55 protein-coding genes and 1 pseudogene (2 of these 56 cut by a window edge) are annotated in these 56,427 nt (G+C 63.6%); 35 read left to right on the forward strand and 21 right to left on the reverse strand.

The features are described from left to right. The 3 genes from ACZK2R_RS18910 to ACZK2R_RS18920 all read right to left on the reverse strand — a co-directional run. Window positions 1-749: the 5' portion of a FecR family protein gene (locus ACZK2R_RS18910; protein ID WP_180838362.1), read on the reverse strand. 184 nt of this gene lie to the left of the window's left edge; 749 of the gene's 933 nt are visible here — the first part of the coding sequence; its start codon is at window positions 747-749; its stop codon lies off the left edge, out of view. Window positions 750-853: 104 nt separating this feature from the next. Beyond that, window positions 854-1,354: an RNA polymerase sigma factor gene (locus ACZK2R_RS18915; RefSeq protein ID WP_180838363.1), complete on the reverse strand. Its 501-nt coding sequence runs from the start codon at window positions 1,352-1,354 to the stop codon at window positions 854-856. A gap of 72 nt (window positions 1,355-1,426) precedes the next feature. Next, window positions 1,427-1,900, reverse strand: a complete 474-nt coding sequence (locus tag ACZK2R_RS18920; protein WP_180838364.1) for a hypothetical protein — start codon at window positions 1,898-1,900, stop codon at window positions 1,427-1,429. Between the two features lie 184 nt (window positions 1,901-2,084). On the opposite strand from ACZK2R_RS18920, the gene ppa reads away from it, so the two are divergent. The 5 genes from ppa (at window position 2,085) to radC (ending at window position 7,247) form a co-directional block, all read left to right on the forward strand. Then, window positions 2,085-2,621 carry an inorganic diphosphatase gene (gene ppa / locus ACZK2R_RS18925; protein WP_005410935.1) on the forward strand — a complete coding sequence of 179 codons (537 nt, stop codon included), beginning with the start codon at window positions 2,085-2,087 and terminating at the stop codon, window positions 2,619-2,621. Window positions 2,622-2,773: 152 nt separating this feature from the next. After that, window positions 2,774-3,895 (forward strand): HDOD domain-containing protein, encoded by a 1,122-nt coding sequence (locus ACZK2R_RS18930; protein ID WP_100446678.1) that lies wholly within the window; start codon window positions 2,774-2,776, stop codon window positions 3,893-3,895. A 230-nt stretch (window positions 3,896-4,125) separates the two neighbouring features. Then, entirely contained in the window at window positions 4,126-5,325 is a 1,200-nt protein-coding gene (locus ACZK2R_RS18935; RefSeq protein WP_001062689.1) for a tyrosine-type recombinase/integrase, read from the forward strand. Beyond that, window positions 5,322-6,386 carry a PDDEXK nuclease domain-containing protein gene (locus ACZK2R_RS18940; RefSeq protein WP_003092331.1) on the forward strand — a complete coding sequence of 355 codons (1,065 nt, stop codon included), beginning with the start codon at window positions 5,322-5,324 and terminating at the stop codon, window positions 6,384-6,386. Before ACZK2R_RS18935 ends, ACZK2R_RS18940 begins: the two co-directional genes overlap by 4 nt. 351 nt (window positions 6,387-6,737) lie before the next feature. Next, on the forward strand, window positions 6,738-7,247 hold the full coding sequence (gene radC / locus ACZK2R_RS18945) for a RadC family protein (RefSeq protein WP_003092330.1): 510 nt from the start codon (window positions 6,738-6,740) through the stop codon (window positions 7,245-7,247). A 66-nt stretch (window positions 7,248-7,313) separates the two neighbouring features. Here radC and ACZK2R_RS18950 read toward each other — a convergent pair whose 3' ends face one another. Further along, a complete protein-coding gene (locus ACZK2R_RS18950; RefSeq protein ID WP_001223964.1) occupies window positions 7,314-9,770 on the reverse strand; it encodes an ATP-binding protein in 2,457 nt (818 codons plus the stop codon). A 392-nt stretch (window positions 9,771-10,162) separates the two neighbouring features. On the opposite strand from ACZK2R_RS18950, the gene ACZK2R_RS18955 reads away from it, so the two are divergent. The 4 genes from ACZK2R_RS18955 to ACZK2R_RS18970 all read left to right on the forward strand — a co-directional run bounded on the left by ACZK2R_RS18955 (window position 10,163) and on the right by ACZK2R_RS18970 (window position 14,501). After that, entirely contained in the window at window positions 10,163-10,990 is an 828-nt protein-coding gene (locus ACZK2R_RS18955) for a DUF932 domain-containing protein (protein ID WP_003092327.1), read from the forward strand. An 80-nt stretch (window positions 10,991-11,070) separates the two neighbouring features. Continuing rightward, window positions 11,071-13,140 carry a ParB/RepB/Spo0J family partition protein gene (locus ACZK2R_RS18960; protein WP_000994919.1) on the forward strand — a complete coding sequence of 690 codons (2,070 nt, stop codon included), beginning with the start codon at window positions 11,071-11,073 and terminating at the stop codon, window positions 13,138-13,140. 61 nt (window positions 13,141-13,201) lie between these two features. After that, entirely contained in the window at window positions 13,202-13,411 is a 210-nt protein-coding gene (locus ACZK2R_RS18965) for a hypothetical protein (RefSeq protein WP_022580212.1), read from the forward strand. Window positions 13,412-14,186: 775 nt separating this feature from the next. Next, complete coding sequence (locus ACZK2R_RS18970) at window positions 14,187-14,501, forward strand: DUF736 domain-containing protein (RefSeq protein ID WP_001273857.1); 315 nt, start codon at window positions 14,187-14,189, stop codon at window positions 14,499-14,501. A gap of 312 nt (window positions 14,502-14,813) precedes the next feature. Here ACZK2R_RS18970 and ACZK2R_RS18975 read toward each other — a convergent pair whose 3' ends face one another. Further along, on the reverse strand, window positions 14,814-15,107 hold the full coding sequence (locus ACZK2R_RS18975) for a helix-turn-helix domain-containing protein (protein ID WP_006379425.1): 294 nt from the start codon (window positions 15,105-15,107) through the stop codon (window positions 14,814-14,816). Between the two features lie 287 nt (window positions 15,108-15,394). Between ACZK2R_RS18975 and ACZK2R_RS18980 the strand changes: the two genes are divergently transcribed. From ACZK2R_RS18980 to ACZK2R_RS19020, 9 genes are all read left to right on the forward strand, one after another. Beyond that, the gene (locus ACZK2R_RS18980) at window positions 15,395-15,742 is read left to right on the forward strand and encodes a DUF2958 domain-containing protein (protein WP_016487838.1); all 348 of its coding nucleotides are present in this window, start codon (window positions 15,395-15,397) and stop codon (window positions 15,740-15,742) included. Between the two features lie 342 nt (window positions 15,743-16,084). After that, on the forward strand, window positions 16,085-16,855 hold the full coding sequence (locus ACZK2R_RS18985; RefSeq protein WP_003092318.1) for a DUF2285 domain-containing protein: 771 nt from the start codon (window positions 16,085-16,087) through the stop codon (window positions 16,853-16,855). Window positions 16,856-16,966: 111 nt separating this feature from the next. Beyond that, window positions 16,967-17,251: a helix-turn-helix transcriptional regulator gene (locus ACZK2R_RS18990; RefSeq protein ID WP_001247107.1), complete on the forward strand. Its 285-nt coding sequence runs from the start codon at window positions 16,967-16,969 to the stop codon at window positions 17,249-17,251. Between the two features lie 14 nt (window positions 17,252-17,265). Further along, window positions 17,266-18,123 carry a replication initiator protein A gene (locus ACZK2R_RS18995; RefSeq protein ID WP_003092315.1) on the forward strand — a complete coding sequence of 286 codons (858 nt, stop codon included), beginning with the start codon at window positions 17,266-17,268 and terminating at the stop codon, window positions 18,121-18,123. Between the two features lie 241 nt (window positions 18,124-18,364). Next, window positions 18,365-19,003, forward strand: a complete 639-nt coding sequence (parA, locus tag ACZK2R_RS19000) for a ParA family partition ATPase (RefSeq protein WP_003092312.1) — start codon at window positions 18,365-18,367, stop codon at window positions 19,001-19,003. Further along, window positions 19,000-19,263: a hypothetical protein gene (locus tag ACZK2R_RS19005; protein WP_000147048.1), complete on the forward strand. Its 264-nt coding sequence runs from the start codon at window positions 19,000-19,002 to the stop codon at window positions 19,261-19,263. Before parA ends, ACZK2R_RS19005 begins: the two co-directional genes overlap by 4 nt. Further along, window positions 19,260-19,817 carry a DUF2840 domain-containing protein gene (locus tag ACZK2R_RS19010; protein WP_023093372.1) on the forward strand — a complete coding sequence of 186 codons (558 nt, stop codon included), beginning with the start codon at window positions 19,260-19,262 and terminating at the stop codon, window positions 19,815-19,817. The genes ACZK2R_RS19005 and ACZK2R_RS19010 overlap by 4 nt, the downstream gene beginning before the upstream one ends. Beyond that, window positions 19,814-20,401: a S26 family signal peptidase gene (locus ACZK2R_RS19015; protein ID WP_003092304.1), complete on the forward strand. Its 588-nt coding sequence runs from the start codon at window positions 19,814-19,816 to the stop codon at window positions 20,399-20,401. Before ACZK2R_RS19010 ends, ACZK2R_RS19015 begins: the two co-directional genes overlap by 4 nt. A gap of 448 nt (window positions 20,402-20,849) precedes the next feature. Next, complete coding sequence (locus tag ACZK2R_RS19020) at window positions 20,850-22,853, forward strand: relaxase/mobilization nuclease domain-containing protein (RefSeq protein ID WP_000132148.1); 2,004 nt, start codon at window positions 20,850-20,852, stop codon at window positions 22,851-22,853. Between the two features lie 66 nt (window positions 22,854-22,919). Here ACZK2R_RS19020 and ACZK2R_RS19025 read toward each other — a convergent pair whose 3' ends face one another. The 9 genes from ACZK2R_RS19025 to ACZK2R_RS19065 form a co-directional block, all read right to left on the reverse strand. Continuing rightward, window positions 22,920-23,519: an ABC-type transport auxiliary lipoprotein family protein gene (locus ACZK2R_RS19025; protein ID WP_003124411.1), complete on the reverse strand. Its 600-nt coding sequence runs from the start codon at window positions 23,517-23,519 to the stop codon at window positions 22,920-22,922. A gap of 92 nt (window positions 23,520-23,611) precedes the next feature. Further along, a complete protein-coding gene (locus tag ACZK2R_RS19030) occupies window positions 23,612-24,541 on the reverse strand; it encodes an MlaD family protein (protein ID WP_000433686.1) in 930 nt (309 codons plus the stop codon). A gap of 91 nt (window positions 24,542-24,632) precedes the next feature. After that, window positions 24,633-25,457 (reverse strand): ABC transporter ATP-binding protein, encoded by an 825-nt coding sequence (locus tag ACZK2R_RS19035; protein ID WP_155936418.1) that lies wholly within the window; start codon window positions 25,455-25,457, stop codon window positions 24,633-24,635. Further along, window positions 25,451-26,608: an MlaE family ABC transporter permease gene (locus ACZK2R_RS19040; RefSeq protein WP_000063629.1), complete on the reverse strand. Its 1,158-nt coding sequence runs from the start codon at window positions 26,606-26,608 to the stop codon at window positions 25,451-25,453. The genes ACZK2R_RS19035 and ACZK2R_RS19040 overlap by 7 nt, the downstream gene beginning before the upstream one ends. Next, on the reverse strand, window positions 26,605-27,225 hold the full coding sequence (locus ACZK2R_RS19045; RefSeq protein WP_000837791.1) for a DUF3313 family protein: 621 nt from the start codon (window positions 27,223-27,225) through the stop codon (window positions 26,605-26,607). The genes ACZK2R_RS19040 and ACZK2R_RS19045 overlap by 4 nt, the downstream gene beginning before the upstream one ends. Window positions 27,226-27,240: 15 nt before the next feature. Continuing rightward, complete coding sequence (locus ACZK2R_RS19050) at window positions 27,241-27,588, reverse strand: DMT family transporter (RefSeq protein WP_038421338.1); 348 nt, start codon at window positions 27,586-27,588, stop codon at window positions 27,241-27,243. Between the two features lie 80 nt (window positions 27,589-27,668). Then, a complete protein-coding gene (locus ACZK2R_RS19055; protein WP_003092293.1) occupies window positions 27,669-30,773 on the reverse strand; it encodes an efflux RND transporter permease subunit in 3,105 nt (1,034 codons plus the stop codon). A gap of 24 nt (window positions 30,774-30,797) precedes the next feature. After that, a complete protein-coding gene (locus ACZK2R_RS19060; protein WP_225984323.1) occupies window positions 30,798-31,829 on the reverse strand; it encodes an efflux RND transporter periplasmic adaptor subunit in 1,032 nt (343 codons plus the stop codon). Between the two features lie 131 nt (window positions 31,830-31,960). Beyond that, window positions 31,961-32,449, reverse strand: coding sequence for a TetR/AcrR family transcriptional regulator (locus ACZK2R_RS19065; protein ID WP_014603541.1), 489 nt, complete (start codon window positions 32,447-32,449; stop codon window positions 31,961-31,963). A gap of 254 nt (window positions 32,450-32,703) precedes the next feature. Between ACZK2R_RS19065 and ACZK2R_RS19070 the strand changes: the two genes are divergently transcribed. The 4 genes from ACZK2R_RS19070 (at window position 32,704) to ACZK2R_RS19085 (ending at window position 35,778) form a co-directional block, all read left to right on the forward strand. Further along, a complete protein-coding gene (locus ACZK2R_RS19070; protein ID WP_478487526.1) occupies window positions 32,704-34,107 on the forward strand; it encodes an efflux transporter outer membrane subunit in 1,404 nt (467 codons plus the stop codon). 93 nt (window positions 34,108-34,200) lie between these two features. Then, window positions 34,201-35,106 (forward strand): LysR family transcriptional regulator, encoded by a 906-nt coding sequence (locus tag ACZK2R_RS19075; RefSeq protein ID WP_000405670.1) that lies wholly within the window; start codon window positions 34,201-34,203, stop codon window positions 35,104-35,106. A gap of 32 nt (window positions 35,107-35,138) precedes the next feature. Then, window positions 35,139-35,402, forward strand: coding sequence for an EexN family lipoprotein (locus tag ACZK2R_RS19080; RefSeq protein WP_000717310.1), 264 nt, complete (start codon window positions 35,139-35,141; stop codon window positions 35,400-35,402). A 58-nt stretch (window positions 35,403-35,460) separates the two neighbouring features. Beyond that, window positions 35,461-35,778, forward strand: a complete 318-nt coding sequence (locus tag ACZK2R_RS19085) for a DMT family transporter (RefSeq protein WP_000539741.1) — start codon at window positions 35,461-35,463, stop codon at window positions 35,776-35,778. A gap of 228 nt (window positions 35,779-36,006) precedes the next feature. Here ACZK2R_RS19085 and ACZK2R_RS19090 read toward each other — a convergent pair. The 3 genes and pseudogenes from ACZK2R_RS19090 to ACZK2R_RS19100 all read right to left on the reverse strand — a co-directional run. Next, a pseudogene (locus ACZK2R_RS19090) lies at window positions 36,007-36,186 on the reverse strand (integrase core domain-containing protein); the annotation flags it as partial. 101 nt (window positions 36,187-36,287) lie between these two features. Further along, window positions 36,288-36,818: an SRPBCC family protein gene (locus ACZK2R_RS19095; RefSeq protein ID WP_000043569.1), complete on the reverse strand. Its 531-nt coding sequence runs from the start codon at window positions 36,816-36,818 to the stop codon at window positions 36,288-36,290. Window positions 36,819-37,099: 281 nt separating this feature from the next. Then, complete coding sequence (locus ACZK2R_RS19100; protein WP_023093368.1) at window positions 37,100-38,005, reverse strand: LysR family transcriptional regulator; 906 nt, start codon at window positions 38,003-38,005, stop codon at window positions 37,100-37,102. 305 nt (window positions 38,006-38,310) lie between these two features. On the opposite strand from ACZK2R_RS19100, the gene ACZK2R_RS19105 reads away from it, so the two are divergent. Genes ACZK2R_RS19105 through ACZK2R_RS19165 form a run of 13 tightly spaced genes read left to right on the forward strand, consistent with a single transcriptional unit; the run spans window position 38,311 to window position 50,640 of the window. After that, a complete protein-coding gene (locus ACZK2R_RS19105; protein WP_001163195.1) occupies window positions 38,311-40,308 on the forward strand; it encodes a conjugal transfer protein TraG in 1,998 nt (665 codons plus the stop codon). Next, window positions 40,305-40,781: a ribbon-helix-helix protein, CopG family gene (locus ACZK2R_RS19110; protein ID WP_000085131.1), complete on the forward strand. Its 477-nt coding sequence runs from the start codon at window positions 40,305-40,307 to the stop codon at window positions 40,779-40,781. The genes ACZK2R_RS19105 and ACZK2R_RS19110 overlap by 4 nt, the downstream gene beginning before the upstream one ends. Then, window positions 40,778-41,848, forward strand: a complete 1,071-nt coding sequence (trbB, locus tag ACZK2R_RS19115; protein WP_023093367.1) for a P-type conjugative transfer ATPase TrbB — start codon at window positions 40,778-40,780, stop codon at window positions 41,846-41,848. Before ACZK2R_RS19110 ends, trbB begins: the two co-directional genes overlap by 4 nt. Then, window positions 41,845-42,231 (forward strand): TrbC/VirB2 family type IV secretion system protein, encoded by a 387-nt coding sequence (locus tag ACZK2R_RS19120; protein WP_000150010.1) that lies wholly within the window; start codon window positions 41,845-41,847, stop codon window positions 42,229-42,231. Before trbB ends, ACZK2R_RS19120 begins: the two co-directional genes overlap by 4 nt. Beyond that, window positions 42,228-42,497 (forward strand): VirB3 family type IV secretion system protein, encoded by a 270-nt coding sequence (locus tag ACZK2R_RS19125; protein ID WP_003092280.1) that lies wholly within the window; start codon window positions 42,228-42,230, stop codon window positions 42,495-42,497. The genes ACZK2R_RS19120 and ACZK2R_RS19125 overlap by 4 nt, the downstream gene beginning before the upstream one ends. A gap of 12 nt (window positions 42,498-42,509) precedes the next feature. After that, window positions 42,510-44,960, forward strand: coding sequence for a conjugal transfer protein TrbE (gene trbE, locus ACZK2R_RS19130; RefSeq protein WP_000933135.1), 2,451 nt, complete (start codon window positions 42,510-42,512; stop codon window positions 44,958-44,960). After that, window positions 44,957-45,700, forward strand: coding sequence for a P-type conjugative transfer protein TrbJ (gene trbJ / locus ACZK2R_RS19135; RefSeq protein WP_003092277.1), 744 nt, complete (start codon window positions 44,957-44,959; stop codon window positions 45,698-45,700). The genes trbE and trbJ overlap by 4 nt, the downstream gene beginning before the upstream one ends. A gap of 33 nt (window positions 45,701-45,733) precedes the next feature. Further along, window positions 45,734-46,039 carry a hypothetical protein gene (locus ACZK2R_RS19140; RefSeq protein WP_425479879.1) on the forward strand — a complete coding sequence of 102 codons (306 nt, stop codon included), beginning with the start codon at window positions 45,734-45,736 and terminating at the stop codon, window positions 46,037-46,039. After that, a complete protein-coding gene (trbL, locus tag ACZK2R_RS19145; RefSeq protein ID WP_478487527.1) occupies window positions 46,036-47,403 on the forward strand; it encodes a P-type conjugative transfer protein TrbL in 1,368 nt (455 codons plus the stop codon). Before ACZK2R_RS19140 ends, trbL begins: the two co-directional genes overlap by 4 nt. Before the next feature lie 18 nt (window positions 47,404-47,421). After that, on the forward strand, window positions 47,422-48,126 hold the full coding sequence (gene trbF, locus ACZK2R_RS19150) for a conjugal transfer protein TrbF (protein WP_001211312.1): 705 nt from the start codon (window positions 47,422-47,424) through the stop codon (window positions 48,124-48,126). Next, window positions 48,123-49,115 carry a P-type conjugative transfer protein TrbG gene (gene trbG / locus ACZK2R_RS19155; RefSeq protein ID WP_000776560.1) on the forward strand — a complete coding sequence of 331 codons (993 nt, stop codon included), beginning with the start codon at window positions 48,123-48,125 and terminating at the stop codon, window positions 49,113-49,115. The genes trbF and trbG overlap by 4 nt, the downstream gene beginning before the upstream one ends. Before the next feature lie 2 nt (window positions 49,116-49,117). Beyond that, complete coding sequence (locus ACZK2R_RS19160; protein WP_003092274.1) at window positions 49,118-50,398, forward strand: TraB/TrbI/VirB10 family type IV secretion system protein; 1,281 nt, start codon at window positions 49,118-49,120, stop codon at window positions 50,396-50,398. Further along, window positions 50,395-50,640: a DUF2274 domain-containing protein gene (locus ACZK2R_RS19165; protein ID WP_000108283.1), complete on the forward strand. Its 246-nt coding sequence runs from the start codon at window positions 50,395-50,397 to the stop codon at window positions 50,638-50,640. Before ACZK2R_RS19160 ends, ACZK2R_RS19165 begins: the two co-directional genes overlap by 4 nt. 297 nt (window positions 50,641-50,937) lie before the next feature. Here the strand turns inward: ACZK2R_RS19165 and ACZK2R_RS19170 are convergent, their stop codons facing one another. The 4 genes from ACZK2R_RS19170 to ACZK2R_RS19185 all read right to left on the reverse strand — a co-directional run. Next, on the reverse strand, window positions 50,938-51,147 hold the full coding sequence (locus ACZK2R_RS19170; protein WP_032128398.1) for a hypothetical protein: 210 nt from the start codon (window positions 51,145-51,147) through the stop codon (window positions 50,938-50,940). 170 nt (window positions 51,148-51,317) lie between these two features. Beyond that, window positions 51,318-54,176, reverse strand: a complete 2,859-nt coding sequence (locus ACZK2R_RS19175) for a TonB-dependent receptor (protein ID WP_125895002.1) — start codon at window positions 54,174-54,176, stop codon at window positions 51,318-51,320. Between the two features lie 49 nt (window positions 54,177-54,225). After that, window positions 54,226-55,125, reverse strand: a complete 900-nt coding sequence (locus tag ACZK2R_RS19180) for a helix-turn-helix transcriptional regulator (protein WP_032128400.1) — start codon at window positions 55,123-55,125, stop codon at window positions 54,226-54,228. Between the two features lie 115 nt (window positions 55,126-55,240). Then, window positions 55,241-56,427, reverse strand: the 3' portion of a protein-coding gene (locus ACZK2R_RS19185) for a winged helix-turn-helix domain-containing protein (protein ID WP_180838365.1). 1,138 nt of this gene lie beyond the right edge of the window; 1,187 of the gene's 2,325 nt are visible here — the last part of the coding sequence; its start codon lies beyond the right edge, outside the window; its stop codon occupies window positions 55,241-55,243.

Below are 56,427 nucleotides of genomic sequence, written 5' to 3' on the forward strand. Positions count from 1 at the left end.
TCGGCGACGCTGGCCTGCTCCAGCAGCAGTTCACCCTGCCGCCACGCGCCGACACTGTCGGCCGCCACATCTCCCAGACGCGTCACGCCACTGCGCTCGCCATAGACCGCACGCTGTCCCACCTGCAGGTAGGTCCAGCCACCGTCGGCCGGGCTGGCCACGCGCACCCTGCCCTGTCCGACCTGGGTTTCCACCTGATCGTTGTCGCGTGCGACGGAGAACGCGGTCGAGATGTCCTCGACCACGCCATTGCCCGCGCGCACGCTGAAACGCCGCTGGGCATCCGGGCTGACCTCGAACCAGGCGCGCCCGCGCAGCAGCTCGATCCGGCGTGCATCGGCATCAAACCGCACGGCGATCGCGCTGTCCGCATCCAGCACGGCTCGACTGCCATCGGGCAGTTGCACGTTCTGCACGACATGCGTACTGCGATGGTCGGCCTGTAGCCGCAACCAGGCCTCCGGCCATGCCACCAGCATCGCCAGCGCAGCTGCAGCGGCCATTGCCCAGCGCCGCCGCCGCGGGCGCCGGCGTTCGGCGGGCCGGGCCTGCGGGCGTGGTCCGACGCTGCGCCACAGCGCGCGCTCGTGCTCGAAGGCCCGACGGTGCCCCGGCTGTGCCAGCCAGCGTTCGAACTCATGCATGCGCCCCTCGCCGATGTCACCCGAGGCCAGCCACGCGATCCAGCCCCGGGCCTGTTCGGCCAGGGCATCGTCATTGGCGGCGGGCAGCGTGTTCGGCGGGCTCATCGGCTGGCGGACAGGCGCATTCAAGCGCGGGCGGAGGAACTAGACCGCATCCACGGTCCAGTGATCAAGACGTTTCAGCGAGGGCCAGCCCCAAGCCGGGGCGATCATCGGCCGCTGCGCGCCCAGGCCAGGCGTTGCAGCGCGGTGCGCACATGGTTCTCGACGGTAGTCACCGACACACCCAGACGGCGGGCGATCTCGGCCTGGGTCAGGCCCTGCAGGCGGTTGAGCCGGAAGATGGTGCGGGTCGGCTCCGGCAGGTGTCCCGCCGCGTCGAGCACCCGCTGCAGCTCGTCCTGTGCCATCGCCTGCTCCTCAGTCGAGATCACCTCGTCCGGCCCCCAAAGGTAGTGGTCGGCCAGCAGACGGCTGCGCCGGGTCGATTCGCGGCCATGGTCGGTGGCCAGGTTGGCGGCCAGCCGGTACAGATAGGCGCGCGGGTTGTCGATGGCCTGGCTGTCATCGACGCCACGTGCCTTGAACCACACCGCCTGGATCACGTCCTCGGCGCCGTTGTCGCCCCCCAGGATGCGTTGCACCCGGCGCAGCAGCGCGGGCCGCTCGCGGATCAGCAGTTCGGTGAGGGAGGCGGCATTGGAGGACATGCGCGGAACCGGGACGACAGACGGAAGGCGCCGCGCATGCTACTCCGTTAATGAGAATCAGTCACGTTCGCATCAATGGATGCACCCGGTCAGCCCGTCATAGACGCTCTGCGAGGTCCCCGGCAGCGGGTCATGCAGTGGATTGCGCGCGGCGAGCGCGGCATGGAAGGCTTCCACCGGGGTTCCCGCCACCAGCGGCAGGCGGCACAGCCAGGTCGGTTGCCGGGCCACGATCGCGCCATCGTTGCGGGACACGTCCAGATCGCTGCCGGCGAATGCCCACAGGCATTCATGCACGGTTCCCCGCACCGCATCCACCGAACAGCGCAGGCGCAGGGCGCGGATATCGCTGTATTCGCCCTCGCAGAAGGTGTCGCCACAGATGGCATCGAAGCCATGCTGCAAACGGCCTTCCAGGGCAAAGAAGCGGTCCCAGTTGGCCTCCTGATGCGGGTAGTCGATCAGGTCGACATAAGGGGACGCCTGGGCCAAAGGCGCAACCAGCAGCATGCAGGTCAGGCCAAACGGCAGGGCAGACACGTTCATGGGCAGACTCCTTGGGAAGGTTGGTCCAGCCTGCGCTCCCATGCCGGCCGCCCCCATCAGCCAATCCCGGCCTGCCGGGTAGGCCCCCGCCCCACAGCGCCGTCGGCCCCTCCCTCTGCACAGCGCCCGGCAAAGGCATAAAATGGGGAGCTATCCGTCTATATCCCCCACCTGGAGCACGACCATGGGTCTGGAACTCGTCTCGCCCGGCAAGAACCCGCCGGAAGAAATCAACGTCATCATCGAGATCCCGAAGGACTCGGAGCCGGTGAAGTACGAAGTGGACAAGGAAACCGGCGCGATCTTCGTCGACCGTATCCTGTCCACCCCGATGCGCTACCCCTGCAACTACGGCTACGTGCCGAGCACCCTGTGCGGCGACGGCGATCCGGCCGACGTGCTGGTGGTGCTGCCGCTGCCGCTGGTGCCGGGCTCGGTCGTGCGCTGCCGTCCGGTCGGCGTGCTGAAGATGAGCGATGAGGCGGGCAGCGACGAGAAGATCCTGGCCGTGCCGGTGTCGAAGATCTTCAGTGGCTATGCCCACGTCGAAGACATCGCCCAGGTGTCCAGCCACTGGCTGGAGCGCATCGGCCACTTCTTCGAGCACTACAAGGACCTGGAGAAGGGCAAGTGGGTCAAGCTCGACGGCTGGGGCGGCGCCGCTGAGGCCAAGCAGATCCTGATCGAGGCGCACCAGCGCCATCTCGACAGCAAGGCCTGAGCCTGAACCGGATCGCTCCGGCGGCACCCCGCTGGAGCGATGCGGGTCACGTTTCATGACGACGGCACATCACACGTGCCGCCGTATTAGGTAAATTGCGTCACTTCACACGTCGTCGACATCCATCGTCGAGACAGCCAGGGGAATGTGTCGTGCGTATTCTGCTTGTTGGGGATGCAGCCAGCCTGCCGGCCGAGCTGACCGAATTCATTGCCGATCTTGGGGAAGACTGGCAGCCGCTGACCGCCACTGATGGCCAGACCGCGATGACCGCGGTGGCTACGCAGGGCGTGGATGCGGTGATCGTCTGCCCGCAGCTGCCGGACCTCAATGCCACCACGCTGCTGGGCCAGATCCGGACCTTGCGCCCGGAAACCATCCGCATTGCGCTGGTGGATGCCCAGCATGGCAACCGGCCGCCGCCGGCACGCCTGATCGGTGTCGCCCACCGTTTCCTGCCGTTGCCACTGGCACCGGAAGTGCTGCTGGAGGCACTGACCAGCCTGGAAGAGCTGCGCGAAGTGCTGGACAGCCCACGCCTGCGCGATGCCATCGGCCGTATCGAGAAACTGCCTTCGCCGCCGCACCTGTACCTGAGCCTGACCCAGGCGCTGGAGCATGACGACGACGCCGACAGCGCCGACGTGGCCAAGCTGGTGGCGGCCGACCCGGCCATTGCCGCGAAGGTGCTGCAGCTGTCGAACTCGGCGTTCTTCAGCCAGGGACGCACCATCGCTGACCTGCGCACGGCCGTGACCCGCCTGGGCCTGTCGACGCTGCGCGACCTGGTGCTGGCCAGCGAGGTGTTTTCCGCACCCACGTTGTCCACCGCCGAACGCAATTCGCTGCAGCAGCGCGCCCTGCTCGCCTCGCGCCTGGCCGCGCGCCTGCTGCCCGAATCCAGTGCCGAACTGGGCGCGACCGCCGCCCTGCTGGCCGACATCGGCCTGCTGCTGCCCGGCGTACGCAACGAGCGCAGCGAACCGTCGCTGGCCGGTGACACCCGCCCCGGCCATGCCGAGGCCGGCGCCTACCTGCTGGGCCTGTGGGGCCTGCCGATGCCGATCATCGAAGCGGTTGCCTTCCACCTGCAGCCGCAGCGCGCCAATACGCGCAGCTTCTGGGTGACCGGTGCGGTGCATGTGGCGCTGGCGCTGGTCAACGGCGATCCGGTGGATGAGGACTACCTGCAGCGCGCAGGTGTACTCAACAGGCTGCCGCAGTGGCGCGAGCATGCCAATGCGTTGATGGGACTGGTACCCAGCGAGGCCTGAGCTGTCAACGCAGGAACAACCTCGAAGGCGCGCCCAAAGGCGCGCCTTTTTTTGTTTCACGATGACTCCAGCCCGGTAGTTCGCTGGACTGCGACGTAGCCCGATACAGCAGGTTTATCAATAGCTTACGCGCTTCCATCATATGCCGGTGCTTTCTGAAACTTGACCCGGTTCTCCCTCGCGCCGCTCCTATCTGGCTCCTGGAATCCGGGTCGTTCCAAGGAGTCATCATGGCAAAGATCAAGCTCACCAAGACCGCCGTAGAGTCGGCGCAACCCCAGGCGAAGGACATCGAACTACGGGATACCGTCGTGCCCGGCTTCCTTTGCAAGATTACCTCGACGGGACGCCGGGTGTTCATGCTCCAGTACCGCACGAACTCTGGCCAGCCCCGCAAGCCCTCGCTGGGACTCTACGGGGAGCTAACCGTCGAACAGGCGCGGGTCAAAGCGCAGGACTGGCTGGCCGAGGTTCGCCGGGGTGGTGATCCCGGCGGTGCCAAGGCCGAGGCGCGCAAGGCGCCCACGATGGCCGAGTTGTGCAAAAAGTTCATGGAGGACTACTCCAAGAAGCGCAACAAGGTCAGCACGCAGGACGGCTACCAGGGCGTCATCGACCGCAACATCATCCCGCTGCTGGGCCGCAAGAAGGTGCATGACGTGAAGCGGCCCGACATTGCGGGGCTCATGGAAAAGCTGGCCTACAAGCCGACCGAGGCCAACAAGACCTTCGGCGTGCTGCGCAAGATGTTCAACTTGGCCGAAGTCTGGGGCTTCCGCCCGGACGGCACGAATCCGTGCCGCCACGTCCCGATGTACCCGCCGGGCAAGGAAACCCGGCTCATCGTGGACGAGGAAATGGTGCGGATCTTCCGCCAGTTGGAGAAACTGGAGGCGGAGGGGCTGGAGAACTACGTCATCCCGTTGGCGATCCGGCTGCAATTCGAGTTTGCGGCGCGGCGCTCCGAAATCTGCCCGCTCGAATGGAGCTGGCTGGACTTCGAGAACCGGCGCGTGGTGTGGCCCGACAGCAAGGTTGGCGGCATTTCCAAGCCCATGAGCGAGGAAGCCTATCGGCTGCTTTCGACGGCGCCGCGTCTGGAAGGCTGCCCTTACGTCCTGCCGTCGCCGAACGACCCGGCCAAGCACCTGACCTTTGGCGAGCACTATGGCGGCTGGTGCCGGACGCTCAAGGCCGCCAGCGTGCCGCACGTAGGCACGCACGGCATCCGTCATCGCTCGACCACCGACATTGCCAATTCCGGTGTGCCGACCAAAGTGGGAATGAAGCTGACGGGCCACAAGACCGTGGCGATGTTCATGCACTACGTCCACACCGAGGACAAGCCGGTGCGCGAGGCGGCCGAGCTGGTGGCCAGCCGCCGCCAAGCCATCACGGGCGCGCGGCAGCTTGCGGAGGCGGTGGCATGAACGGGCGCCGGCCATCAGCAGCATCGCTCGCAGCGCCCGCGGCGCTGCTGGGCGACATTCGGGCACTGATCGAGGCGGCGCGCTTGCGCGCCGCCTCGACGGTGAATAGCGAGCTTACGATGCTCTACTGGCGCATCGGCCAACGCATCCACACGCAGGTCTTGGACAGGCGCCGGGGCGCCTACGGCAAGGAAGTTCTGCCCACCTTGGCTGCGCAGTTGGTGGAGGAGTACGGCAGCAGCTTTGCAGAGCAGAACTTGCGCCGCATGGTGCAGTTCGCCGCCACCTTCCCCGACGAGCGAATTCTCGTATCACTGATACGAGAATTGAGCTGGACGCACTTCATCGCCCTGATGCCGCTGAAAGACCCGCTCCAGCGGGACTACTACGCACAGATGGCCAGCACCCAACGCTGGAGCGTGCGGACGCTGCGCGAGCGTATCGACTCGATGCTGTACGAGCGCACGGCGCTTTCCCAAAAGCCGGAAGAAACCATAGCGCAGGAGTTGGCGACCCTGCGCGATGCGCAGCGCATGTCGCCGGCCCTGGTCATGCGCGACCCGTACATCCTCGACTTCCTGGGCCTGCGGGACACTTGGCAGGAAGGCGACTTGGAAGCGGCGATCATCCGTGAAATGGAGTCCTTCCTGCTGGAGCTGGGCGCGGGCTTCTCATTCGTCGCCCGGCAGAAGCGCATTCCGATCGACGACGAGGATTTCCACCTTGACCTTCTGTTCTACAACCGCAAGCTGCGGCGGCTGGTTGCGGTGGAGTTGAAGGTAGGTGACTTCAAGGCGGCCTACAAAGGGCAGATGGAGCTTTACCTTCGGTGGCTAGACAAGCACGAACGGGAGCCGGAGGAAGCCTCGCCGCTCGGGATCATCCTTTGCACCGGCAAGAAGCGCGAGCAGATCGAATTGCTGGAGCTGGACAAGTCCGGCATCCACGTTGCCGAGTATCTGACCGCCTTGCCGCCGAGGGGCGTGCTGGTGGAGCGGCTGCAACAGGCAACGCAACGGGCGCAGTTGCAAATCGAGCAGCGCAAGACGGACAACGAGTAGTCCTGTCCCAAGCAGTCGGGCGTCCCGGCGTGCCGCCGTCGCGCTGTCGTGCTGCGCATCGAGCTTCGCTGCGCGAGTCTCGCCCCTGTCGGGCTTCCATCACTGACGCCTCCGTCCCGGCTCGTTGATCCGGGCCTGCGCGCTCCGCTTGCCAAAAATCGACTCTGTGCAGTGGGCGGGTGTGGGCGGTCTTGCTGTTCCCTTCACCGTATCACGGCGTTCTCGCCGTCAAGGGCGGCGCGCGCCATGCGCGCTTGCGTCCTGGCGGCCGTCTGCGACCCCTGACTGCTTGCGCTGCGCCGTGCTGCCGCCGGTTCCGGGCAATTCCGCCCGAGCAACCGGAGCACGATCATGTCGCAACTGTCCTTTCCCTCGTTCGATTCCTGTCTGCTGGTGCGCGACGCGCACGGGCGCTATCTACCGGCATCGGCCGACGACATTCTGGAAGCTGCGCGCCAGGTCATTGACCGGAAAATGCGGCGCGGAGCAGAGTTCACTTCGCCGGCGGCGGTCAAGGAATACTTGCGTACAAAGTTGGCCAGCTTCGAGCATGAGGTGTTCGTAGTGCTGTTCATGGATACGCGCCATCGTCTGATCGAATACAGGGAGATGTTCCACGGCACTATTGACGGTGCGTCGGTGTATCCGCGCGAAGTGGTCAAGGAGGCGCTGCGGCTCAATGCGGCGGCGGTCGTCGTTTCGCACAACCATCCGAGCGGAAACCCCGAGCCGAGCGCGGCTGACCGGGCGCTGACCCAGCGGCTCAAGGAAGCGTTGGGTCTGGTGGACGTGCGCGTGCTCGATCACATCATCGTTGCGGGCAACGAAACGGCATCGTTCGCCGAGCATGGGCTGATCTAGCCCAAGGGGCTTCGGCCCCTTTTTGCTGCGCCTGGTGGCATAGCTATGGCCCTCGCGGCCTGATGCTCAGGCCGTCGCAACCTGAATCATCTCGTCGTAATGTTTCTTGTCCACCTCTTCCAGCCACTGGAAGATGTTCCCGATGACGCTGTGGCTTTCGCCTGCCAAGTTTTCTGCGGATTCCTCTGTTATCTCAATAACGTCGCTATGTGAATACTTATTGATAAAGCGGTAGATTTTTTCTTTAAGCTCTGGTGTCGTGATGGTGCAATCTTTTAGGCCAGCCTCCATCAATTGACTAATGTCGCTTCGACGCCTTGGATATTTGAAGGTGAAAAACGATTCAACAAGCTTTCGGGCGAGGTTGGCGGTCAAGAACGCCTCATCTCGATTGAGTGTTGTGTGCGCCCTATATTCGTAGAGCTTCTTGAAGATATAGTGGTACTCGGAACCGTAGTTCTTGAGTGAGTCGTCGGCATCCACAAGTAGGGAGTGACGAGGGGAGCCAGGTGGCGCATCCAGGCGATAAAAGAAGCAATTCTCGGCGTTGCCTTTTTTGACTCGATTCCTATTGGTGCCAGTGAACCAGTCTCTCACTAGCTTAAAGTAAGTGAAGTTGTGAGTCAGCACAAAAAGTTGCTTGGCTTCAGTGCATTGCGTTCTCAAAAACGAGTAGGCGTGAAACAAGTGATTAGAATCAAAGCTTGAGACCGGATCGTCAACGACGACGATCGTATCCTTGATGTTATTTCCATTTTCTTTGAGCTTCGTGATGAAATAGACAAATGCAATCGCAGTTTTCTCACCTTCGCTCAAATTCCCATCGTGCTCACCAACCCCGTTTCTGATGATCTCATAGCCTTTCTTCTTCTGATTGAAGTTCAGGCAAAGCTCAGAGCGGCCAATGAAGCGATGCAGGATGTCATTGAACTCCTTTGCCCCGACCGTTTCATTCGAGAGCGCCGCTTCTATGGCTCCGACCTCTAGACTAATTTTTTCAATTTCCTTATGGTCGTTCTTTGCTTCTGACTCAAGGTCATTGCACTTCTTCTCACTTCCAGCATAGTCAAACTCTTGCACCTCAGCCGCAGCAAAGTGAAGCTCCAGTGCCACCTTGCTTTTTGAGGTCTCAGATTTGAAATTTGAAGTCTTATTGTTGTGCTTTCCAACGAGAGCAACAATCGATTTCAGGATGTCATTGAAATTGGTGACATCGTCTTCAACCACATCCGAGATCTGAATGTCTGTCTTCCCAGGGTCTGTGATCTTGGCCTTCAGGGCTTCCCGCCAGGCGTCGATTTGCTGGTCGATCTTTTCAGCAGCAGTTGCGTAGTCCTTTTGAAGCTTCTCTGCCTCGGCCGATAGTTCTTTATAAAACTCGGTCGATGCGGGAAACTGATTAGCTGGAGCGCCTTGAGATTCAATCCATGTCGCCGCGTTCTGAAGTCGGCTCTGAAACTCCGTGAACTCCTTGCTGAAGTGGGCAGCAAGCGCCTCGGCACGAAGCTGGGCGAACGGAGAGCCGCAGAACTCGCAGGATTGCGAGTCGTGGTTTTTATGGATTTCCAAGCCTGCTTGAACCCATTCGCGGATTTCCGGGTTATCGGTCAGCCGCTGGATTGCTTGATTGACCGCCGTAGTCCCAATCAAATCTCTGATGCGGCCCGCCGCTTTCTTAAAGTAGTCCGGCTCAATGGCCGTTGAGGCGAAAGCAATGCTTGGAAGCTGATCTGGCTTGGCGGCATTCGTAAGGTCGATAACCCTCTCATCTGGAAGAACCGACTCCGCCTTGATAATTGTCTCGCCGTTATTCTGTATGAAGTTGAAGAGCTTGCGGCGGTCGTAATTCAAGTAATAACTGTCGCTCGTATCAATCGCCTGAAGTCCAAGCTTCATTTTCTTGGCAGCATTGGTCAGGAACTTCTCTAATGCCTCACGCTGCTTCTTGATATCGCTTTGCTTGTCGTCGTGAGCCTTCTTTTTCGACTGAAGCTCGCTCTTCAGCTTCTCCAGCTTCTGCAAGTCATCAATCTTCTCTTTCGCAATAAGAAGGATGCTCTTTACGGATTTGTCCCAATCAATGTTCTCATGCACGAAGCGTTGATTGAAAACATGAATATTCAATTGGGATGAGTGGAGTGTGGATTCCGTGATCGTTGAGCCATCCTCCAGAACTACTGAAAATTGGCCCGTGCTGAAGCGGGGAACCATCGAGCGAAGCTCAAAGCAAGAGAATAGATTCGATAACGTTGACTTGCCTGTTCCATTCCAACCATAGACCAGGTTGTACCGGCCGAACTTTTGGATCTTCGTTCCATTGAAGTCGCTGAAGATTCCGAACTGTTTGAGGCGGTTGATGCAGACAATCATCTCTATATCTCCGTGTTCTTGCTTTCCCATCATTTGCTTGCGAAACAAATGGTAAACGAAGAGTCCTCTTGCGTCTCCGCTTCGCGGATCGCGCTGCTCCAGGTTCGCTAGTCGCTCATCCCTGGCGGGACTGGCTTCGCCAGCCTTCCGCATCGCTGACGCCTACGGCCCGGCTTCCAGCTTCGGGCCTGCGCGCTTCGCTTGCGTGCGGTCAGCACAAAGGGATGGCCGTTGCCTTGTCCAGCCGTCTCCCCTGACTTCATCACCTTACCCGCGACCGTAGCCCGCGACCGTGTGCCGTCAAGGCGCGCAGGGCCGTGTCCTCGGCTGCGCCTGCGGGCCGCACCAACCCTGCGCTTGGCTCCTTGACGGCCCCCGTCCGCGCGCTCCTTTGGGCGCGGGCGATGAACTCAGGAAAGACGGTGGCAACAGGGCCAACCGGGTTCCTCGTGCCGACCGCACCAAACAGCCGAAAGGCTGGGCTCCGAATCTAGAAATCCGGTGTGCGGTGTGAACAGCAAACCTCTTTTGTCAGGAGAAAGACCATGCAACTCGCATCCCGTTTCGCTTTCCGCTCCCCCTCGCTGCGCAGCGATTACCCGCTGTCCGACGACCAGATTCACCGCGTGGCCCCGTCCATCTTCGCGGATGCCCCGCACGAGAGCCGTTCGCAGCGGTACGCCTATATCCCCACCGCCGCCGTGCTGACCGAGCTTCGCAAAGAAGGCTTCCAGCCTTTCATGGTGACGCAAACCCGCGTGCGCGACGAAGGCAAGCGCGAGCACACCAAACACATGATTCGCTTGCGCCATGCCAGCCAGATCAACGGCGCGGAGGCCAACGAAATCGTGCTGCTGAACTCGCACGACGGCACCAGCAGCTATCAGATGCTGGCCGGAATGTTCCGGTTCGTGTGCAGCAATGGCCTTGTCTGCGGCAACACCGTGGCCGATGTGCGAGTGCCCCATAAAGGCGACGTGGCCGGTCTGGTCATTGAGGGGGCTTACGAAGTCTTGAGCGGTTTCGATCGGGTGAAGGAATCGCGCGATGCCATGCGCGGCATCACCTTGGACGATGGCGAATCCGAAGTGTTCGCCCGCGCCGCGCTCGCCCTCAAGTACGACGACCCCGACAAGCCCGCGCCCATCACGGAATCGCAAATCCTGATGCCGCGCCGCTTCGACGACCGCCGCCCCGACCTGTGGAGCGTGTTCAACCGCACCCAAGAAAACCTGACCCAAGGCGGGCTGCGTGGCCGCAGCGCCAACGGGCGCCGACAGCAAACCCGCCCGGTGCAGGGCATCGACCAAAACATCCGACTAAATCGCGCCCTCTGGCTGCTGGCCGATGGCATGCGCCAGTTGAAAGCCTGAATCCCCACGCGGCAGGGGCAGGCAGCAGCCCTTGTCGCTTTCTTCGCTGCTGCATCCCTGAACCGATAGGAGTTATCACCATGAACGCCGTTACCCAAACCGAAGCCCGCGCCATCAACACCGCCGCCGCTATCCCGCTGGAAGCCGCTGATCCGACCAAGAACCTGATTCTGGTTCCGCTGTCGCGGCTGGTGTCGCGTCCCACTGGCCGCAACGTGCGCAAGACCCCGCGCATGTCCATTCCCGAACTCGCCGCCAGCATCCAGCGTGTCGGCCTGCTGCAAAACCTCATCGTGATTGCCGCCGCCGATGGCGAGCATTACGAGGTCGTGGCCGGTGACCGTCGCCTCGCAGCGTTGAAGCTGCTGGCGAAAAAGCACCGCATTAGCAAGGAATGGGAGGTGCCTTGCCTGCTGGTGGCCGATGGCACCGCCCGCACGGCCAGCCTCACCGAGAACGTGCAGCGCGAAGCCATGCACCCCGCCGACCAGTTCGAGGCGTTCGCCGCGCTCGTGGCCGAAGGCCGCAGCATCGAGGACATTGCAGCGGATTTCAGCGTCACGCCGCTGGTGGTGCAGCGCCGTCTGAAACTCGCCAACGTGTCGCCGCGCCTGCTGGCCGACTACCGGGCCGAGGCCGTGAGCCTTGACCAGTTGATGGCCCTCGCCATCACCGACGACCATGCTGCGCAGGAAGCCGCGTTCTACGATGCGCCCACATGGCAGCGCGGCCCGCACAACCTGCGCGACCGCCTGACCGAACGCGAAATCGACGCCTACCGGCATCCGCTGGTGCGCTTTGTCGGGCTGGACGGCTACGAGCAGGAAGGCGGTGGCATCCGCCGCGACCTGTTCGCGGAGGGCGACAAAGGCGTGTATCTGACCGATGCCGCACTGCTGGAACGGCTGGCGCAGGACAAGCTGGCAGGTATCGCCGCCAAGGTGCAGGCCGAGGGCTGGGCGTGGGTGGATGCCACGCCGGGCATGACCCATGCCGATCTGCAAGCCTTCCAGCGTGCGCCAAGGGAACGCCGCAGTCCGAACAAGCGCGACGCGCAGCGCATCGAGAAGCTGCAAACCAAGCTGCACGAACTGGCCGAGGCGGTGGATGCCGCGCTGGACGACGAGGACGAGGAAAAGGCCGATGCCTTGCAGGAAGAAGGCGAACGCCTGGGCGAGCAGTTGCAGGCGCTGGAAGATGGCTTGCTGGACTATGCGGCCAACGTGAAGGCCGCAGCCGGTGCCATTGTCACCATCGACCGCGACGGGCAGGCCGCGATTCATCGCGGGCTGCTGCGCGAAGCGGAGGCCAAGGCACTGCGCACGCTGGAGCGGCTGCGGCAGGGTTTCGGCAGCGAAGGCGAAGCCGCGAACGAGGACGCAGGCGAGGACGACGAGCAGCCCAAGACCGCCGCCATGTCTGACCGACTGGCGCAGCGGTTGAGCGCGCACCGTACCGCTGCGCTGCAAATCGAAGTTGCACGGCATCCGCAAGCAGCGCTGGCCGCCGTGGTGCATGGCATGGTGCAGACCGTCTTGCAGGAAAGGCACTACGGGCACGACCTGCCGCTGGGTGTGCGCCTCACGGTGCAAGACCGGCTGGAAGGCATGGCCCCGGACTGGCCGGAATCACCCGCCGCCGTGGCGCTGCGCGAACTGCAACAGGTGGCAGGCGAAACCTTGCCGGAGGACAGCGCCGAACTGTTCGCCGCGCTGCTGGCGAAATCACAGGATGAACTGGTGCGGCTGTTGGCCGTGTGCTTAGCTTCCACGGTGGACGTGGTGACGCCTCGCGCCACGCCGCACCAGCCCGGCGCGGAACTGGCGCAGGCCGTGGGGCTGGATATGGCCGCGTGGTGGCAGCCCACCAATGAGGGTTACTTCCGGCATGTGCCGAAGGCCGCGATTCTGGAAGCCGTTGGCGGGTTCGCGCCCTCGCACGTCACCCGACTGGCGAAGTTGAAGAAGGGCGACATTGCCAGCGAAGCCGAACGGCTGGCCGCTGGCACCGGCTGGATGCCCGCCATCTTCCGCTCCGAAGGCCCGCAGCAGACCGGGCAGGACGCGCCGGCGGATGGCGAAGCCGAAGCACAGGAAGAAGTGGCCGCCGTGGCGGATGACCAGCCGCAGGCCGAGGCTTTGGCCGCGTGACTTCGCACCGTAGATAGCGCCCCGGTTCCGGCCGGGGCGCTTCATGTTGAGGATGCCTGCCATGACCCACCAACCCGCAAACCGCCCCCGCATAGCTGCGACCTATGCCTCCGGCACGGTGCGCGCCCGCCGCTGGCACGGCGACGGCGACGTGCGCGGCTACCGTCCGCCGCGTGGCTGGACGGCCCGCGCCGACCTGACCGATCTGCATCCCCTCACGGGCCGCGCCTTGCCGCGCGCCGTGTGGTGGATCATCGAAACCAAGGAATAACGAGCCGCACCGGCCCCAAGCCGTGCCGCCTTGGGGCCGGTGGTCGAAAACTCCGGGCGCGGCGGTGGCCGCGCCCGGTTTCACTGCTCAAAGCCAAAACGCCCCATCGCCGCCTTCGGACAGGCGGCGATGGGGCCACGCACAAGGGCGCTCGTGCGCGAAATCCACGAAGCCAGCAAGTGTGGCGGCGCATCGCGCCGCCAACGATTCGACCGAGCCCCGCCGCAATGGGCGGGGCTGGTGTGGCTACGCCCCGGCTTGCTGCGGCAGGTTGCACGAAAGCGTGCCGTCCCCGACGCTGGCGGTTCGTTGTCTGTACGTCACGAAAGACGGTTCACCGACACGCCGCCCAGCCTCGCTTCTATGGAGCTTCCACACCACGCCTCAGTATGTGGCCGTGAGCTGCGGCAGGGGCGCTCTGGCCTTGTCGTCGGGGCATTGACCTGGCCCGCGTCAGGGCGCAAGCCGGTGCAGCCGTCACGCGGGGATGCCGAGTTGGCCACGTCTCCATTCGGGAGCGGGCGGCCTGTGCGTCCTTGTCTTGTTGTGAATCCTGGCGGTGGCGCGGCTGCGCCTTGTGCTTGATGGCCGCAACCTTGCAGCGAAAACAATTTCCCCTGCGCTGCGCGCATTCCTCGCGGGACAAATTCTTTTCGCTTCCAGGTTCTCCACGTTGTTGCGACCGCTGTGCGGTGCGACCAGCCCATCCCCCGCCGGCCGGATCACAACAAGGACGCACTGGCGCGACCTTGTTCAACCCGAAAGGAGAAACATCATGGCTAACATCGGCACCTTCACCGCAGAGAAAGACGGCTTCACCGGCACGCTTCGCACCCTGACGCTCAACGTCAAGGTCAAGCTGGTTCCCAACGACAAGGGCGACACCGAGAACGCCCCCGACTTCCACCTGCAAGCGGCTGGCCACGAAGTCGGCGCAGCGTGGAAGAAGACCAGCGAGGCCGGGCGGGAATACCTGTCCGTATCCATCGACGACCCTTCGTTCCCGGCGACGGTCTATGCCCGCCTGATCGAGAACGAGGACGGCACGCACGACCTGATCTGGTCGCGCAACAAGCCGAAGGCGGCCTGACAGCCGCTTACCGCGTCCCGCCCACTGCGGCGGGGCGCGATGCTGCTGATCGCAGCACCGCACGCGCAGGATTTCTGCTGCTGCCGCGTGCTGGATACGCCCGTCACGGCGGGCCTGCATGCGTGCCTTGTGGCTCGCAATCCGTGTCAACGAGCGGTGTGTGGCGTGTCGGCGCTGTAAGCGCCGCCGGGCTTTCGGGCTTCGCCCCGTGCCGGCAAGCCGTCACGGCCATCCGGCTTCAATCCCTCACGCCTTCGCGCCTGCGGCGCTGCGCGCTCCGCTTGCTGCAATTCAGTACCACACGCCAACGCGCTAAGGCGTGTCGGGCTCTTCCAATATCGCCCTGAGTTCCTGGCGCACCTGTGCCAGCAATTCATCAGCTTCGCGGGTGCTGTCACCGGCATAAGCCAATGTGAGCAGCGTGAGCGGATGCACTTCCATGACCTCGCACAGATCGGCCAGCTTCTGGATGGTTGGGCTTTTCAGGTCGCGCTCCAGCGTGCTCATGTAGGTGCGACTGGACACGTTGGAGAACGCTTCCTGGCTCAAACCACGCGCCTTCCTTACCGTCCGAATCGCCGCTGCCAATGAGTTCTTCGCTGCCACCTATGGTTTCCCCAAAAAACCAAGATGACAGCCCATTGCGCCCTATAGGACTACAATCTATAGTGTTCATTTGGTGGTGATGTTTTCCTTTTCCGTGCTTTTACGGAGATCCGCATCTGCGGATTTCCTCAGACCCAGGGAACCGCATCCGTGTCTTTCCTGACTTCCACCAATACGCCTTCGTGCCTCTCCGCTTTTGCGGCTTCGTGCGCTTGCGCATACGTGCATCCGTCCGCAGGCACAGATGCGCCTCGGCGATTGCGTGTGTTCGTGGAAGGGGCGCGGCCTTGACCACGCTTGTCACCGAGGAAGACCGGGTGCACCTACTGGCCCACGGCCTCACCCGCGCCGCAGGCCAGGAATGTGACCCGCTGCCCGTGGTGCGCCTGTTCACACCGGACGCACATGCGACCTGGCTATTGGCCGCGCTCGATCCGACCGATGGCGATACGGCCTACGGCCTGATCGACCTCGGGATCGGGATGCCTGCCCTGGCGACGGTGAAGCTGTCCGATCTGGCGTCCATCGTCGGGCCGCTCAAGCAGCCCGTGATACGAGATCGGTATTTCCAGCCGACGCGGCCGCTGTCGGAATACGTTCGACTGGCTCAGGAAAACGGTTCGATCACCGATTGACGCATTCCAGCGCGACCAGGCAAAAAGTATCGCATTGTGACTATTTCGGTCTTAGCCAAGACCTGGCAAGTCTTGATCCGCATGCTTGCACCAGGGTGGTGCGCTCCTGACCAAAACAGTCATGATGCCAGGCGCGAGATTCGGCACGGTGTTCAATGCTGCACCCCATTTCCGGGCGGTGCAGTCGTCGCATTTAGACGATTTCGGCAATGCACTGGAGCGAATCTGTCTTGACACCAGCAGTTAAAGCGTAACCCGAGTTTGATGACCACTTGATGGCGATTCGATAGCTCCCGCACAGCGGAATTGTGGCGACGTTCCCAGAAACAGGGAGGTTTCGCCATGACTGACCGCAGCAGCCAACACTGGTATCCCACGGCCGCGTATCTCTACACGCTGCACCTCGATGGCCCAGCGCTGGCTTGGGAGTATTTGCGCAGGAATCCAAGCTACCGGCGCGACTGGCTACGCCGGCGTCGCAAGCCTGATGCGGCGCAGGCCTGGGGCCTGCGCCTGCTGGAAGATCCCGGCCTGGATGCGCGCGACGCACATCCTGCTTGGTTCCCCGATCACGATGCCGTGGTGCAGCTATACCCCGACGCCGACCCACCACCCGATGCGCATACCTTCGAGTTCTGGCGCATTCCTGGGCGCAAGCAACTGACCCACGACGGCAAGCGCCTGGTGCTCGTATCGCATTGGCCAGGCTGCTGCGTTCGGCTGGCACTCGCACCCGACCTGGAAGATGGTTCGGCCTATCTCTACGCCACACGCGCCTGCGCCACGCCCTGTGCGCGCTACCGCACGCTCGCTGCGAAGCTGGATGCGCTATCTGCCGCAACCGTGGCCACGCCTGTGGCAACAGCCCGCTCCCGCCCCACGCCCGCCGCGCTGCTGGAACTGCATACCTTGCAAGCGCTCGACGCGACCCTCGCGGGAGCCTCCTTGCGCGAGGTGGGCGAAGGTCTGTTCGGCGCGGATGCCGTCGCGGCCGACTGGCACAAAGACAGTGCATTGCGTGCCCGCGTACGGCGGCTGGTACGCCGCGGCGATGAGCTGATGCACGGCGGCTACCGCCGACTAGCGCAGCTTCCAATGTTCCCGTCGCATTAGGGGGGACGTTTCTCGACCCGTGCGAATCGTCCCTTAGCAAGAAGCCTTGCTTTCTTGAGAGTGCCTCTATCCGGCCGCGTGGTGTGGCCGGGCTTGATGGAGGTACATCCCATGCGACCTGCTCCCTCGCGGCCTGCCGCCGCTGCCGTCACTGCGACCTCGCAGCCTCAACGCTACCTGACAAACGACGAAGCCGCCGACTACCTGCGGCTGTCGCCGCGCACGCTGGAGAAGCAGCGGGTGATCGGCGGCGGCCCCAAGTTCCGCAAGTTCGGCCGCCGCGTCATGTACGCGGTGTCCGACCTCGATGCCTGGGCCGACCAGCGCAGCTACGAGGCCACGTCCGATCCCGAATACGCCGAGCGCCACGCGGGCGACTACCGTGATGGCCGCTGATCGTCGGCGCGTGGGTGGCCTTCGCCATGTCCAGCCCGCCAGGGCAAGCCTTGCCGCAGCGCGAACAGCTCGATCTGTTCCGCGCGCTGCCGGGCGACATGGCGCCACGCGATTCCCAGGACTTGATGGCCTTTCCGTTCTTCTCGCTTGCCAAGTCGCGGCGCACGGCGCCGATCGACTTCCGCAGCGGGAACGTCACCATTCGCGTGGAAGGCACGCAGGAGCACGGCATCGCAACGATATGGGATGCCGACGTGCTGATATGGGCCGCCTCGCAGATCGTGGAGGCGCGCGACGCGGGCCTGCGCCCGTCGCGCTGGATACGCGCCACGCCTTACGAGATTTTGCGCTTCATCGGGCGCGGCACGTCCCTCAACGACTACCAGCGCCTGAAGGCCGCCCTCGACCGGCTGCAATCGACCACGGTGGCCACGTCCATCCGCGAAACCACGGGAAGGCGCTTGCATCGCTTCTCGTGGATCAACGAGTGGAAGGAACTCGCCGACGCCAGCGGCACCCCGCTGGGCATCGAGCTGATCTTGCCGGACTGGTTCTATGCCGGCGTGCTCGACGCCGCCCTGGTGCTGACCATCGACCCGGCCTATTTCCGCTTGAAGGGCGGTATCGAACGCTGGCTGTACCGCCTGGTGCGCAAGCATGGCGGGCGGCAGGAGCACGGCTGGCAATTCGACTTCCGACACCTGTACCGCAAATCCGGCAGCGCGGCCCGCTTCTCGGACTTCGCCTACGACGTGCGCGCCCTGGTGGCGCGGCAGTCGTTGCCCGGCTACGTCCTCGGCATCGAGCGGATGCCGGACGACAACACCGAGCTGCTGACCTTCCGGCCCGTGCCGCACGCGGCACGGGGATAACTGCGGGAGAACCTGTGGACGGCCTCGTGCTATCAGGAGTACCGGGTATCGTGCTATCAGGAGTACGACCCTCGTGCTATCAGGAGTACGAAAACGCCGGAAAGCCAACAACGGCGCGGGTTTGCGTTCCCTCTAACTTACCTAACAAGAAATACATAACTTTTAGTAGAAGCGCGCCGTTTCGGTGGACAACCACGAAACGGCACGGCCAGGCCGGCTTTCCAGCTCGGAGGGCCGCGCCATGATCTTCGCGTTTCTCAACCAGAAAGGCGGCGTCGGCAAGACCACGCTCGCCACGCACATCGCCGGCGAACTGGCGATGCGCGGCCTGCATGTCATCCTGCTGGATGCCGACCCGCAGGGGTCATCGCTCGACTGGACGCAGCGGCGTAGCCAGCAGGGCCTGCCCCGTCTGTTCAGCGCCGTGGGCCTTGCCCGCGAAACGCTGCATCAGGAAGCGCCAGAACTCGCCAGGCGGGCCGATCACATCATCATCGACGGCCCGCCGCGCATCGCCGCCCTCGCGCGTTCCGCGCTGCTGGCGGCCGAGCGCGTGCTGATCCCCGTGCAGCCCAGCCCCTACGACGTATGGGCTTCTGCCGAGATGGTCGCACTGATCCGCGAAGCACAGGTGTTCCGGCCAGCGCTGCGCGCGGCCTTCGTCATCAACCGGCGCGTCAGCACCACCATCATCGGCAGGGAGGCACGGCAATCGCTGGCCGAACAGCCGCTGCCCGCGCTGCGCTCGGAGATCCACCAGCGCATCGTCTTTGCCGACAGCGTAGCCGCTGGCCGGCTCGCCCGCGAAACCGCGCCCGACAGCGCCGCTGCCCGCGAGATCGCCGCGCTCACCGACGAACTGCTGCGGTGGCCGACATGACTGGGAAGCCACCACCACGCAGCAAGCGCGTCGGCATCGGTGCGCGTCCCCCAGCGAATCCGCACGCCGAAGCGTGGATTCGCCAGGGCGACGCAGATGCCGTGCAGAAAGGCGACCTCTACACCGCTCGACTGACGCTCGACATCACGCCCGCCATGCGGGCGCGCATCAAGGTGTCGGCCTTCACGCGAGGCGTGACCGTAGCCGAACTGCTGCGCGACCTGCTGGAGCGGGAGTTTCCCCCGGAGGGCACGCCGTGAACGCATCCGCTTCGACCGCCCACACCCCCAAAGCAAGTGCGCCCACGGCTGCGCCGCCGCCGGCGCCTTCGACACTCGCCGGCCAGGCCGGCAACGTGCCGCTGACGCGCGTGGCGCTGGCCTACATCGAACCGCGCTTCAAGCTCTACCTGCGCTTCGGCGAACCGGCGCGCACGCTCCAGCTCGACCGCTGGCGGCGCTGCGCCGTGTTCCTGCCGAACGCGGTTCTGTGCCGCATCCGTTGGCAGGCCAACGACTACGGCACGATCCGCTGGCAGCTCATGGTGATGCAGACCGCCACGCCGCTGGACGCCGTGCAGCGCATCCCCGGCGTGCAGCCGGGCGCGCGTCTGCTGCTGCACGCCGAAGGCGATGCCAACGTGCGCGCCGTGCTGGAACGCATCGACGGCATCGAGGCGCTGGGCATCGCAGCCGCAGACACATCGCCCGCGTACTGGCGCACGCTCGCGAACCGGCTCGCAGCGCGCTCGGCGCTACCCACATACACCGCAGAACGGCACGCCGCCTGGCTGGCCGGGAGGGCATTGCCATGACCACGATTTCCACGACCGGCCCCGTGCCGCATCCTCGCTCGCGCCTGCGCGCTCGCCTCGTGCTGGCAGGCTTCGCCACCGTCGGCCTCGCTGCGCTGGCCTGGGCGGCGTTCGTGCAGCCCCTGCCGCGAATGGCCTACAACCCGTCCGACAGCGTGGCGGTCGGTTGGTATCGCATCGAACCGTTCGACCCGCGCACCGCCTCGCGGCCACGTCCGCTGTCCGTGGACAGCATCGTGCTGATGCCGCTGCCCGACAGGGCCGCCATGCTGGCTGCGCAGCGCGGCTACCTGCCGACCCGCGTTCCGCTGCTCAAACGTGTGGGCGCAGTCGCGCCACAACACGTTTGCATCGTCGCCGGCCAGGTTCGCATCGACGGCGTGCCGGTGGCCGCCGCCCTGCCTGCCGACCGGCTGGGCCGGCCGCTGCCATCCTTGCAGCTTTGCCGCCGTCTCCAACCGGGCGAACTGTTCCTGTTGAGCGCGACCAACCCGGCGTCGTTCGACAGCCGCTATTTCGGGCCGGTCAGCGCGTTCGCCGTGATCGGCGTTGCGCATCCGATCTGGCTGGAGACACGTCCATGATGGCCGCCGATTCGCTGCACTTTGCCGCGCCTCTCATCGTGCCATCGGGCATGTCGTTCTACTGTTCGTCGCCGTGTCGTCGCGCGTGCAGTGCGGGTGCATTCGCACCGCACTTCGCGCTGCCTTCGGCGCAGCCGCCCAACGTGCAGGCGTCTTGCCTCGAACGCGCCTGGCCTGCGGCCATTGGCGTGTTCGCCGGCGGGCTGGCTGCTCGTGCAGCAGCGCCGCCGGGCCGCCGATGCCCGGAGCGGGAGCGAGGGGCAAAGGCGGAAGGCAAGACAAAAGGGTTCGGCACTCTGCCGCCCGCAAAGCCAGTCTGCACGTGGGGGTGGCGCGGCACGGCGCGGCTTCGCCGCCGTGCCGCGTGGGGCGCGAGGCACGCGCCGATGCAGGCATGTCCGCGTGCTTCGCACGCTCGGACACGCCGGAGCTTGCAGGGAGCACAGCCATGACCGACCGCGGCGACCATGATTTCTGGGTGCGCCCTGGCGCGCCGAAGAACCGAGGCAAAGGCCAGGGCCAGAGCTTCGTTTCCAAGGTGCTCAAGCAGGCTGGCAAGGCCAGCGGCGGCAAGTCGGCGGTGCGCCGTCCTACCGCTGGCGGGAGCGGCCAGCACGCCGGCCAGCGGCCCGGCTCACGGCTTGGACGCGGCCATACGGCGGCGCGCTTCGCAGGCGCAAAGCTGACCCCTATGTCACGGCGCGTGACCATCAAGACGCTGCTGGTCAACCAGCGCAACGCCAGTCCGCAGTCGCTCGCCAAGCACCTGCGCTACATCGAGCGCGACGGTGCCGGCCGGAACGGCGAGCCGGGCCGTGCCTACGGGCCGCAGACCGACGAAGCCGACCTCGATGCCTTCAAGGAACGCTGCCAGGACGACCGACATCATTTCCGCTTCATCGTCTCACCTGAAGACAGTGCGGAGCTGGACGACCTGCGCACCTACACCCGGCACCTGATGAACCGGATGGAGGCCGACCTGGGGACGCGGCTGGATTGGGTGGCGGTCGATCACTGGAACACCGACAACCCGCACACGCACCTGATCGTGCGCGGACGCGACGATACCGGCAAAGACCTCATCATCGCGGGCGACTACATCGCCCACGGCTTCCGCCATCGCGCCGCCGAGCTGGCGACGGAATGGCTGGGGCCGCGCACCGAACTGGAGATCCAGCAGACCTTGCAGCGCGAGGTGGAGCAAGAGCGGTGGACGAGCCTCGACCGCACGTTGCAGCGCGAGGCCGGCGAGGATGGCCGGGTGCAGATCGAACGCTTCAACGAACCCCGGCTGCAACGCCAGCGCCTGCTGCTGATCGGCCGCCTGCAACACTTGCAGCGCCTGGGCCTGGCCGACGAGGTGCAGCCCGGCACCTGGGCCGTCCATGCGGACGCGGAGAAGACCTTGCGTGCCCTGGGCGAGCGTGGCGACATCATCCGAACGATGCAGCGGGCCATGAGCGGCAAGCCTCGCGAGCTGGCGGTGTTCGAGCCGGGCGACGACGGCCGCACTATCGTCGGTCGCGTGGCTGCTAAGGGTCTGGCCGACGAGCTGCACGACCGCGGCTATCTGGTCATCGACGGGTTGGACGGCAAAGCCCACTACGTCGCGTTGGACGCCCGCGACGAGCTGGCGAACTATCCCATCGGCGCGGTGGTGGAGGTACGCGGTTCCGCCGAGGTGCGGGCGGCCGACAAGAACATCGCCACGCTGGCGAGCAATGGCCTGTACCGCACCGATCACCACCTGGCGATCGAGCAAGGCCGAGCCAAGCCCGGCCGCGACCCGCAAGAGGCTGTGGCGGCCCATATCCGCCGGCTGGAAGCCCTACGGCGGGCCGGCATCGTGGAGCGCGTGGCCGAGGGGTTATGGAAGGTGCCGGACGACTTGGCCGAGCGTGGCCGCCAGTACGACGCGCAGCGGCTGGGCGGCGTGGCGGTCGAACTGAAATCGCATCTGCCGATTGAACGGCAGGCCCGCGTCATCGGCGCGACCTGGCTGGATCAGCAGTTGATCGGCGGCGGCAAGGGACTGGGCGACCTGGGCTTTGGCGGCGATGCTAGGCAAGCCTTGCAGCAGCGCGCCGACTTCCTCGAAGAACAGGGGCTGGCCCAGCGGCGCGGGCAGCGGCTGATTCTCTCCCGGAATCTGCTGGAAACGCTGCGCAATCGGGAGCTGGCGCAGGCCGCCCAGCACATTGCCGCCGATAGCGGATTGGAGCATCGGCACGTCACAGACGGGCAGCGCGTAGCCGGCATCTACCGGCGCTCGGTCATGCTCGCCAGCGGTCGCTATGCGCTGCTCGATGACGGCATGGGATTCAGTCTGGTGCCTTGGCGGCCGATAATCGAGCCACGACTGGGGCAGCAGATCGCCGCGACTGTACGCGGCGGCGGTGTGTCATGGGAGGTTGGACGGCAAAGAGGTCCTGGGATTGGATCGGGGCCGTAGGCTGTCGTACCGAGTTAAGGTGTCGAGCAGCGTTTTGGCCCTAGCTTCTGTGCTCCGTTAAGACGACTAGTCTGTGCTTATCGACGACGCTGTGGGTGCATGGTTGCTTGCCAATTCCGGTGCAACTCGCAAACGCGCTGCCCCGACCTGAACTGCCCATTCAACGATCTGCCCGGCCAATATATCCGTGGCGACACCGAACGCGCTCACCACATCGGCCTCTCGCTTGCTGCCTGTGGCTTGGATTGCTTCGAAGCGTCTACTGGCAATAGCAGTCCGTTTGGCCGGATCGACCAGTTGCACATCGAGCCGAACCGCGGCGATCGCTTCAGTGCCGCGGTATTCGAGCTGGAACGCCCGCAGCGTACTGCGCAACTCCATATCGGCGCTCATTGGGGTGCTATCGGTAATCACGGAAGTCGACCGCCCATCGCGCATGAAGGCTTCGACGATTCGGTCACGCAGCAGCACCGGTGCGGGGTCGGCCCAACGCACTCCTTGCCAAGCCGACAAGCGACCATCGGGCTGCGCAATGAACAGCCGCTCCGAATCCAGGACGCGACTACTCTCAGGGGCGTAGACGCGCAGCGCCCCGGGTCCCGGAACGGCGCGCGGCGTACTCTCCGCCTGGGCGATGTGATAGTCGGGCAATTTGTAGGTGACCATTGGAGCTGCTTTGGGAAGCACACTGCACGCGGACAAGCCGAGTACTAGCGTCATAGTCACGGCAGCGACGGGAATCATCCTGGCGGAAGTGTTCACGGCTTGGTTTCCTCAATGTTCTCTCCACCGAGCAGGTATTGCGCCGGATTGCGATCCAGTCGGCGCAGCACGGTGTTTAGATTGGCCAGCGCCTGCTGGAGTTCGTGCATGGCAGGACCTGTGGCGGCCAAGCCCTGGTTCAGCGATTCCTGATTGTTTTGCAGTAGCGTCTCAACCCTGAAAGCGGCGCGTTCGAGGGATGCCGTTGCATCACGCGTGTTCACCATGATTTGCTTACCATCGTTATTTAGTAGCAGGTTGGCATCGCGAAGAGTGCTATTTGCTTGGCGCACGGCAGCTGTCGATTCTCTGCTTGCTTCGGTCAGATTGCTGATTAACGTCGCGATCTCGGCCCTCTGGTCAGCGACCGCGCCCGTGGTCTGTTCAAGATTCACCAGACTGCGGTGCACAAGAGCCAAATTCTCCTTCGACAGTAACTCCTGCGTGCGCAGCAAGATGCCGTTGAGTGTCGTCATGCTGTTCCCCTCACCGGAGACCAGGGATGCCATCGCCGAACGTGGTGCGAGGATCAACGGTTCCTCGTCCTCTCTCCGATCCAGCAATGGCACGTTTGGCCCACCGTCGCTCAACTCGATCACCGCGTTGCCGGTAATTCCCGTGATGACCAATTCAGCGCGGGTATCCTGCCGGACCGGGATGGTGGCATTGATGCGTACGCGCGCTATCGCCCGCCTTGGGTCTCGCGGTGAAAGAGAAAGTGCAACGACTTCGCCAATCGTGATTCCGCTGTACTGAACCTGGCTGCCGGGCGTAAGCCCGGTCACTGGCTCATCGAACATAATCCGGTAATACTGGTAATCGTGGTCGGAACGTGTGTCGCTGAGCCAAAGCGCGAAGCCAATACCAATCGCACCGAGCAGCACGACGAACAGACCAATGAATACATGATGGGCACGTGGTTCCATGATCAGACCACCTCGTTCTCAGAGTTTAAATATTGCGTGCGCCCAGCCCAATGCGTGCGCGACGGAAGAATGATGCAGATGCGGAGGGGTTTCATGGCTGCGTCTCTTGGCTGGAAGCACCAGTGGCCTGTGCGGCCGCACGGCCACGGGGGCCGTGAAAGTATTCCTGTATCCACGGGTGCTTGAAGCGCTCGACTGCCTCGATGCCGTCGTTGATGAGTACCTTCTGGTTCGCCAGGACCGCGACACGGTCGCATATGGTGTACAGCGTATCGAGGTCGTGGGTTACCAGAAACACCGTGAGGCCCAGTGCATTGCGCAGGGTCAGAATCAATTGGTCGAAAGATGCAGCCCCGATTGGATCCAGTCCTGCGGTGGGTTCGTCAAGAAACAGGATGTTCGCATCAAGCGCCAAGGCTCTCGCCAGTGCTGCTCGTTTCACCATGCCTCCGGACAACGAGGCCGGATACTTGTCTCCCGCTCCGGCAGGCAACCCCACCAAGCCCAGCTTGCTTCTTGCCAAACGCTCGGCAAGAGGCCGCGCCAGACCGACATGCTCGATCAAAGGAAGAGCGACGTTCTCCAAGACGGTCAGCGATGAATACAACGCGCCCTTCTGGAACAGAATGCCGAACCTTCGCTCCATACGCGCGCGCGCAAGCCATTGGGCTCGCAGTAGGTCGCGCCCCCCGATACGGACCACGCCCGAATGCGGCTTCTGCAGCCCGACGACGCTACGCAAGAGCACGGATTTCCCGGTGCCTGACCCTCCCACCACGCCAAGGATTTCCCCGCGCCGCACGTCCAGGTCTAGGTCCTGATGGACCTGCTGGGTTCCAAACCTGTTGTCCAGGCCGCGCACTTCAATAGCGTGTCGCACACCGTTGTCGGTGTCTTGCTTCACCGCGCTCACCAGCCCATCTCCATGAAGAACAGTGCAGCGATGGCGTCTATCAGGATCACCATGAAGATTGATTGCACGACACTAGACGTCGTGTGGTCGCCTACCGACTCAGCGCTACCGGCGACCTTGAACCCTTCATGGCAGCCGATAGCGGCGATCATCACCGCGAAGAGCGGGGACTTGCTCATTCCGACAAGAAAATGGCGCACCTCGATTTTTTCCTGCACGATGGCAAGGAACTGTGCGGGAGGAATTTCCAAGCTCAGTGCGCATACGGTGGCGCCGCCCGCAATGCCAGCCAAGATGCCTACTAAGGTGAGCAGTGGCAAGGACACAAGAAGCGCCAGCACGCGTGGCAGCACCAGTAACTCGATGGGGTCGAGCGCGTTGGAGCGAAGCGCATCGATCTCTTCATTTGCCTTCATCGAACCGATTTGGGCGGTGTACGCGCTTGCGGTACGGCCTGCAATCAATATGGCCGGGAGCAGCACTCCGAACTCGCGCATGAACGAGAAGGCGACCAGATGCACCGAGAAGATGCTCGCACCGAAGTTGGCCAGCACCGTTGCTCCCAGGAACGCCACCACCATTCCTACCATGAAGCTCAGTAGCGCCACGATGGGAATGGCGTCCACCGCTGATCGCTGGATTTGAGCGATCACCGAGGTCGCGCGCCAGCGACGCGGGTGACGAACGGTACGGCTCCATGTTTCGATGATCTGGCCCACGAACCCGGCCAGACCAAGACACGCACGACAGCCCTGTTCCAAGGTCAGGCCTATGCGTCCCAGACCGCGGAGCAGAGGATTCCCGCTCACCGCTGCTTTCTCCGTCTTCTGCTGATCGGTAGCAGCGGCGGCCAGCGCTCTCATTAGGGCGAGGCGATCCGAGGACAGATTTGGAGCTGCCTCCGGCCGGTCGAGTATCGAGTCTGGCCCGAGAATTTCCACCAGCAGAGCCGCGCCGGCGGTGTCCAGTCTCTGGACTTGCGTCCAGTCGAGTAAGGGAGTGGCGTACCCCTCGGCATGACTGATGCGGGCGGCGGACACGGATTTTGCCAGACTGGCGTAGTGCTCTATCGTCCAGTCGCCACCCGCCAGCCATTTGTGATCACCGCCGACCATGGCATCCTGCCGGAGCCAAGCCTGTGAAGCGTTGCTCATGGCTGCGTGTCCCGCCAAGCGCTGTCGATGCGCTCGATGCAGTTCGTGATCGCCGCTTTGGCATGACCCAGCAATGTGTACGAACCGGCGAACTCTTTAATGACGTTGCCGCGCTCGAAGCAACTGGCGGCAGCAACCCGGCGTCCCGTCCTTAAATCGACTGCTTCGAACTCTAGGCTGGCACCACCCGTCGTCACGGGTCCAACCAGCAGGGTCGTCATTGCATTGACTGCCCGATTCGGTGTCTGCAGTTCGGTGACCGCTACACGCACCCGAACCTGTCCCGCGCCACCTGGGGGGGCGGGACTTTTGCCTTCCTGGCGTTTCAGTTCGCTCGTCACATGGTCTAGCACTTCGCGCTGCTGCGCGTCATCGAGCCCATCGATGCGACCCGAGGCGGTCTTGATCTGCGCTTCTTCCACCACGACAGCGGCATAACGCTTGGGCTCGAATCCCGCTGCGCGGTACATCAGTACGTTCTCGTATCGTGTCGGCGATAACTTCTCGTAGTCGCCGAGAAATCCGGAGCGCGTCATGCTGTTGGTCGCGCATCCAGAGAGCGCGCCTGCTACGCAAAAAAAGATGCCGCCGCGGATCAATGCAGTTTTGCTCTTCATAATGGGTCTCCTTGATCAAACGAAACTAAGACAGGCAATGCCTGCTGCGATGAGGGCGGTGCCAGACCAGCGCGTTACCGATGCGACATCGCCTAGTAGGAGGGCGCCGACGCCCAAGTTTCCAAGTAGCCCGATTCCTGCCCAGGCTGCAGAGGCCGCGCTGATCGGAATCCGCTTGAGCGCGAACCACAAAAGTGCGCCGCTGGCCGCCATGCACGTCACTGCCACACAGAGGCCGACCCAGCGCATCGGACCGCCCGCCGTGATGGCCCGCAGGCCCAGTGGATAGCCCGCTCCTAGAACCCCTGCGGCAATGACAATCGACCAGGATTTCCAGATCAGCGGATGGGTGCTGAATCGCATAAGCCTAGCGAGACATACGCATGAAGCGTGGGTGCATACGAATTCTGAGAATGCGCAGCACGCGGCGGCTCGCAAGAGACTCATGAGCGATCTCCATGCGCGGTGGCGACACTCAGGTTCCACGGCCCAATTCGCTTGATTCCAAACAGGACTTCGTAAAGCAGCGGAATCAAGCCCAACGTCACCAGCGTTCCGAGTGCCAGCCCACCGATCATCGCGATCGCCATCCCTTTCCATAATGGTCCGGAGAAGAGCATGAGTGGCACCAGTCCCGAAATGCAGGTGACCTTGGTCATCACGATTGGACGAAGCCGTTGTATCGCGGCCCCAACCAAGGCTTCATGGCGTGGCAGGCCTTCCGCTAGCCCCTGGTCGATGCGTTCCAGCAAGAGCACGGCGTTGTTGACAATGATCCCGAACAGGGCCAGTACGCCGAAGGTCGCCATGAAGCTGAAAGGTGTGCCGGTCAGCTTCAGAGCCAATACCACGCCGATAAGCGTGAAAGGGATCGTCGCGAGGATCACACCGAGCTTGCGGAAAGAATTGAACTGCCATACGAACAGCATCAGCATCGCCAGAAATGCGAGGGGCATGTAGGTCGACAGCGCGGCGTTCGATTCGGCGGCTTCCTCGATCTCGCCGCCAAGTTCAACCGAGTAGCCCGCGGGCAGGTCCAGGGCAGCGACGCTAGGCGCCAGGCGGTTGATGATCTCCTGGGCGGTGTAAGAGGTGTTCTGTCCTTGCACGGTGATCGTGCGGATGAGATTGCGCCGTTGGATGACCGAGGGCTCGCTCGCGAGCGATACGTCTGCGACCTGAGCCAGCGTCACCGCTGGACCGCCGTTGGTGGGATAGATGAGCGTCGCGCCTACGTCTGCCGTGCTGCGACGCTCGCTTACGATACTGCGCAGGACGATCGGGACGGAGGTGTCACCGTCGCGAATAACCGAGATCGATCTGCCGCTGTAGCGGACATCCAGCCCGCCAGCGATGTCTTCAGTCGTCACGCCCGCCCGACGCGCGCGGTCCTGGTCGACCCGTACGTCGATGCGGCCAACGCGCGTATCCCAATCGTTCTTGACGTTGATGGTGCCGGGCAGCTTGCGCAGCGCTGCTTCGATTTTGGACGCGGCCCCCAACAATACCTCCTCATCCGGACCGCTGACGCGATAAATGGCAGTCCCTGACTCGGTCGCACCGAGCGAGAAACGCTTGGGCTCGGCGCGCACGTCGCCATGTGCTTGCGCAAAGTAGCTGCGGGTGCGGGCGAGGACGGCGTCGATGTCGCTCTTCGGCTTCAATGTGACAACGAAGTACGCGATGTTCGATGCCGGCAGTGGTGGATTCAGGCTAAGGATGAAGCGCGGGCCACCATCGGCGACGTAGCCGATGTGATCGGAGACTTCTGGATTGATGTTCGTGTCGCCCAGCCAACCACTGATCTGCTTCACGCGGGCGAGCGTTTCGCGCGAGTCGGTACCGGGGGCGAGCTGCACCGGAATCTGGAACTGAAGCCGGTCGGACTTGGGCATGAAATCGTACGGCAGGGTGGTGAAGCCATACAGCGCAATGGCAAGCGCCGCGATCATCGACGCTACATAGACCGCCTTATGGTGGAGCACCCACTCCAGTACGCGCCGGTAGCCACGGTAGAAGCGGGTGTCATAGGCGTCGCCCTGCTCCTGCTTGTGATGGGGTTTGGCGAAGTGGTAGCACAATAGGGGCGTGACAGTCAGGCACAGCAGCCACGAAGCGAACAACGTCAGTGCCAGCACGACCACGAGATTGTGCAGATACTCGCTCGTGGCGTTCTGGCCAAAAAAGAACGGCGAGAACACGATCACGATCACGAGCGAGGACGTGAGCAGCGGAATGGCGAGCGTGCGGCCCGCCTCGAGGCAGGCATGCTTACGATCTTCGCCACCGGCCAGGCGGCGTTCGATGTCTTCGGCAATCACAATGCCGTTGTCCACCAACAAGCCGAGCGCAATGATGATGGCGCCCATCGAGACGTTCTGAAGCTCGATGTTCATCGCGCGCATGACGATGAGTGCACTGAGGATCGTCAACGGCACGATCATGCCCACGATGATCCCGGTGCGCCAACCGAGAAATAGCACGACGACACCGAGGACGACGATGATCGTCTCCATCATGACGTGGTTCATTTTGCCCATCTCGTGCTTGACGACATCGGCCTGGAAAGTGACGTATGACAGATCGAAACCCGCCGGCAGCAGCTTCTCCTGGTCTGCAACCCGTGCTTTGAGCGCTTTTCCGAACTGCTCCACGTTCTGACCGGAGGCCATCGAAACCGCCATGACGACAGCGGGCTGGCCTTTGTAGATGGCAGCAGATTCCGGCGGATCGGCTGGCCGCACACTCACCTGCGCCAGTTCACCCAATGCGATCGTCGGCACGGGCGCCGTACTACTTTGCGGTCGTGGCAGCGCGATCGGCATTGCTCGCAGGGAGGGAGCGTCACGCACTTCGCCACTGACCGCCAAGGTTGCATTGATGCCGCCGACAACAATTTGTCCACCCGAAGCGACGACGTTCTGTTTGACGAGTTGGTCGATCACCCCCTGTGGTGTCAGCTCCAATCGCGCGAGCCTAGGCCGATCGAATTCGAGATAGACGCGCTCTTCCTGCAGGCCGTAGAAAGTGATGCGCTCAATACCAGGCACGGTGTACAGGCGGTCGCGCATCTGCTTGAGCGCGACGCGCATCTCGCTCATGGAGTAACCTGGTGCAGTGACCGCAATCGAGGCAACCGCGACGCGGCCGAAGTCTTCGTCGACGAAAGGCCCCATCGTGCTCTGTGGTAAGGCATCCTTCGAATCGGCGACCTTGGCCCGGACGCGCTGCCAGATCGGTGCCAAGTCGGTGTAGCGGTCCCAGATCGTGACCTGGATCATGGCGCTGCCTGCGCGCACGGTGCTCGTCACGCGCTTGACCTCTGCCAGTTCGCGCAAGCGCTCCTCGATCGGCCGGGCAATGAGTTGCTCAACGCGTTCGGCGGGCAGCCCCGGGTTCAACGCCGTGACCATCGCATCGCGGACCGTGACAGTCGGCTCCTCCTGAGAAGGAAAATTCAGGAAGGTCGCGATGCCGGCGACGAAAATGATGAGCGCTACAAAGTAGGTAAGTCGACTGGCGCGCAGCGCCATCTCGGTGATCTTCATGATGAAGTAACCTGGTGGATCGCGTTAGCGCTTGGTCAATTGAGTGGTGGCTTCCAGTGGTGTCACTGGCTGTCCATCGGTGAGCCATCCTCCTCCGGCGGCAACCACCGTCTCGCCGGGCTTGAGTCCAGCGAGGACGCGCGCGCTGTCTCCTTCCTGTACCGGCGTGAAGCGCACCGCGCGACGGTGCACCTTCTTATCTTCAGGGGTGTAGACGAAGACGGAAGCCTCGCCCGGCTTCGTGCCGAGCACCAGCGAGGCATAAGGTATGGATACAGTCTCGGGCCGAGAGGTCTTGGAGGTTGCCGCAGGTGCGTCGAGCACGACCTGTACGGGAATACCTGGCCGAAGTGCGCGCGCTTGCGCGTTATCTTCAGGCACTAGCACCACGGGTAGGAGCGAGCCATTTTCGGCGCGCAGACCGACACGACGTACCACCGCTCGGATTGGTTGTTCGGCTCCGCTCCAGCTCAGTTCTGCGCGTTGGCCGACATCTATGTGAGGTGCCTGTGTAGTAGACGCGTTCGCGATGATCTCAGTGCCACTGCGCACGCCGTCGACCTGAAATACCGGCGCACCAGCAGCAATGTCGGTGAACGCCAAAGCCAGCTTTTCCGCCACGACACCATCGAAAGGAGCGACGATCATCGTGCCACGTTGTGCTCGTTCGGCCAGGCCAAGCGCCGCCTTGGCAGTGCGCGCTTGACCCTCTGCGACCGCTAGCTGCGCCTTCGCGCTCTCGAACGCAGCAGGGGAGATGACTTCGCTTTCGAGCAACCGGCGCTGTTGATCTGTCTGTACACGTCGATCCATCAGGCCGGCTTCGGCGGCCGCCAGGGATGCTTGCGCTTGTGTCACGCGAAGCCGGTCAGGTTGCGCATCAAGTTCTGCCAGGACTTGGCCGCGGGAGAACCGTTCACCCACGTCGACGTTCAACTTGGCGATCCGTCCTCCTGTTTCAAATCCTAGGATGCTGCGCTCGGTTGCTCGCGCCGAGCCAGTCAATTCGATGCGAGAGCTATGCGGGAGATCCGACTGCGCGGCGGCGAGCTTCACTGCGCGCGGAGGCTCGGATACGGTGGATTGCGAGTTTCCGCACCCTGAGAGCAGAGTCGAAATGGATAGTGTGCAAGCAACCGCCAAGGAGCGCGGTGCGCACGCGGTCATGACACCGCTACGGACGCGACTCATGTGCGTCCTTTTGCCGGGACAAGTTCGAGATGGCCCGAGGCGAGATCCTGGAGCGCCCGAAAGAAATGCCGCCGCTCTGCGGGTGCGAGTATTGGCAAACCCAGAAGATCGGCGAACAGGGCGCCATCCAATGCCAGCATGATGAGTGCCGCGGTCTCGGTGCCACGCGGGGATCGACGCACGCGTTCGTACTGCACGCGGTACCACTCGCGCAGTGGGTCGAGAAGTGTTGGATCTTCCGCAGCTGCCGCGAGCAGCGCTGCGCCCATCTTCTGCATCTCGTCGTCGGGCATCGCTTCCACCTGGCTCGACAGCCAGGGGTCCGGATCTCCGGCAAACCTGCGCTCGTGATTGGCTTGTACCGCGTCGAACGCCCGGATCATCTCGTCGATCAGTGTCACGAACAAATCGCGTTTGGTCTTGAAGTGATAGAGAAACGCCCCTTTGCTCAACCCGGCCCGCACAACGACGGCGTCCAGTGTCAAGCGACTGGCACCTTCCTCCAGCACCAGTTCGCGGGCGGCCTGCAGGATGCGGTCGCGAGTTCGCTGGGCTCCTTGCTGGAGGCCGGGCTGCGCATCGGCGCTGCTATGGGCAGTGGACGGGGGGGGGCAACTTTGTTTTCGCGCGGGGCGGCATGGTCGTGCTCCAAAAAAGCTTGAGTCATATACAGTCCAGACGGTATAGTAGAAGCCATACAACAGTCCGTCAAGACTTTTTCGGAACGCAAGGAGCTGCCATGTCTCAAATTCTTGAACGCTATCGCCTCATTGCCATGATTTCTCCGCTACTGCTTCTTGCGGCCTGCAGCCATGCCCCGCACTCTGCCGATCCACCTCGCCTGGATGTACCGGCCCATTTCTCAAATGAAGAGGGAGGTGAAGGCATCTTGGACAAATCGTCCCGCCGTACTCTTCCCGTCGATTGGTGGACGGCCTACGGCGATCCGCACCTCAATGCCTTGGTCCGGGCGGCGCTGGAGCGCAATACCGAACTGACGATTGCGCGAGCGCGCGTGGACGAGGCATCGGCCGCCACGCGGCGAGCACGGGCCTCCCTGCTCCCCTCGTTGTCCGCGGGCACGCAGGCAACTCGAGGACGCGACTATTCAGAGAACGTTGCAATCGGCAATGATGGCCGCGCCACGTTGTCCGCATCGTGGGAGGCAGACCTGTCGGGACGGCTTTCGCAGGCAGCAGAAGGTGCGCGCCTGGATGCGGTGGCAGCCGAACAAGCGTGGGTTGCCACGCGGTGGCAGGTCGCGTTTGAAACAGTGTCGGCGGCTGTGCAGCAGCGCCAAGCCAGTGAGCTCGAAGCGCTAGCCGCGGCGCGGCTGGCATCCGCAGAACGACTCGTCTTGCTGATGCAACGGAAGTTCGAGGCCGGACAAGCTACCGGCTTCGACATCGAGCGTACCCGCGCCGGCGTCGTCGCACTGCGCGTGGAGCAAGAGCAACTGCGGCGTGCGCGCGGCGAGGCGACGCATGCACTCGATGTACTAGTGGGACAAACGCCCGGAGCGCCTGCAGCTTCCCCAACTCTTGCGTCGCTCGCCGTCCCGGACTGGACACCGACACGCATACCTGCGGACCTGCTGAGTGAGCGGCCCGACGTGCGCGCCGCCGAAGCGAAGTTCGCCGCCGAAACCGCGCGCTGGAACGCAGCCGAAGGCGAACGCTTCCCCAGGCTGGTGTTGGACCTGAGCGGCGGACGGCAGCGCGTAGAGAGTGTGGGAACCCGCATCACTGGAAACATTTTTTCACTTGAGGCCGGGGTGTCGTTGCCGATCTTCGATGGTGGCGCGATCCGTGCCGGCATCGAGACCGGAGAGGCGCGCAGCCGAGCTGCCCGTGCGGAGTTCGAGCGCACTTTGTTGAGTGCTTTGCAGGACGTAGAGAACGCATATCTCGGTTGGCATACGCAGCACGCAGCACTGGAGCATCAGGCCGAGGGTGTCGCAGTCGCGGAGCGTCAGCTCGATCGCAGCCGACGTCTGTTCGAGGCGGGACAAGTGGACGCCACGGTGGTGGCCGAGGCTGAGGCCGGGGTGCTGTCAGCGCAGGCTTCGCTGATCCGCACGCGGGCCGAGACAGCCATGCAATGGGGCGTCCTGGCAAAAGCATTATCCGGCTCTCCTGTTTGATCGCAGAAACATGCTGGAGCAGCTTGCGAAGGCTAGCTAAATAGCGTGACGCAAGGCGAAGGTGGTGAGGCCTGAGTGATGAGGAATGCGAACATGGAAATTCGACACCTGCGCTACTTTCTGGCGGTGGCAGAGGAGCTGCACTTTGCCCGAGCCGCAGAGCGCCTCCACATAGAGACATCGCCGCTGTCGCGCGCCATCAAGGAACTTGAGGAAGAGTTGGGCGTAGCGCTATTTGCGAGAACCACTCGGAGCACCCGCTTGACTCGTGCGGGCAGGCTCTTCTTTGAGAGCGTGCCGCGTGTCTTCGCAGCTTTGCAGCAGGCGCGCGACAGTGTGAACGCCGCAGCCAATGGCTTTCATTGCCAGCTCCGTATTGCATTGTCTGATGGAATCACGCCATCGCGCCTGCCTGCGTTGTTGGCGCTCTGCCGGCAGGAAGAGCCGGAAGTGGAAGTTCGCTTCTTCGAGGTGCCTTTGGCACAGCAAATCAAGGGATTGTGTGGCGAACTGTACGATCTCGGCTTCGCTCAATCGGATGAAGTCGGCGAAGGCATCATCGCCGTGCCGGTGTGGAGTGACCCTCTGATGGTAGCTGTGCCCGCACGGCACCCCTTGCTATCCCACAAACAGATTCCCCTAGAAGAGCTGTTGCGGTATCCGCTGGTGCTCTGCGACGCGGTGGCGTGTGAGGGCCATGCTCGGCAAGTTGAACGGGTGCTACGTCGCGTGGACATAGAGCCACTGATTGCCGAACGCGTGACTTCCAGCGATCTAATGATGGTCCTGGTTTCGGCGGGACTTGCACTAGGCCTCACAGGAGGCGCGCATATCACAGCCAGCAGGGAACAGGGGGTGGTCGCACGGCCGCTGACTGGACGTTCGCCAATGCTCACGACCTATCTACTACGGCCGGCCAGCGAGCCGTCAGAAATGCTGACTCGCTTCATGGAACGCGTTCATTCGATCAAATCTCCAGATGCCAAAGGTCGGCGGTAAACCATCACACAATCTCCCAAAGAAAATTAACCATGAAGAAGATTGCTCTCATATTGCTTTCCTCGACATTGGCAGCCTGCAGCCCATCTGGGAAACCAGATAAAGCCAACCTTCCGACAGTCGATGAATTAGCGCTCAATCCTGAGCGTCTGAAAGAGTTGCGCAAGCAATGCAAGTTGGATCGACCAATGCTGGGCGACCAACTATGTAACCGGGTTGCCGAGGCTACGCGAAAGCGCTTTTACGAAGATGGCGATGTGCCCCACACCACGCCTAAAGAGCCGCCGAAGTTCTAAGCTGGTGGTCATGCCGGAGTATGTATGCCGGATATGAAAAATTTGAAGGAGAATCGCAATGGGTTGGATCTATCTTGTTTTGGCTGGATTGTTTGAAATCGGATGGCCGGTCGGGCTGAAAATGGCGCAAGAGCCAACATCGCGTTGGAGTGGGGTCGCAGTAGCCGTCTCTTTCATGACAATTAGCGGCGCCTTCCTATGGCTTGCTCAGCGTCAGATACCGATTGGGACTGCTTATGCGGTGTGGACGGGTATCGGAGCGGCGGGAACTTTCTTAGTCGGAATTCATTTCTATGGCGACCCAACCTCCCTGATGCGATACCTTGGCGTGGCGTTGATCATCCTGGGCGTTATCACGCTCAAGTTATCGAGTTGATCGCTAGCTCCATTGGTAGCGTAGTCGCTAGGCGACCCAGCTCCCAGAGTGGATCGGGCGCTGGGAACTCGTACGGTCACCTCCTCTCTCTAGTCGCTATGTGACGAGCTTGCCGGCGCCTCGGGAGAGTTCGAGCCAGTGCGCGTAAGGCGGTGGGAGCACCCATTCCGGGTGGCTCCACCTTCAGTGCCTGCGCCAAGGTGACCTGAGTACGAACTTTGTAGCCAGTCAGGCAGTGAGTTCGGAGGGGATGCTATCGGATTGGATCCAGTTGCGCCGGATCGTCGCCGGCGGTTTGTAAGCATGCGCGCTATGCGGCCGCTGCTCGTTGTAGAACTGTCGCCAACGTTCGATCAGCACCTTCGCTTCGGTCCGACTGCGGAACCATTCGCGGTTGAGCAGTTCGTCGCCCATCGTTGCCTGCGAAGTCAGGACCAGCAGAATCCTGAGGGGAGTTCTCATCATGGTTTTCTCCGTTCAGACGCTTGGGATCAAGCGGCCGGAGACCACTACGCCTGCTTGGCTTTGCGCGCTGCCTCGACCAAGCTGTCGAGCCAGTCCTGATGGCCGTTGATCATCGGGTTGGGTTTGGCGTTGTGCAGCTCCTCGGCCGGTTTGCCCTTCTGAGTTTCCTGCGTGAGGATGCGCACGCGCCTGCCGTCCAGGTTCTCAACCAGCCAGGCGTGATGCACATCCAGGCGCGTATCTGTGCCTTCCTCGCCGGACCAGCCGTGCCAGGCCACGCGGCCGGGTTGCCCATCCGCAGGTGGCACGTATTCGTTGCACTGCCCCTCTACCGGGAAGCCGAAGGTCTCGAAGTAAAACCGATCGCCGTCGGCCAGTACCGGGCCTTTGCCGTCATGAAAGCACACGTTAGCCGAGTTGGCGTAGTAGCTTGGCCACAGCGATGGTGTGACGAGTAGAGGCCATACGTCGGCCGCGCTCAAGCCGGCGGCGATGATCTCATTGGAGGCGAAATTCTCAGTAAAGCCCGGCGTGTAGCCTTCGGGCCAGAGGATGGCGTTCTGTTGCTTGCTCATATCGAAGCTCCTTCACAAAATGTCGATGACGCAACAGGGGTGGCTGCGTCATTCAAGTGGTCATGGAGCAAATCATGAGCCTCCATCTGCAATAAGTGAAATCCTAAGTTTCTATTTTTGATATCATAAAATATGATATCAAGGCCTAGGTTCTGCCATCCACCGACTAGGCTATCTCGCAGCGGCGCTACGAAAGGGCGCGTCTCCAATTGAGCCGACTGATTGCTTATTTGTAGTGCGAGGTAGAGTTGTGCTGAGCATGACGATAGGAGCGATCTTGCCTACTTGTTGTTAGCACAGGAAGTGAACAGCAGTGCTCGTATCCAGCGATGTGCTGGATCGTGATGGGTGCGTTCGTGCCAAGCAGCCGTCTTGGTGAACCCCGGTATCTTCACCGGCGGCAGGGAGATAGCCAGCTTGTCCATACCGGCGACCAAGCGGCTCGGCAAGATCGCAACCATGTCACTGGCACGCAGGATGTCTGGCAAGATCAGAAAGCTCTTGACCGACAGTGTGACGCTGCGTCGTTTGCCCAACTGTTCTAGCGCATCGTCGGTGACGCCGCGGAAACCTCCACCATCGTAGGAAACAAGCGCATGGTCGAGAGCACAGAACTGTTTAACGGTCAGCTTGCGCCCCATAGCCGCAGGATGGTCTTCCCGCAGGACACACACATAGTGTTCCTTGAACAGCTCTCGGGCATGCAGATTTGGCGGAGTGATCTCTGGCGTCAGGAGGGCTAAATCGATCTGACCGCGCTCAAGCTGGTTCTGTAGCTGCCCGCTCTCGACTGGCACTAATGAGACTCGTACACGCGGTGCGTGCCGTTTAAGTGCCGATAGAAATGGGACAGCAACGGCACGCAGCGCATAGTCCGTCGCGGCGATGGAGAAGGTCAGTTGTGCGGTGGCCGGATTGAAGGAAGGTGGCTGGAGCAGCGCGTCGATTTCGGCGAGCACCTGCTTGACAGGCATCCCTAGATCCAGCGCCCGCTGCGTTGGAACGATACCCCGCTGCGAGCGCGCGAAAAGCGGGTCACCGAAGCTCTCGCGCAACCGCGTCAGCATGCCACTCAAGGCCGGCTGGGTTAGTCCCAGACGGGCCGCCGCCCGTGTCACATTGCGTTCGTCTAACAATGCGTCCAGCGCCTTGAGCAAGTTGAGATCCATACTCTTGATATTTTTCATTTTTATTCCAATCTTAAATATCATCGTTTTTCATGATATCTAAATATTGCCTATGAGTGGAAGCAAGGCCCATTGACGGCTTTTTTTGGGTAACTTGCTTGGAACTCTGTATGCGCCGCAGTGCGCTTTCGCTTGCGGCGCTTTTCTTTGACTCGCCACCGCGCTCATTCTTTCTTTTCCCTCGACCATTGTGCTGCGAACGGTCTTTGACCGGCACTAGCCCAGAACCGATCCTGACGCCTGCGACACCCCCTGTGCAACGCTTTCAATGAGACACCAGCGCAGGAGAAATCGGAGGACAGGTCATGCAAGGGACGAACGTTCTGTTCGGCCAGATCGCTGTGGTAATCGGCATCGTGATCGCCGGCGTCTGGGGCGCCACACAATGGACAGCAGCGACCCTTGGCTATCAAGTACGCCTCGGATCGCCCTGGTTCGATCTTCTAGGTGTACCGGTTTATCACCCGTGGCGCTTGTTCGAATGGTGGTTCTTCTTTGATGCCTACGCGCCGCACGTCTTCGACACAGGCGGTGCGATTGCGGGTGGTAGCGGTTTGTTCGCTTTACTCGTCGCCATCGCCATGTCGGTATGGCGTTCTCGGCAGTCGCGGCTGGTTACGACTTATGGTTCGGCACGCTGGGCCGATGCCGTCGACATCCGCAAAGCTGGACTGACCCTCCCGGCGGGCGTCTTCCTCGGCCAACACGACGACCAATACCTCCGACATGAGGGGCCGGAACATGTCCTGAGCTTCGCACCCACGCGCTCGGGCAAGGGCGTGGGCTTGGTGGTGCCTACGTTGCTTTCGTGGCCGGCGTCCGCCGTCATTCACGACATTAAGGGAGAGAACTGGAAGATCACGGCGGGCTGGCGTTCGCGCTTTTCGCACTGCCTGCTTTTCAACCCCACCGATAGGCAGTCGGCCGCCTACAACCCGCTGCTTGAAGTCCGGCGCGGCGCACATGAAGTGCGCGACGTGCAGAACATCGCCGACATTCTGGTTGACCCTGAAGGTGCGTTAGAGAAGCGCAATCATTGGGAGAAGACCAGCCACGCGCTACTGGTCGGTGCAATCTTGCATGTTCTGTACGCAGGCGAGGACAAGACGCTGCGCGGCGTCGCCAACTTCCTCAGCGACCCGGCGTGTCCGTTCGAGCTGACGCTGCACCGGATGATGACGACGAAGCACCTGGGCGATGCGCCTCACCCGGTTGTCGCATCCGCTGCCCGCGAAGTGCTCAACAAGTCGGACAACGAGCGATCGGGCGTGCTCTCCACCGCCATGTCGTTTCTCGGCCTGTACCGCGACCCGACCGTGGCCGAAGTCACATCGCGCTGCGATTGGCGCATCGCCGACCTGATTTCCGCCGAGCACCCGGTATCGCTCTATCTGGTGGTGCCGCCCTCCGACATAAGCCGCACCAAGCCGCTGATCCGGCTCATCTTGAACCAGATCGGGCGGCGGCTGACCGAATCGCTCGACGGCAGCGATGGCATCGCGCGCCGGCACAAGCTGCTGCTGATGCTGGACGAGTTTCCGGCGCTGGGTCGCCTCGATTTTTTCGAGTCCGCGCTTGCCTTCATGGCCGGCTACGGCATCCGCAGCTTTCTCATCGCTCAAAGCCTGAACCAGATCGACAAGGCGTATGGGCAGAACCATTCCATCCTCGACAACTGCCATGTCCGGGTGACTTTCGCCACCAACGACGAAAGGACGGCGAAAAGGATTTCCGAAACCCTCGGCACCGCCACCGAGCTTCGCGCGCAGCGCAACTACGCGGGCCACCGCCTCGCTCCGTGGCTGGGGCACCTGATGGTGTCGCGTCAGGAAACTGCACGTCCGCTGCTGACGCCCGGCGAGGTGATGCAGCTTCCACCTGAGGACGCCGTAGTCATGGTGTCCAGCGTTGCCCCGATCCGCGCGAAGAAGCTGCGTTACTACGTCGACGCCAATTTCAAGGATCGCGTCCTGCCACCGCCCGTGCTCGCAGTCGGGAGGTACGCCGACGCGCCGCCAGCCCGCCCCGACGACTGGAGCGGCTTGGCGATCCCGGCCGTACCTACGGCGCCGACCTCGGTATCCGCCGATGGTCCGGGCGGCACCGATGACGGCGGCCCGCGCCGCCAGCTCGAACTCTCCGAAACCGTCGCCTACGAGCCCGAGTTGGACGCGTGTGCGAACGACCTGGAGCTGCTCGATGACGACGACCTGGCGCTCCCGCTTCCCGGCCAGCTCGACCCGGCCATGCAGCGCACGGCCCGGCTGGCTTCTCTCGACCCCAACGACGGAATCGACCTATGAGCCAATACCGCCTCAATCTTTTCATCCAGCCCGAGCACGCCAAGCGCCTGGATGAACTTGCCGCCAAGAAAGGCGTGTCCAAGTCCTCCATCGTCGCAGCGGCCTTGGCGTCCTGGCTGTCACCCGATGCGGGCGACCAGCGTGAGGCCGCCATTGCCAAGCGGCTGGATCGACTGTCGCGGCAGACCGAACGCATGGAGCGCGACCAGAACATCCAGATCGAAACGCTGGCGCTGTTCATCCGCTATTTCTTGACCATCAGCACGCCGGTGCCAGAAGCCCACAAGGACGCGGCCCGCGCCCAGGGCAAAGCGCGCTTCGAGCAGTTCGTCGAGCAGTTGGGTCGCCACCTGCTGCGTGGCCGCAGTCTGGTGCGCGACGTGGTGGAGGAACTGCACCCCGATCCGATGCGGATGGATGACGCAGCAGCGATGGCGTCCGCCGATGAGCGAGCTGCAGAGCGTGCGTCATGAGTGCCGTTCCGCAGATTCCGCCTGAATCTCGCTCATCCGCCGCGGCGTCCCAGGATCGCCGCATCCAGATGCTGCGCACGGCGATGGGGCCGCTGATCGCCGCTGCGCTCGAAGATCCGGATGTTGTGGAAATCATGCTCAACCCCGATCGCACCCTGTGGGTGGATCGGCTGTCGTCGGGTCGCTCGCCGCTGGGCGTGGAGATGCCCGAGGCCGATGGTGAACGCATCATCCGCCTGGTCGCCGCGCATGTCGGCGCGGAGGTGCATCGCGGCCAGCCGCTCTTGACCGCCGAGTTGCCGGAAACCGGCGAGCGTTTCGAGGGCATCCTGCCTCCGGCCGCCCCGGGGCCAGCCTTCGCGCTACGCAAGCGGGCCGTGAGCATCATCGGCCTGGATCGCTACGTGGCCGACGGCATCCTGACCGCCGGGCAGGCCGAGTTCCTGCGCCGCGCCGTGCGCGAGCGGCAGAACATCCTGATCGCCGGCGGCACCAGCACCGGCAAGACCACGCTGGCGAACGCGCTGCTGGCCGAGATCGCCGCCACAGGCGACCGCGTGCTGGTGCTCGAAGACACCATCGAGCTGCAATGCGCGGCCCGCGACCATGTGCCGCTGCGCACCCGCGCCGGCGTCGTCACAATGACCGAGCTGGTGCGGGCCACGATGCGCCTGCGGCCTGACCGCGTGATCGTCGGCGAAGTGCGTGGCGGCGAAGCCCTGGACTTGGTGAAGGTCTGGGGCACCGGCCACCCCGGCGGCATTGCCACCATCCATGCCGGCTCCGCCTTGGGCGCACTGCTGCGTCTGGAGCAACTGATCCTCGAAGTGGCAGTGAATCCGCCCCGCGCCCTGATCGCCGAGGCGGTCAACGTGGTGATTCACATCGCAGGCCGTGGCCGCAAACGTCACGTCGAAACCATCTCCCGTGTCGTCGGCTTCGACGGTGCGGGCTATCGCCTGACAGATGCGCTGGAAACGCCGTTTCCCGAGCTGCCGCCGGTTCCTCTTGCAGCCGCTGCCGCTGCGCCTTCCTCGACCCCTGACCAACCTGGAGAACTGCCATGACGCACGTTGATGCTTTCCGTCTTTCCGTAAATCCTATTTCTCGCCTGTCCAGCATGGCGCGGCTGCGCCACCTGGCCCGTCCCGCAGGGCAAGGGCTGCTGCTGGCCGCGCTGATGCTGTTGCTGGCGGGCACGGCGCAGGCCGCCGGTTCCTCGATGCCGTGGGAAGGGCCGCTGACCTCCATCCTCGAATCCATCCAAGGGCCAGTCGCCCGGATCGTGGCGGTGATCATCATCATCTCGACGGGGCTTGCGCTGGCGTTCGGTGATACCAGCGGCGGCTTTCGCAAGCTGATCCAGATCGTGTTCGGCCTGTCCATCGCGTTCGCCGCGTCCTCGTTCTTCCTGTCGTTCTTCAGCTTCTCCGGAGGGGCCGTCGTATGAGTAAGGCCACCGATCTTCCGGGCTTTGAAGTGCCGCTGCATCGCTCGCTGACCGAGCCGATCCTGCTGGGCGGTGCGCCGCGCACCGTGGCGATTGCCAACGGCACGCTAGCCGCCGCCGTCGGGCTGGGCCTGCAACTGTGGATTCCCGGCGTGGTGCTCTGGATCGTCGGCCACTCGCTGGCCGTATGGGGTGCGCGCGTCGATCCGCAGTTCATGCAGGTCTTCGCGCGGCATATCAAACACCGCCCGCTTCTGGACGTGTGAGGGGAGGACGCCATGCTGAACCTTGCCGAATATCGTCAGCGCCCGGCCTTGCTTGCCGACTGGCTGCCCTGGGCCGGGCTGGTCGCGCCGGGCGTTGTGCTGAACAAAGATGGTTCGTTTCAACGCACGTTCCAGTTTCGCGGCCCCGACTTGGACAGTGCGACACAGGGCGAGCTGATTGCCACGTCGGCGCGGCAGAACAACGCGCTTCGCCGTACCGGGTCTGGCTGGGCCTTCTATATCGAGGCCGAGCGGATGCGGGCATCGAGCTATCCGCAATCCTCCTTTCCCGAACCACTGTCCTGGCTGGTGGATGAGGAGCGACGCGCGGCGTTCGAGGAGTCGGATGGCCATTTCGAGAGCGTCTATCACTTCACGTTGCAACACCTACCGCCGCAAGAGTCTCGCGCCCGTGCGGCTGGGATGCTGTACGAGAACCGGCCCACTGAGGGTGTGGACTGGCGTGGTCGGCTTGATTCCTTCGTGGCAGAGACCGATCGCGTGTTCGACCTGCTCGATGGTGTGATGCCGGAGATTGCCTGGCTGGACGATAGCCAGACGCTGACCTACCTGCATGCCACAGTCTCCACGCGGCGCTATCGCGTCGGCGTGCCCGACGTGCCGTTCCATATCGACGCACTGCTGGCCGATGCCGCGCTGGTCGGCGGCCTGGCGCCCATGCTGGGCGATCAGCACCTGCGCGTGGTGTCGGTACGAGGCTTCCCGACCTCGACCTGGCCGGGGATCTTGGACGACCTCAACCGCCTGGGCTTTGCGTATCGCTGGAGTACGCGCTTCCTGTGCCTGGACAAAGCCGAGGCGGAACGGGAATTGGGGCGCTTGCGGCGCCAATGGTTCGCCAAGCGCAAGAACGTCATCGCGCTGCTGCGCGAAACGATCTTTCAGCAGGAAAGCCCGCTGGTCGATACCGATGCCAGCAACAAGGCCGCCGACGCCGATGCCGCCTTGCAGGAGCTGGGCAGCGATCAAGTCGCCTTCGGCTACCTCACCGCCACGGTGACGGTGCTCGACGCCGACCCGGCCGTGGCCGACGAGAAGCTGCGCATGGTGGAGCGCGTCATCCAGGGCCGGGGTTTCGTGACCATCCCCGAAACCCTCAACGCAGTCGATGCCTGGCTGTCGTCCGTCCCCGGCAACGCATACGCGAACGTGCGTCAGCCCATCGTTTCGACGCTGAACCTGGCGCACATGATGCCGATGTCAGCGGTATGGGCTGGGCCGGAGAAGAACGAACACCTCGATGGCCCGCCGCTGATCGTCACCCGCACCGATGGCGCGACGCCGTTCCGGCTGGTGACGCACATCGGCGACGTGGGGCACACCCTTGTCGCCGGGCCGACCGGCATGGGCAAGTCGGTGCTGCTCGCCATATTGGCCATGCAGTTCCGGCGCTACTTCGGCTCGCGGATCTTCGCCTTCGACATGGGGCGCTCGATGCGCGCCACCATCCTCGGCCTTGGCGGTGAGCACTACGACCTCGGTGCCGATGGCGGCATCGCCTTCCAGCCACTCGCGCGAATAGCCCACGAGGGCTACCGCACCTGGGCCGCCGAATGGGTGGAGGGCCGGCTGCTGCACGAAGGCGTGACGGTCGGCCCGGACGAGAAGGCTGCCATTTGGTCGGCGCTGCGAAGCCTTGCCGGTGCGCCAGTGGAGCAGCGCACCATGACCGGCTTGTCGGTGTTATTGCAGTCCAACGCGCTGCGCCAAGCGCTCGCGCCCTATGTGTTGGGCGGCGCCCACGGCAAGCTGCTGGACGCTGACCACGACCGGCTGGGCATGGCCGACGTGCAGGGCTTTGAGATGGAAGAACTGATGCACAGCCCCGCCGCCGTGCAAGCAGTGCTGCGCTACCTGTTCGCCCGCTTCGACGAACGTTTTGACGGCGCGCCCACGCTGCTGATCCTCGATGAAGCGTGGCTGTTCCTCGATGAGCCGTCCTTCGCGGCCCGCATCCGGCAATGGCTCAAGACGCTCAGAAAAAAGAACGTCAGCGTCATCTTTGCCACGCAGTCGCTGGCCGACATCAAGGACTCGACCATCGCGCCAGCCATCATCGAAAGCTGCGCGAGCAGGATCTTCTTACCTAACCCGCAGGCCACCGAGCCGCAGATTCGCACGATCTACGAAGGCTTCGGCTTGAACAGCCGCCAGATTGAGATCGTGGCGACCGCACAGCCCAAGCGCGATTACTACTACCAGTCGCGCCTCGGCAATCGCCTGTTCGACCTCGACCTGGGGCCTGTCGCGCTCGCATTCGCGGGCGCATCCACCCCTCAAGACCAACGCGATATTGACCGCGTGCTGACGCAGGCCGGCGCTCCCGGCTTCGCCGGCGCGTGGCTGCGCCATCGCGGCCTCGGCTGGGCCGCCGACCTGCTGCCGTCCGCTCCGGCGGCAGCTTCCTTTCTCGCTTCTCAACCGCTGGAGGTTTCACCATGAAGACCAAGCCCCGTTTGCTCTCTGTCTCACTCGCTGCCGTGCTGTCGGTATCGCTGCTGGCCGTGCAGCCCGCATCCGCGCTGACGGTGTTCGACCCGTCCAACTTCGTGCAGAACACGCTGACCGCCGTGCGCACGCTGGAACAGATCAACAACCAGATCAACCAGCTTCAGAACGAGGCGCAGATGTTGATGAACCAGGCCAGGAACCTGGCAAATCTCGACTTCAACATCGTCAACCGCCTGCGCTCGACGCTCGCCACCACCGAGCGCCTGATCGCCGAGGCGCGCGGCTTGGCCTACGACGTGCAGAGCATGGATGCCACGTTCGCCCGCCTGTACCCGGAACAGTACGCCGCCACCATCAGCGGCGACCGCATGGCACAGGACGCCCGCGAACGCTGGCAGAACACCTTGAACGGCTTGCACACCGCGATGCGGATGCAGGCGCAGGTGTCGCAGAACCTCGCCCAAGACGAAAGCGCGCTGGCCGATCTCGTGAGCCAGAGCCAGTCGGCCACCGGCGCGCTGCAAGCGATGCAGGCGACGAACCAGCTCCTGGCTTTGCAGGCCAAGCAGTCGATCCAGGCGCAGCAGCTCCAGATCACGCAAGACCGGGCCGCTTCACTGGAACTGGCGCGGCAAGCGGCGGCTATGGAGCGCGCCCGCGAAGTGCGGCGGCGCTTTCTGGGCACCGGCACGCCGTACACGCCGCAGTCCGTCAACTTCTATAACAACTGACCGGAGGCGGCCATGCGATGCGCTTCCGTCCTGATGGCCGTGCTGCTGACCGCGTGCGGCCAGCAGCCGGCCGAGAACCTGGCCGACGCCCTGGCCGCAGATCCGGTGCGGCTCAAGGCGTTGCGCGGGCAATGCGCGGCCGACCGGCAGGCCGTGGGCGAGGATGCCTGCCGCGCCGCCGCTGAAGCCTTCCGGCGGCGCTTCTTCGCCGGCCATACCGGGCCGGATGAATACAACTCGCTGGCTGAACTCCCGCCGATTCCGCCGAGCTTCGATACGCCCGCAGATGAATTGCCAGAGGGCGCCGTTCCGCTCACTCCGCCCGAGGATTCGCCATGAACGACGTGACCATCATCGACCGTTTCCTCGATACGTTCTCGCGCTACATCGACTCGGGCTTCGGCTTATTGCAGGGCGAAGTGGCATTTCTCACCGCCACGCTCATCGTCATCGACATGACGATCGCTGGCCTGTATTGGGCCATGAGCCACGCCACCGGCCAGGGCGACGACGTGATCGCCAAGCTGCTGCGCAAGGTGCTCTGTGTCGGCGCGTTCGCCTACATCATCGGCAACTTCAACTGGCTGGCGAGCATCGTGTTCCGCTCGTTCGCCGGCTTGGGAATTACCGCTACCGGCTCGGCCATCACGATGGAGAACTTCCTTCAGCCGGGCCGGCTGGCGAAGACCGGCATCGACGCAGCCGCGCCGATTCTGGAACAGATCGGGGACATGGCTGGGTTCCCCGAGGTGTTCGTGAACATCGACCCTATCGTGGTTCTGTTCATCGCCTGGCTGGTGGTGATCCTCTGCTTCTTCGTGCTGGCCGTACAGCTTTTCATCACGCTGATCGAGTTCAAACTGACTACGCTCGCCGGCTTCGTCTTGATCCCGTTTGCACTCTGGAACAAGACCTCGTTCCTCGCGGAAAAGGTGCTAGGCAACGTGGTGTCGTCAGGCATCAAGGTCTTGGCGCTGGCCGTCATCGTCGGCATCGGTTCAGGCCTGTTCGCCGAGTTCCAGGTGCATCCCGACGAACCATCCATCGACCACGCGCTGGTCGTGATGCTGGCCTCGCTCGCGCTGCTGGCGCTGGGCATTTTCGGCCCCGGTATCGCCACCGGCCTGGTGTCCGGTGCGCCACAGCTTGGTGCGGGCGCGATGGCTGGTGCTGCGGTCGGGGCTGTCGGCACCGGCGTTGCCATCGGCGCCGCCGTAACGGGCGTGGGCGGCGCCGTCATGGCCGGGGCACGAATGGCCCCGGCGGCCGCAAAGCTGGCCGGTGCCGGTGCGCGTGCCGCGACTTCGGCGGCCGGCAGTGCCCGATCGGCGTTCCAGGCCGGTTCCGCTGCGGCCGGCGGCGGTGCCAAGGGCGCGGCGGCTGGCCTCGGCAATGTCGCCAAGACTGGCGCACAAGCCGCAGGCCGCAGCGTCACCTCTGGTGCTTCCGCTGTTGGGCAGAAGGTGGCCGACTCCTTCCGCGCTGGCTGGAACGGCACAGAAGCCGGCAGCGACGGTGCTGGCCCCGGCCAGACCGCAGACGGCACCGCAGGCTCGCAGAAGCAAGAGCAACCGGCCTGGGCCAAGCGGATGCACCGCCGCCAGCAGGCTACCCATGCCGCGACCACTGCCGCCCACACGCTGCGCGGCGGCGACGGCGGCGGCTCCGGGCAAGGCCCGAGCCTGCGGGATTCCGATACCTAACCTTCAAGGAGAACACCCATGCGATTCAAACGACCGCAGGTGCGCTACGCCGATACGCCGCAGCCTGCCACCCCGTATCAAGCCGCCGCCCAGGTGTGGGACGACCGTATCGGCTCCGCCCGCGTGCAGGCGAAGAATTGGCGCCTGATGGCCTTCGGCTGCCTAGTGCTCGCGCTGTTGATGGCCGGCGGCCTGGTGTGGCGCTCGGCGCAGTCCATCGTGACGCCCTATGTCATCGAGGTCGATCAAGCCGGGCAGGTGCGCGCCGTGGGAGAGGCCGCCACGCCGTACCGGCCCGGCGACGCGCAGATCGCGCACCACCTGGCGCGCTTCGTGACGCTGGTTCGCTCGCTGTCCATCGACCCCATCGTGGTGCGGCAGAACTGGCTCGATGCCTACGACTACACCACCGACAAGGGCGCGGCGGTGCTCAACGACTACGCCCGCACCAATGACCCATTCGCCCGCATCGGCAAGGAATCGGTAACGGTGCAAATCACCAGCGTGGTTCGCGCGAGCGACACGTCTTTCAACGTGCGCTGGACAGAGCAGCGCTATGTCAACGGTGCGCCCGCCGGCACCGAACGCTGGAACGCCGTGCTTTCGACCGTCCTGCAAACCCCGCGTACTGAACAGCGCCTGCTCAAGAACCCATTGGGTATCTACGTCAACGGCCTGTCATGGAGCCGCGAACTGGATTCTTCCGAAGGAGCCAAACCATGAAACTTCGTTTCCGCCTTTACGTTGTTCCTTTGACGCTGCTGGCCCTCGCGGGCTGCGCCTCGCAGGGGAAGCCGCCGCCATCCATCTCGCTCGACGAGACGGTGCTGGCCCAGCCGTTGCCCGAACCGCCCAAGCCCGTCGAAGTCGTCGCCGTCCCTGAACCGCTGGCGCTGCCGGCGCAGTTGAAGCCCCTGCCGGAACTCGATGAGGCCCCCGTTGCGCCGGAGCCGGCCGACGAAAAGGTGCGCGTTTCCCGTGCCAATGCAGAAGCGCGTATCGCGCCTACCCGTGAGGGCTACGTCAACGCGATTCAGGTGTGGCCGTTCACCGATGGCGCGCTTTATCAGGTCTATGCGTCGCCGGGGCGCGTGACGGTGGTTTCGCTTCAACCGGGCGAGGAACTGGTAACGGTCGCCGCCGGCGATACCGTGCGCTGGATCGTGGGCGACACGTCCAGCGGCGGCGGGGCCGATCTGCGCGTCAATGTGCTGGTCAAGCCTATCCGCTCCGGTCTGAAAACCAATCTCGTCATCACCACCAGTCGGCGCACCTACCTGCTGGAGCTGACCTCGACCGAGAGGGCATGGATGGCGTCGGTGTCCTGGGACTATCCGAAAGACCGAATGCTCGCGTTGCAGCGCCAGGCGCAGGCAGCGCAGGCAACAACGCCTGTCGATACGGGCCTGTCGCTGGACAAGATCCGCTTCCGCTACGCGGTATCGGGCAGCAACCCGCCGTGGAAGCCTCTGCGCGCCTTCGATGATGGAGAGAAGGTCTATATCCAGTTCCCGCCGGGCATCGCCCAGGGCGAGCTGCCGCCGCTGTTTGTCATCGGCGCGCAGGGCGACGGGCAACTGGTGAACTACCGTTTTCGCTCGCCGTACTACGTCGTGGATCGCCTGTTCGGCGCGGCCGAACTGCGGCTGGGCGGCGATGGCGGCGACGTGGTGCGGATCGAGCGCACCGATGGTGTTGCACGGAGGAACTGACCATGAGCCAGGATGACACTCCCGACCTTGCCGCGCCGCAGGCGGACAAGGTGGCGCCGGAGGCAGTGGCGCTGCGCGCCCAGCCGCGTCCAGTCACACGCCTGAACCGGCGCTCGCTGGCCATCCTTGCCGGCGTCCTAGCGGTCGCCGTGCTCGGCGCGCTGATGTGGTCGCTGCAACCTCATCGACGCAGCACAGGCGAGCAGACCGAGCTTTACAACGTCGATCGCGTGTCAAAGTCGGAAGGACTGGATGCGCTGCCGACGGACTATTCCAAGCTGCCGCCGGCGTTGCTGCCTGCCGTTCCCGAACTAGGGCCACCGCTGCCGGGCGATCTTGGCCCGGCTATCGTGAAGTCGCAGCAACCGGCGACGGCTGCCTACGCGGCCCCCGGTCACGACCCGAACGATGCCCTGCGAAAAGAAGCCGAGGCGGCCGCGGCCTCGTCCGTGTTCTTCCGCTCGGGTGGGCAGAATGCGGCGCCGGTAGCGCAGACACAGGTGGCCGCTGCGCCGGGCTTCGCCGCCAATGCGGCGTTTGACCCGCTGGCGGCCGGGCCGGCCTCCACGGCGGCCCAACCTGCTGACCCGACAGCGGTGCAAAACCGGCAAGACCAGAAAGAGGCTTTCATGAAAGCTGGCCCCACTGAAACCCGTAATTCCGGCAATCTGACTCTGCCAATTTCGCCGTATCAGGTTATGGCCGGAACAGTGGTCGCAGGTGCCTTGGTGACGGGCATCAAGTCGGACTTGCCCGGCGACGTGATCGCCACGGTGACGGAGCCGGTCTATGACACAGCCACCGGGCGCTTCCTGCTGATTCCGCAGGGTTCGCGCATCCTGGGCAAATACAACAGCCAGGTCAGCTACGGGCAGAGCCGCGTTCAAGTCGTCTGGAACCGGATCATCCTGCCGGACACGTCTTCGCTCACGCTCGACAACCTGGCCGGCACCGACCCAGCCGGCTATGCCGGGCTGGAGGACGATGTGGACTACCACTGGGGCCGCATCTTTGCCGGTGCGGCACTCACCACGCTGCTGGGCGTCGGTGCCGAGCTGGCCGCGCCGGAGAACCGGCAGGATGGTGATCGCGTCATCATCGCTGGGCGCGACAGCGCGCAGGACAGCATCAATCAGGTCGGCCAGGAGATGACCCGGCGCAACCTCAACATCCAGCCGACCTTAACGCAACGGCCGGGCCTGCCGGTTCGCATCATCGTCAACCGGGATCTGGTGCTGCGGCCGTACCAGCCGCTGTTCTTCAACCGGGGGACTTCACGATGAGCACGACCAAGAAGCTGCGGCTCGGCCCGCTGCCGAAGACCGAGAGCACCAAGCTGACTTTCGTTTGCCCGACCAGCTTGAAAGTCGACCTCGACCGCTACGCCGCGCTACACGCGCAGGCGTATGGCGAGGCCGTTGATGCGGCGACGCTGATCCCGCATATGCTGGAAGCGTTCATGGCGGGGGATCGAGGATTCAGGAAGGGCACGGCGACCCGCAGCACACCACCGAAGCCGCCATGATTGCACCGCATGCTATTCAACGGCATCCATCGAACGCGCAGCCCAGGCTGCGCGTTCTTCATTCTGGATGCCGCCGAGCCTGTTGGGCTATGATGATGCGACAGGCCCGCCGTTCCTCGGCAATCCAGCACTACACAGTGCGATGCGGCTTTCTCTCCCAACGCTCCTATGTCGCTCCTAGCCGACAACGCCGCTCTTCTTCTAAGCGGCCCCGAAAGGAGCTAACCTACTGTCCCATATACGGTTTCAAGTCCTTCTTGATTTGCGCGAAAGAATTGACACCGGCACTTTTTTGCATCAGCGCGCGCCGCAGGCGTCCTGCACGCAGTGGCGATACTGCAGATCGCACATGACCTTCGAATTGCCTGCAGCCAGGCATTGCTGGCGCAGCTCTTCGCAGTATAGCCCGCCCCCACAGACGCCACCGGTCTGGGCGAACACCGCACCCACCAATGTTGCATAGATCAGTGCAGCAGCAGACAGTTTGTGCAACAGCGTGCTCTTCATCGCTCTCTCCATGTGCAAGTGTCCGCAAGTGGACCCAGCAACTGTGTTGATTGCGACACGACAGGAACGTGACTCTGCTCACCTTCCACGACATTTCGGAATTCCGCTACAAAAAAAGAGGGCGGACCTTGCGGTCCGCCCTCCCGGTATTGCTATCGCACTTCGAACGATCAGAAGCGCTGGGTGTACTTCATGTACAGGAAGCGACCGACGTCGAAGCCACCATAGTAGGCGAAGCTCGAGTTCGGCGCCGAGTACTGCAGCGCACCGCGGTGATCGAACACGTTGTTCGCACCCAGGGCGATGGTGGCATCCCACGGAGCCTTCCAGCTGACCTGCACGTCGTGGAAGGTGTTGGAGCCGGTGTGGCGCAGCGGATCCGGCTCACCATTGGCGTAGTGGTTCGGGGCGTCGCACCATGCGTCGTCGATGCAGCTTTCCTTCATGCCCGAGTAGTAACGAGCAGTCCAGTTGACACCGAAGTCACCCAGCTCCCAGTTCACGCCCAGGTTCGAACGGACGCGGAACAGGCCCGGCTCACCAACGCGACCGATGGTGATGTTCTCACCCTTCTTGTTCTGGCCGGCTTCGTCGTACTTGGCCAGGTAGCTGGTCTGCCAGTCGATGCTGAACTTGCCGATCGACAGTTCCGGCAGGCGGTACTTGACACCCAGGTCGTAGCCTTCGGTCTCCATCGAGCCGAGGTTGGCCAGGCCGTAGGTCAGCGCCTCGATATGGCCATCGGCGGCACGGGTGACGCCTTCGCAGCGAGCTGCGTTGCCCAGCACGTAGCAGTCACGCAGGATGCGATCAACGCTGTCAGCGATGATCATGTTCTTCAGCTCGTAGCGGTACCAGTCGAGCGAGATGTCCAGGCCCTGCACCCAACGCGGGCTCCAGACCAGGCCAACCGTCTTGCTCTTGGAGGTTTCCGGCTTCAGAGCCGAATTCGAACCGCTGACGAACTGGTCCGGGGTCGCGCACGGGAAGGTGCTGCAAGGCGCGAAGCCCTGGCCGACCTGCACGTAGTTGGCCGGCACGCCAGCCCCGGCGCAGGCAGCATTGCCAGCGACGTTGCCCGGCGAGGTCGAACCGCACGGATCGGTGTAACGCTCGAAGCTCGAGTTGGTGCCGCCGTACAGATCGTCGACGGTCGGCGCGCGGAAGCCTTCTGCGTAGGTACCGCGGACCAGCAGCTCTTCGATCGGGCGCCACACCAGGCCGAACTTCGAGTTGATCGTGTCACCGAAGTTGCTGTAGTCGGAGTAGCGGCTGGCGACGTTGAAGGTCAGTTCCTTGGCAAACGGCAGGTCCGACAGGATCGGCACGTTCAGTTCCAGGTAGAACTCATCCAGCGAGTAGTTGCCCGAGGTGGTGGTCGACGCCAGGCCGGTCGACTGGCCCGACTGACGGAAGGCGTCCGGCACGAAGCGGCCTTCTTCCTTGCGGTGCTCGTAGCCCATGGCCACGCCCAGGTCACCGGCCGGCAGCTCGAACAGCGAACCGGACAGGTTGGCGGTGTAGCTGGTGGTCTTGGTCACACCGGTGTCGGTGTAGGTCGGGAACAGGAAGTTCTGCAGATCACGGTCGGCAAGCGAGCCCTGGCCGTTGACGCCATACGGCAGCAGCGGGTTCCACGGACGGCACTGGCTCAGCGGGATCGGCTTGGCAGAAGTACCGCACTGGGCAACACCCTGGCCATTGATGAACGACTGGCCCAATGCCTGACGCGAGGCGATCAGGCTCATGTCGCCGTAGCCGGTCTTGGTCAGCTCGTTGCGGTTCCACAGCGCGCCGACGTCCCAATCCCAGGTCTTGCCAGCGAATTCGAAGAAGCCGCTCAGGCTCGGCGCGAAGCGCAGGGTCTTGAGGTCGCTCTTGGTGGTACGCGGCACTTCCCACAGGCGGCGACGGAACTCGACGTCCTGACCGATCGGGTTGAACGCGCTGTCCTTCGACAGCGGGGTACCGAACGACAGCGACTGGTACGGGTAACCCGCGATCTGCTGGTCAGTGGTGCGCTGGTTGTACAGCACGTCAGCATTGAAAGTGATCGAGTCGGCCAGATCGTAGCTGCCGTTGACGTACACGGACTTACGCTCGATGCCGGTCTGCACCATCATCTGCTGGTTGGCATTGGAGTACTCGGCCGGGGTCAGCTGGTGGTAGTCGGCCGCATTCTTCGGGTCACCGCCCGGGTTCAGGGTCATCCACTCCGGCTGCGGCTGGCCTGCAGCGCGCGGCTTGCAGTCGCCCCACACGCGCGGATCGCACCAGGTGCTGTTCTGGCTCAGCGGGCTCCAATCACCGGAGGTGGTGTTCGGGCCCAGGCCGCCGTCGCGGCTGAACCAACGATCCTTCGCCCACACCGGATCCTGCTTGGAGTATTCGGCCGACAGGGTCACGCCGCCACGCTCGCCTTCGGAGCCGAGGGTGAACGAGTAGGTGTTGGTGTCGCCGTCGCCGCGGCCGTACTGGCCGACGTAGACGCTGGCTTCAGCACCGTCGAAGCGCTTGCGGGTGATCACATTGACCACGCCAGCGATGGCGTCCGAACCGTAGATGGCGGAGGCGCCATCCTTCAGCACTTCGATGCGCTCGACGGCGGCCATCGGAATCTGGCTCAGATCCTGGTAGCCGGCAGTGGTCGCGCCCAGCCGCTTGCCGTTCATCAGCACCAGGGTGCGCTGCGCGCCCAGGTTGCGCAGGTCGACGTAGTAGCCGCCAACGTTTTCGCCGGAGGACAGCGAGTCCGCACGGGAAATGGCCGGCGAACCTGCCGAGGTCAGGTTCTGCAGGACATCGGCGACGGTGGTGTAGCCCTGCTTTTCCAGGTTCTCACGGCTCAGGGTGAGGACCGGCTGCTGGGTCTCCATCGAGGCGCCGCGGATGCGCGAGCCCGTGATTTCGATGCGATCCAGGGTGGTCGCATCCTTTGCTTCCTGTGCAGAAGCAAAGGCGGGCGTCAGCGCCAACGCAATGCCAGCCGGCAGAAGGCCCAGCCGCACTGCGGGATTACGAACGTTCATCTATCTCTCCAAGGTACGTGTTAGCAGCGTGTTAAAACACCCCAGCACGTTACGATTGCGTTGCAGCGCTGTATTTGCGCGAACCAACCGGAGACTTTGCAGATTGTGGCGGCAGCAAGCCGCCGTTCTCCCTGAAGCGCGATGCGGACTGGCCGTAGCGGGCGCGGAACGCACGCGCGAAGCTGCAGCAGTTGTCGAAGCCACTGGCTGCAGCAACTTCGCCGACCATCATGTCGGTGTCACGCAGCAGGTCGGCAGCGCGCTCAAGGCGCAGCCGCGCCGAAAGCGACTGCGGGCTTTCCTCGTACAGGCTCTGGAAGGTCTTGGAGAGATACCAGCTGGAGAAGTTGGTCAGCTCGGCCAGTTCACCGATGCGCACCACGCGGTGGCTGTTGCCTTCCAGGTACAGGCGGGCGCGCTGCATGCGGCCGAACACCTGGCGCTTGCGGCTGCGCGAGCGCCCCGGGCAACGCTGCACGTTGTCGGCCAGCCCACGCTGCAGGCCCGCCAGGTGCAGCAGCAGCGGGCGCAGTGCCTGTGCCGGCTGGCCACTGGCCAGCGCATCGCGCCACAGGCGCAGCGCAACGCGGGCATCGCCACGGTTCATGCGGCCACGCCCGGCATACAGACCGCAATCGGCCATCTCGGCCAGCACGCGCAGCGCTTCGACCGTCAGGTTCAGGCCAACGCACAAGCCGTTGCGACCGGCCTGCACCAGCGGCCGCGACTCCTTCTCGAAGGCGATCCACTCGCCCTGGCGCAAGCGGAAGCGTCCTTCCTTGGCTTCCACCCAGGAGCTGCCGCGCACCTGCATCCACACAGTGAAGCTGCTGCCTGCGGTCTGCAGGCTGCCGAGCCGGGCCACGCCCAGGCAGGTCGGCGCAGCATCGTCGAGCGACCGGTCCAGAGAGACGGTTTGGCCGCGATCGGCCAGCGAGAGTTGACGCATGGGGGCACCACGGATTTGCCTAGTACAGGCCTCCGTTTTGCCAAATCAGGCGGCACCACGTCAGGAAAGTCAGACGAGATCGCCACGAATTCGCGGCGAGGTCGCCACGAAGAAATTACGAAGGCCCATTTCCGTTGAACAACAACAACTTGGAGAACGCCGGAAGCAGCGTCGGCGAGCGCTCGGGCAAACGCATCACACCGATGTCGGCACCGTCGCTGACCGCCATTGCCACGAACAGGGTGCGCCCATCGGCGCCGGCACTCAGCCCGTTGCCGGCACTGAGGCGTTCCGCATCCAGGCAGCGTTCCGGTTCCTCGCGCCCGGCCTGGATCAGCACCAGTGTCGTACCGCAGCGGGTGGACGTACCGAGATAGCCGATCGCACTGTTGCCGGCCACGGTCCAGGCCCGGTACCGCCACCGGCTGGGCTGGTCATCGCTGATCTGCTGCACGCTGCCTGACGCCAGCGCCGCATCCACCGACCACAGGCCGCCTGCCGCCAGGCGGGTGAACAGCACACGCCCGCTGCTGCGATCGAACCGCGCCTGAGACACGCCCTCGATGCTGGCAAGGCGGCGCCAAGGCTGCACGCTTCGATCAAACAGGCTCAGCCGGGTCTGTTGCAGGTCATCGCGCTCGACTACCAGCAGCTGGTCCGGGTTTGCACCGTACAGTGCCTGCAGCGGCTGCTCCGACGGTACCGGCAACGGCTGGACGCGTTCGTCACGCGGTGCGATCTCATAGACCACCGTGCGTCCGTGTTCGTCGCGCCCCACCACCAGCAACCGCCGGCTGTCGGCCGACCAGTCCGGTGCCTGACGTGCCTCAGGCCGCAATCCTTCGATAGGCCGCAGCGAATCGGGGCGCTCCATGTCCGCCCACCACAGCGCGAAGCTGCCTGAACGATCGGACGTGAACACCAGTTGGCGTCCATCCGGCGCCGCCATCGGCTGCCCATCCCGACCACTGGATGCAAACAAGCGCTGCGGGGGTGAACCGCCCTCCATCGGCACCTTGAAGATGCCGAACTGCGCGCGGCGGTGAACGAAGGCCAGCATCCCCGCGCGGCGCGCCGTCGCCGGCCATTGTGCGTCGTCGAGCCCGGCGTCGCGCAGCGTGCGGCTCTCGACGTCCAGGTAGTACAGGCGCACCTCACTGTCGACACGGCGTCCAAACACGATCGTCCGGCCATCACGCAACCAGGCCCAGCCACGCAGTTCAGCGGCCTCGTTGGTCAGCTGCTCGGGCGTGCCACCCGCGGCCGGCATGCGCCACAGGTCGCCCAGCTGCGGATTGCGCA

This window comes from Stenotrophomonas sp. 96582_Sma, assembly GCF_056480905.1.

Bases quoted from the DNA above. Each gene is read 5' to 3' on its own strand.
- ACZK2R_RS18915 (WP_180838363.1), bottom strand. From the start codon at position 1,354: ATGTCCTCCAATGCCGCCTCCCTCACCGAACTGCTGATCCGCGAGCGG.
- ACZK2R_RS18920 (WP_180838364.1), bottom strand. From the start codon at position 1,900: ATGAACGTGTCTGCCCTGCCGTTTGGCCTGACCTGCATGCTGCTGGTT.
- ppa (WP_005410935.1), top strand. From the start codon at position 2,085: ATGGGTCTGGAACTCGTCTCGCCCGGCAAGAACCCGCCGGAAGAAATC.
- ACZK2R_RS18935 (WP_001062689.1), top strand. From the start codon at position 4,126: ATGGCAAAGATCAAGCTCACCAAGACCGCCGTAGAGTCGGCGCAACCC.
- ACZK2R_RS18940 (WP_003092331.1), top strand. From the start codon at position 5,322: ATGAACGGGCGCCGGCCATCAGCAGCATCGCTCGCAGCGCCCGCGGCG.
- radC (WP_003092330.1), top strand. From the start codon at position 6,738: ATGTCGCAACTGTCCTTTCCCTCGTTCGATTCCTGTCTGCTGGTGCGC.
- ACZK2R_RS18950 (WP_001223964.1), bottom strand. From the start codon at position 9,770: ATGCGGAAGGCTGGCGAAGCCAGTCCCGCCAGGGATGAGCGACTAGCG.
- ACZK2R_RS18955 (WP_003092327.1), top strand. From the start codon at position 10,163: ATGCAACTCGCATCCCGTTTCGCTTTCCGCTCCCCCTCGCTGCGCAGC.
- ACZK2R_RS18960 (WP_000994919.1), top strand. From the start codon at position 11,071: ATGAACGCCGTTACCCAAACCGAAGCCCGCGCCATCAACACCGCCGCC.
- ACZK2R_RS18965 (WP_022580212.1), top strand. From the start codon at position 13,202: ATGACCCACCAACCCGCAAACCGCCCCCGCATAGCTGCGACCTATGCC.
- ACZK2R_RS18970 (WP_001273857.1), top strand. From the start codon at position 14,187: ATGGCTAACATCGGCACCTTCACCGCAGAGAAAGACGGCTTCACCGGC.
- ACZK2R_RS18985 (WP_003092318.1), top strand. From the start codon at position 16,085: ATGACTGACCGCAGCAGCCAACACTGGTATCCCACGGCCGCGTATCTC.
- ACZK2R_RS18990 (WP_001247107.1), top strand. From the start codon at position 16,967: ATGCGACCTGCTCCCTCGCGGCCTGCCGCCGCTGCCGTCACTGCGACC.
- parA (WP_003092312.1), top strand. From the start codon at position 18,365: ATGATCTTCGCGTTTCTCAACCAGAAAGGCGGCGTCGGCAAGACCACG.
- ACZK2R_RS19005 (WP_000147048.1), top strand. From the start codon at position 19,000: ATGACTGGGAAGCCACCACCACGCAGCAAGCGCGTCGGCATCGGTGCG.
- ACZK2R_RS19015 (WP_003092304.1), top strand. From the start codon at position 19,814: ATGACCACGATTTCCACGACCGGCCCCGTGCCGCATCCTCGCTCGCGC.
- ACZK2R_RS19020 (WP_000132148.1), top strand. From the start codon at position 20,850: ATGACCGACCGCGGCGACCATGATTTCTGGGTGCGCCCTGGCGCGCCG.
- ACZK2R_RS19025 (WP_003124411.1), bottom strand. From the start codon at position 23,519: ATGGTCACCTACAAATTGCCCGACTATCACATCGCCCAGGCGGAGAGT.
- ACZK2R_RS19030 (WP_000433686.1), bottom strand. From the start codon at position 24,541: ATGGAACCACGTGCCCATCATGTATTCATTGGTCTGTTCGTCGTGCTG.
- ACZK2R_RS19040 (WP_000063629.1), bottom strand. From the start codon at position 26,608: ATGAGCAACGCTTCACAGGCTTGGCTCCGGCAGGATGCCATGGTCGGC.
- ACZK2R_RS19045 (WP_000837791.1), bottom strand. From the start codon at position 27,225: ATGAAGAGCAAAACTGCATTGATCCGCGGCGGCATCTTTTTTTGCGTA.
- ACZK2R_RS19050 (WP_038421338.1), bottom strand. From the start codon at position 27,588: ATGCGATTCAGCACCCATCCGCTGATCTGGAAATCCTGGTCGATTGTC.
- ACZK2R_RS19055 (WP_003092293.1), bottom strand. From the start codon at position 30,773: ATGAAGATCACCGAGATGGCGCTGCGCGCCAGTCGACTTACCTACTTT.
- ACZK2R_RS19070 (WP_478487526.1), top strand. From the start codon at position 32,704: ATGTCTCAAATTCTTGAACGCTATCGCCTCATTGCCATGATTTCTCCG.
- ACZK2R_RS19075 (WP_000405670.1), top strand. From the start codon at position 34,201: ATGGAAATTCGACACCTGCGCTACTTTCTGGCGGTGGCAGAGGAGCTG.
- ACZK2R_RS19080 (WP_000717310.1), top strand. From the start codon at position 35,139: ATGAAGAAGATTGCTCTCATATTGCTTTCCTCGACATTGGCAGCCTGC.
- ACZK2R_RS19085 (WP_000539741.1), top strand. From the start codon at position 35,461: ATGGGTTGGATCTATCTTGTTTTGGCTGGATTGTTTGAAATCGGATGG.
- ACZK2R_RS19095 (WP_000043569.1), bottom strand. From the start codon at position 36,818: ATGAGCAAGCAACAGAACGCCATCCTCTGGCCCGAAGGCTACACGCCG.
- ACZK2R_RS19100 (WP_023093368.1), bottom strand. From the start codon at position 38,005: ATGAAAAATATCAAGAGTATGGATCTCAACTTGCTCAAGGCGCTGGAC.
- ACZK2R_RS19105 (WP_001163195.1), top strand. From the start codon at position 38,311: ATGCAAGGGACGAACGTTCTGTTCGGCCAGATCGCTGTGGTAATCGGC.
- ACZK2R_RS19110 (WP_000085131.1), top strand. From the start codon at position 40,305: ATGAGCCAATACCGCCTCAATCTTTTCATCCAGCCCGAGCACGCCAAG.
- trbB (WP_023093367.1), top strand. From the start codon at position 40,778: ATGAGTGCCGTTCCGCAGATTCCGCCTGAATCTCGCTCATCCGCCGCG.
- ACZK2R_RS19120 (WP_000150010.1), top strand. From the start codon at position 41,845: ATGACGCACGTTGATGCTTTCCGTCTTTCCGTAAATCCTATTTCTCGC.
- ACZK2R_RS19125 (WP_003092280.1), top strand. From the start codon at position 42,228: ATGAGTAAGGCCACCGATCTTCCGGGCTTTGAAGTGCCGCTGCATCGC.
- trbE (WP_000933135.1), top strand. From the start codon at position 42,510: ATGCTGAACCTTGCCGAATATCGTCAGCGCCCGGCCTTGCTTGCCGAC.
- trbJ (WP_003092277.1), top strand. From the start codon at position 44,957: ATGAAGACCAAGCCCCGTTTGCTCTCTGTCTCACTCGCTGCCGTGCTG.
- ACZK2R_RS19140 (WP_425479879.1), top strand. From the start codon at position 45,734: ATGGCCGTGCTGCTGACCGCGTGCGGCCAGCAGCCGGCCGAGAACCTG.
- trbL (WP_478487527.1), top strand. From the start codon at position 46,036: ATGAACGACGTGACCATCATCGACCGTTTCCTCGATACGTTCTCGCGC.
- trbF (WP_001211312.1), top strand. From the start codon at position 47,422: ATGCGATTCAAACGACCGCAGGTGCGCTACGCCGATACGCCGCAGCCT.
- trbG (WP_000776560.1), top strand. From the start codon at position 48,123: ATGAAACTTCGTTTCCGCCTTTACGTTGTTCCTTTGACGCTGCTGGCC.
- ACZK2R_RS19160 (WP_003092274.1), top strand. From the start codon at position 49,118: ATGAGCCAGGATGACACTCCCGACCTTGCCGCGCCGCAGGCGGACAAG.
- ACZK2R_RS19165 (WP_000108283.1), top strand. From the start codon at position 50,395: ATGAGCACGACCAAGAAGCTGCGGCTCGGCCCGCTGCCGAAGACCGAG.
- ACZK2R_RS19170 (WP_032128398.1), bottom strand. From the start codon at position 51,147: ATGAAGAGCACGCTGTTGCACAAACTGTCTGCTGCTGCACTGATCTAT.
- ACZK2R_RS19175 (WP_125895002.1), bottom strand. From the start codon at position 54,176: ATGAACGTTCGTAATCCCGCAGTGCGGCTGGGCCTTCTGCCGGCTGGC.
- ACZK2R_RS19180 (WP_032128400.1), bottom strand. From the start codon at position 55,125: ATGCGTCAACTCTCGCTGGCCGATCGCGGCCAAACCGTCTCTCTGGAC.